The 56981-nt window shown below is 69.2% G+C and carries 50 protein-coding genes (1 of these 50 running past the window's edge); 20 read left to right on the top strand and 30 right to left on the bottom strand.

The features are described 5' to 3' along the window. Together QOZ99_RS19390 and QOZ99_RS19385 are read right to left on the bottom strand one after the other, a co-directional pair. Nucleotides 1-1178, bottom strand: partial view of a bifunctional protein tyrosine phosphatase family protein/NAD(P)/FAD-dependent oxidoreductase gene (locus QOZ99_RS19390; protein WP_306891640.1) — the 5' portion only. The gene continues 514 nt to the left of window position 1, outside the view; the window shows 1178 of its 1692 coding nt (coding positions 1-1178); the start codon lies at nt 1176-1178; the stop codon falls past the left edge of the window. Nucleotides 1179-1248: 70 nt separating this feature from the next. Continuing rightward, the gene (locus QOZ99_RS19385) at nt 1249-2190 is read right to left on the bottom strand and encodes an MBL fold metallo-hydrolase (RefSeq protein ID WP_306891639.1); all 942 of its coding nucleotides are present in this window, start codon (nt 2188-2190) and stop codon (nt 1249-1251) included. A gap of 100 nt (nt 2191-2290) precedes the next feature. Between QOZ99_RS19385 and QOZ99_RS19380 the strand changes: the two genes are divergently transcribed. After that, entirely contained in the window at nt 2291-2944 is a 654-nt protein-coding gene (locus tag QOZ99_RS19380; protein WP_306891638.1) for a peroxiredoxin, read from the top strand. A gap of 46 nt (nt 2945-2990) precedes the next feature. Then, nucleotides 2991-3395: an ArsR/SmtB family transcription factor gene (locus QOZ99_RS19375; protein ID WP_306891637.1), complete on the top strand. Its 405-nt coding sequence runs from the start codon at nt 2991-2993 to the stop codon at nt 3393-3395. 98 nt (nt 3396-3493) lie between these two features. Here the strand turns inward: QOZ99_RS19375 and QOZ99_RS19370 are convergent, their stop codons facing one another. The 3 genes from QOZ99_RS19370 to tehA form a co-directional block, all read right to left on the bottom strand. Then, a complete protein-coding gene (locus QOZ99_RS19370; RefSeq protein ID WP_306891636.1) occupies nt 3494-4480 on the bottom strand; it encodes a GlxA family transcriptional regulator in 987 nt (328 codons plus the stop codon). Between the two features lie 159 nt (nt 4481-4639). Then, nucleotides 4640-5368, bottom strand: coding sequence for an isochorismatase family protein (locus tag QOZ99_RS19365; RefSeq protein ID WP_306891635.1), 729 nt, complete (start codon nt 5366-5368; stop codon nt 4640-4642). Nucleotides 5369-5499: 131 nt separating this feature from the next. Beyond that, nucleotides 5500-6483: a dicarboxylate transporter/tellurite-resistance protein TehA gene (gene tehA / locus QOZ99_RS19360; RefSeq protein WP_306891634.1), complete on the bottom strand. Its 984-nt coding sequence runs from the start codon at nt 6481-6483 to the stop codon at nt 5500-5502. A gap of 441 nt (nt 6484-6924) precedes the next feature. Between tehA and QOZ99_RS19355 the strand changes: the two genes are divergently transcribed. The 3 genes from QOZ99_RS19355 to QOZ99_RS19345 all read left to right on the top strand — a co-directional run bounded on the left by QOZ99_RS19355 (nt 6925) and on the right by QOZ99_RS19345 (nt 9812). Continuing rightward, nucleotides 6925-7725 carry an SDR family NAD(P)-dependent oxidoreductase gene (locus QOZ99_RS19355; RefSeq protein WP_370876894.1) on the top strand — a complete coding sequence of 267 codons (801 nt, stop codon included), beginning with the start codon at nt 6925-6927 and terminating at the stop codon, nt 7723-7725. 144 nt (nt 7726-7869) lie between these two features. Continuing rightward, nucleotides 7870-8625 carry a histidine utilization transcriptional repressor HutC gene (gene hutC / locus QOZ99_RS19350; RefSeq protein WP_306891632.1) on the top strand — a complete coding sequence of 252 codons (756 nt, stop codon included), beginning with the start codon at nt 7870-7872 and terminating at the stop codon, nt 8623-8625. Beyond that, a complete protein-coding gene (locus QOZ99_RS19345; RefSeq protein ID WP_306891631.1) occupies nt 8622-9812 on the top strand; it encodes a M24 family metallopeptidase in 1191 nt (396 codons plus the stop codon). Before hutC ends, QOZ99_RS19345 begins: the two co-directional genes overlap by 4 nt. Here the strand turns inward: QOZ99_RS19345 and QOZ99_RS19340 are convergent. Genes QOZ99_RS19340 through QOZ99_RS19315 form a run of 6 tightly spaced genes read right to left on the bottom strand, consistent with a single transcriptional unit; the run spans nt 9796 to nt 16535 of the window. Next, nucleotides 9796-11043 carry an aminotransferase class V-fold PLP-dependent enzyme gene (locus QOZ99_RS19340; RefSeq protein ID WP_306891630.1) on the bottom strand — a complete coding sequence of 416 codons (1248 nt, stop codon included), beginning with the start codon at nt 11041-11043 and terminating at the stop codon, nt 9796-9798. The two genes, QOZ99_RS19345 and QOZ99_RS19340, sit on opposite strands and share 17 nt — an antisense overlap. A 49-nt stretch (nt 11044-11092) precedes the next feature. Next, complete coding sequence (locus QOZ99_RS19335) at nt 11093-12109, bottom strand: ABC transporter ATP-binding protein (protein WP_306891629.1); 1017 nt, start codon at nt 12107-12109, stop codon at nt 11093-11095. After that, a complete protein-coding gene (locus tag QOZ99_RS19330; protein WP_370876896.1) occupies nt 12102-13124 on the bottom strand; it encodes an ABC transporter ATP-binding protein in 1023 nt (340 codons plus the stop codon). The genes QOZ99_RS19335 and QOZ99_RS19330 overlap by 8 nt, the downstream gene beginning before the upstream one ends. Then, nucleotides 13124-14014, bottom strand: a complete 891-nt coding sequence (locus QOZ99_RS19325) for an ABC transporter permease (RefSeq protein WP_306891627.1) — start codon at nt 14012-14014, stop codon at nt 13124-13126. The genes QOZ99_RS19330 and QOZ99_RS19325 overlap by 1 nt, the downstream gene beginning before the upstream one ends. Continuing rightward, a complete protein-coding gene (locus QOZ99_RS19320) occupies nt 14011-14952 on the bottom strand; it encodes an ABC transporter permease (RefSeq protein ID WP_306891626.1) in 942 nt (313 codons plus the stop codon). Before QOZ99_RS19320 ends, QOZ99_RS19325 begins: the two co-directional genes overlap by 4 nt. 8 nt (nt 14953-14960) lie before the next feature. Next, nucleotides 14961-16535, bottom strand: a complete 1575-nt coding sequence (locus QOZ99_RS19315) for an ABC transporter substrate-binding protein (RefSeq protein ID WP_306891625.1) — start codon at nt 16533-16535, stop codon at nt 14961-14963. A gap of 624 nt (nt 16536-17159) precedes the next feature. Here QOZ99_RS19315 and QOZ99_RS19310 point away from each other — a divergent pair. The 4 genes from QOZ99_RS19310 (at nt 17160) to QOZ99_RS19295 (ending at nt 22736) form a co-directional block, all read left to right on the top strand. Continuing rightward, the gene (locus tag QOZ99_RS19310; RefSeq protein ID WP_306891624.1) at nt 17160-18260 is read left to right on the top strand and encodes a site-specific integrase; all 1101 of its coding nucleotides are present in this window, start codon (nt 17160-17162) and stop codon (nt 18258-18260) included. Between the two features lie 510 nt (nt 18261-18770). After that, on the top strand, nt 18771-19223 hold the full coding sequence (locus QOZ99_RS19305; protein ID WP_306891623.1) for a (2Fe-2S)-binding protein: 453 nt from the start codon (nt 18771-18773) through the stop codon (nt 19221-19223). Continuing rightward, nucleotides 19207-21396: a xanthine dehydrogenase family protein molybdopterin-binding subunit gene (locus QOZ99_RS19300; protein WP_306891622.1), complete on the top strand. Its 2190-nt coding sequence runs from the start codon at nt 19207-19209 to the stop codon at nt 21394-21396. The genes QOZ99_RS19305 and QOZ99_RS19300 overlap by 17 nt, the downstream gene beginning before the upstream one ends. 2 nt (nt 21397-21398) lie before the next feature. Continuing rightward, the gene (locus tag QOZ99_RS19295) at nt 21399-22736 is read left to right on the top strand and encodes a cytochrome c (protein ID WP_306891621.1); all 1338 of its coding nucleotides are present in this window, start codon (nt 21399-21401) and stop codon (nt 22734-22736) included. A gap of 116 nt (nt 22737-22852) precedes the next feature. On the opposite strand, the gene mdoH is transcribed toward QOZ99_RS19295, so the two are convergent. Then, the gene (gene mdoH, locus QOZ99_RS19290) at nt 22853-24664 is read right to left on the bottom strand and encodes a glucans biosynthesis glucosyltransferase MdoH (RefSeq protein ID WP_306891620.1); all 1812 of its coding nucleotides are present in this window, start codon (nt 24662-24664) and stop codon (nt 22853-22855) included. 214 nt (nt 24665-24878) lie between these two features. Here mdoH and QOZ99_RS19285 point away from each other — a divergent pair, with 214 nt between their 5' ends. Genes QOZ99_RS19285 through QOZ99_RS19270 form a run of 4 tightly spaced genes read left to right on the top strand, consistent with a single transcriptional unit; the run spans nt 24879 to nt 28160 of the window. Then, nucleotides 24879-25802: a zinc-dependent alcohol dehydrogenase gene (locus tag QOZ99_RS19285; protein ID WP_306891619.1), complete on the top strand. Its 924-nt coding sequence runs from the start codon at nt 24879-24881 to the stop codon at nt 25800-25802. 8 nt (nt 25803-25810) lie between these two features. After that, the gene (locus QOZ99_RS19280) at nt 25811-26212 is read left to right on the top strand and encodes a 6-pyruvoyl trahydropterin synthase family protein (RefSeq protein ID WP_306891618.1); all 402 of its coding nucleotides are present in this window, start codon (nt 25811-25813) and stop codon (nt 26210-26212) included. A gap of 8 nt (nt 26213-26220) precedes the next feature. After that, on the top strand, nt 26221-27327 hold the full coding sequence (locus QOZ99_RS19275) for a glycosyltransferase family 4 protein (protein ID WP_306891617.1): 1107 nt from the start codon (nt 26221-26223) through the stop codon (nt 27325-27327). Further along, a complete protein-coding gene (locus QOZ99_RS19270) occupies nt 27324-28160 on the top strand; it encodes a class I SAM-dependent methyltransferase (RefSeq protein ID WP_306891616.1) in 837 nt (278 codons plus the stop codon). Before QOZ99_RS19275 ends, QOZ99_RS19270 begins: the two co-directional genes overlap by 4 nt. Before the next feature lie 25 nt (nt 28161-28185). Here the strand turns inward: QOZ99_RS19270 and QOZ99_RS19265 are convergent, their stop codons facing one another. The 4 genes from QOZ99_RS19265 to QOZ99_RS19250 all read right to left on the bottom strand — a co-directional run bounded on the left by QOZ99_RS19265 (nt 28186) and on the right by QOZ99_RS19250 (nt 31588). Next, the gene (locus tag QOZ99_RS19265) at nt 28186-28758 is read right to left on the bottom strand and encodes a cytochrome b (protein WP_306891615.1); all 573 of its coding nucleotides are present in this window, start codon (nt 28756-28758) and stop codon (nt 28186-28188) included. After that, nucleotides 28745-29470, bottom strand: coding sequence for a RibD family protein (locus tag QOZ99_RS19260; RefSeq protein ID WP_306891614.1), 726 nt, complete (start codon nt 29468-29470; stop codon nt 28745-28747). Before QOZ99_RS19260 ends, QOZ99_RS19265 begins: the two co-directional genes overlap by 14 nt. A gap of 326 nt (nt 29471-29796) precedes the next feature. Beyond that, nucleotides 29797-30309, bottom strand: coding sequence for a hypothetical protein (locus QOZ99_RS19255; protein WP_306891613.1), 513 nt, complete (start codon nt 30307-30309; stop codon nt 29797-29799). Nucleotides 30310-30397: 88 nt separating this feature from the next. Beyond that, complete coding sequence (locus QOZ99_RS19250) at nt 30398-31588, bottom strand: MFS transporter (protein WP_306891612.1); 1191 nt, start codon at nt 31586-31588, stop codon at nt 30398-30400. Nucleotides 31589-31744: 156 nt separating this feature from the next. On the opposite strand from QOZ99_RS19250, the gene QOZ99_RS19245 reads away from it, so the two are divergent. Next, the gene (locus tag QOZ99_RS19245; protein WP_306891611.1) at nt 31745-34624 is read left to right on the top strand and encodes an ATP-binding protein; all 2880 of its coding nucleotides are present in this window, start codon (nt 31745-31747) and stop codon (nt 34622-34624) included. A gap of 21 nt (nt 34625-34645) precedes the next feature. Here QOZ99_RS19245 and QOZ99_RS19240 read toward each other — a convergent pair whose 3' ends face one another. The 11 genes from QOZ99_RS19240 to QOZ99_RS19190 form a co-directional block, all read right to left on the bottom strand. Beyond that, on the bottom strand, nt 34646-35377 hold the full coding sequence (locus QOZ99_RS19240) for a DUF1028 domain-containing protein (protein WP_306891610.1): 732 nt from the start codon (nt 35375-35377) through the stop codon (nt 34646-34648). A 16-nt stretch (nt 35378-35393) separates the two neighbouring features. Beyond that, entirely contained in the window at nt 35394-36107 is a 714-nt protein-coding gene (locus QOZ99_RS19235) for an ABC transporter ATP-binding protein (protein WP_306891609.1), read from the bottom strand. A 41-nt stretch (nt 36108-36148) separates the two neighbouring features. Then, entirely contained in the window at nt 36149-37984 is a 1836-nt protein-coding gene (locus QOZ99_RS19230; protein WP_306891608.1) for a branched-chain amino acid ABC transporter ATP-binding protein/permease, read from the bottom strand. Next, on the bottom strand, nt 37977-38813 hold the full coding sequence (locus QOZ99_RS19225; protein WP_306891607.1) for a branched-chain amino acid ABC transporter permease: 837 nt from the start codon (nt 38811-38813) through the stop codon (nt 37977-37979). The genes QOZ99_RS19230 and QOZ99_RS19225 overlap by 8 nt, the downstream gene beginning before the upstream one ends. Nucleotides 38814-38929: 116 nt before the next feature. Further along, nucleotides 38930-40063 (bottom strand): substrate-binding protein, encoded by a 1134-nt coding sequence (locus QOZ99_RS19220; protein ID WP_306891653.1) that lies wholly within the window; start codon nt 40061-40063, stop codon nt 38930-38932. A gap of 87 nt (nt 40064-40150) precedes the next feature. Continuing rightward, nucleotides 40151-40981: a nitrilase family protein gene (locus QOZ99_RS19215; protein WP_306891652.1), complete on the bottom strand. Its 831-nt coding sequence runs from the start codon at nt 40979-40981 to the stop codon at nt 40151-40153. A 271-nt stretch (nt 40982-41252) separates the two neighbouring features. Then, a complete protein-coding gene (locus tag QOZ99_RS19210; RefSeq protein WP_306891606.1) occupies nt 41253-41864 on the bottom strand; it encodes an ANTAR domain-containing response regulator in 612 nt (203 codons plus the stop codon). 39 nt (nt 41865-41903) lie between these two features. Beyond that, complete coding sequence (locus QOZ99_RS19205; protein WP_306891605.1) at nt 41904-43061, bottom strand: transporter substrate-binding domain-containing protein; 1158 nt, start codon at nt 43059-43061, stop codon at nt 41904-41906. A 153-nt stretch (nt 43062-43214) separates the two neighbouring features. Next, nucleotides 43215-43898 carry a zinc-binding dehydrogenase gene (locus QOZ99_RS19200; RefSeq protein ID WP_306891604.1) on the bottom strand — a complete coding sequence of 228 codons (684 nt, stop codon included), beginning with the start codon at nt 43896-43898 and terminating at the stop codon, nt 43215-43217. Then, nucleotides 43895-44209: an alcohol dehydrogenase catalytic domain-containing protein gene (locus tag QOZ99_RS19195; RefSeq protein ID WP_306891603.1), complete on the bottom strand. Its 315-nt coding sequence runs from the start codon at nt 44207-44209 to the stop codon at nt 43895-43897. Before QOZ99_RS19195 ends, QOZ99_RS19200 begins: the two co-directional genes overlap by 4 nt. A 210-nt stretch (nt 44210-44419) precedes the next feature. Continuing rightward, nucleotides 44420-45328, bottom strand: coding sequence for a LysR family transcriptional regulator (locus tag QOZ99_RS19190; protein WP_306891602.1), 909 nt, complete (start codon nt 45326-45328; stop codon nt 44420-44422). A gap of 117 nt (nt 45329-45445) precedes the next feature. On the opposite strand from QOZ99_RS19190, the gene QOZ99_RS19185 reads away from it, so the two are divergent. From QOZ99_RS19185 to QOZ99_RS19170, 4 genes are read left to right on the top strand one after another with little or no spacing between them, the layout of a single operon-like run. Continuing rightward, on the top strand, nt 45446-46645 hold the full coding sequence (locus QOZ99_RS19185; RefSeq protein ID WP_306891601.1) for an acyl-CoA dehydrogenase: 1200 nt from the start codon (nt 45446-45448) through the stop codon (nt 46643-46645). A 29-nt stretch (nt 46646-46674) separates the two neighbouring features. Beyond that, complete coding sequence (locus QOZ99_RS19180) at nt 46675-47853, top strand: CaiB/BaiF CoA transferase family protein (RefSeq protein ID WP_306891600.1); 1179 nt, start codon at nt 46675-46677, stop codon at nt 47851-47853. A gap of 46 nt (nt 47854-47899) precedes the next feature. After that, nucleotides 47900-48655: an electron transfer flavoprotein subunit beta/FixA family protein gene (locus QOZ99_RS19175; RefSeq protein WP_306891599.1), complete on the top strand. Its 756-nt coding sequence runs from the start codon at nt 47900-47902 to the stop codon at nt 48653-48655. Between the two features lie 2 nt (nt 48656-48657). After that, nucleotides 48658-49587 (top strand): electron transfer flavoprotein subunit alpha/FixB family protein, encoded by a 930-nt coding sequence (locus QOZ99_RS19170; protein ID WP_306891598.1) that lies wholly within the window; start codon nt 48658-48660, stop codon nt 49585-49587. A 45-nt stretch (nt 49588-49632) separates the two neighbouring features. On the opposite strand, the gene QOZ99_RS19165 is transcribed toward QOZ99_RS19170, so the two are convergent. Together QOZ99_RS19165 and QOZ99_RS19160 are read right to left on the bottom strand one after the other, a co-directional pair. Then, entirely contained in the window at nt 49633-51015 is a 1383-nt protein-coding gene (locus QOZ99_RS19165; protein ID WP_306891597.1) for a sigma-54-dependent transcriptional regulator, read from the bottom strand. After that, nucleotides 51012-52865 (bottom strand): sensor histidine kinase, encoded by a 1854-nt coding sequence (locus QOZ99_RS19160; RefSeq protein WP_306891596.1) that lies wholly within the window; start codon nt 52863-52865, stop codon nt 51012-51014. The genes QOZ99_RS19165 and QOZ99_RS19160 overlap by 4 nt, the downstream gene beginning before the upstream one ends. Before the next feature lie 208 nt (nt 52866-53073). Between QOZ99_RS19160 and QOZ99_RS19155 the strand changes: the two genes are divergently transcribed. Then, on the top strand, nt 53074-54411 hold the full coding sequence (locus tag QOZ99_RS19155) for a dicarboxylate/amino acid:cation symporter (RefSeq protein WP_306891595.1): 1338 nt from the start codon (nt 53074-53076) through the stop codon (nt 54409-54411). A 144-nt stretch (nt 54412-54555) separates the two neighbouring features. Here QOZ99_RS19155 and QOZ99_RS19150 read toward each other — a convergent pair whose 3' ends face one another. Next, nucleotides 54556-55728, bottom strand: a complete 1173-nt coding sequence (locus tag QOZ99_RS19150; RefSeq protein WP_370876893.1) for a TDT family transporter — start codon at nt 55726-55728, stop codon at nt 54556-54558. A 147-nt stretch (nt 55729-55875) separates the two neighbouring features. Here QOZ99_RS19150 and QOZ99_RS19145 point away from each other — a divergent pair, with 147 nt between their 5' ends. Next, a complete protein-coding gene (locus QOZ99_RS19145; RefSeq protein WP_306891594.1) occupies nt 55876-56754 on the top strand; it encodes a LysR family transcriptional regulator in 879 nt (292 codons plus the stop codon). Nucleotides 56755-56981 lie beyond the last annotated feature (227 nt).

Here is a 56981-nt window from a genome sequence, read left to right as displayed (position 1 = left end):
ACCCGCTCGGTGCCGCCGTCGCTTCCCCGGCGCTCGAAGGTCGCCACCTGCGTATCGCCATCGACGCCGACGAGCGTGGAGGCGAAATTGAGGTCGATGCCGTAGCGCTCGACATATTCCATCAGCGCGGGAACATAGGCCGGCACGCCGAACAGCACGCCGCCGGCATTATGGAACTCCACCTTCATGCGCGGCAGAACGCCGGCGCCGCGCCAGATGTCGCAGGACAGGTACATCGCCTTCTGCGGCGCGCCGGCGCATTTGATCGGCATGGCCGGCTGGGTGAACAGCGCGCGGCCCGACTTCACCGTGCTGGCGAGGCGGAACGTGTAGGGGGCGAGGTCGAAGCGGTAATTCGAGGTGACGCCGTTGCGGCCGAGCGCCTCGGGCAGGCCGGGAATGGCCTCCCACGCCAGCCGCAGGCCGGGCGCGGCGACCAGCACGCGGTAGCGCACGGACGAGCCGTCCGCGAGAGCGACCTCCTTGGCCTCGGGAAGGAAGCCGGCGGCGGCCTGCCGGATCCAGGTGACGGAATCGGGCATCACCGCGCCCATCGGCACGCGGGTGGTATCCGGCTGGAACACGCCGGCCCCGACCATGGTCCAGCCCGGCTGGTAGTAATGGCACTCCGCCGGCTCGACGATGGCGATGTCGAGCGAGGGTCGGCGCTTGAGCAGGCTGGAGGCGGTGGCGATGCCGGCCGCGCCGCCTCCCACGATGACCACGTCATAGGTCTTCGGTGCGCCGGGGCGGATCCCCCTGTCCAGGGCCGTAAGGCGGGCGCGCTGGCCGGAAAGGTCGATGCCGGCGGCGGAGCTTAGCGCCAGTATCTCGTCCGGGCTCCGCCGCCCCGCCTCGGCCAGCGCCCACAGCGTCGCCGCCCGCGTGCCACTGCGGCAATAGCCGAGGATCGGGTTGGGCAGGCGGTCGAGCATGGTGCGCATCGTCGCCACATCGGCGTCGCTGTAAGTGCCCGGCGTCACCGGGATGTGCACGAAGGCCATGCCGAGGGCCTCGGCCAGCACGGCCGCTTCCGCGGCTTCCATTTGGCCGGGATCCTCCCCATCGGGACGTGTGCAGATGATGGCGCGGTAGCCAGCGGCGGCGGCTTCGGCAAGGCCCGGCTCGTCCAATGCGCCGTGCACGTGAAATTCCGGCACGATCTGTTTCGACGTCATGGGAGTTTCCTCCATCTCGTGGAAGGGGCGACCGCTGCCGGCCGGCATTGGCGCACCGGCCGGCGCCGCTTCAGAGCGTGTCGAGCGGCAGTTTCAGGTAGCGGCGGCCGTTCTCTTCCGGCTCGGGAAGGTTGCCCGCCCGCATGTTCACCTGCACCGAGGGAAGGATCAGCTTGGGCATGGCCAGCGTGGCGTCGCGCGTGGTGCGCATCTCCACAAAAGCGGCCTCGTCCACCCCGTCGCGCACGTGGATGTTTTCCGCCCGCTCGGCGCCGACCGTGGTCTCCCACGCATAGGTGTCGCGACCGGGCGCCTTGTAGTCGTGGCAGAGGAACAGGCGGGTCTCGTCCGGCAGCGCCAGCAGGCGGCGGATCGAGTGGAAAAGCTGGCGGGCGTCGCCGCCGGGGAAGTCGGCGCGAGCGGTGCCGAAATCCGGCATGAACAGCGTATCGCCGGTGAACACCACGTCGCCGATGACATAGGCCATGTCGGCCGGCGTGTGGCCGGGAACATGCAGCACCATGGCAGGGATGGAGCCGACGCTGAACGTGTCGCCATCCTCGAACAGCCGGTCGAACTCGGAGCCGTCGCGGGCGAATTCGGTGCCGAAGTTGAAGATCTTCCCGAACACGTTCTGGACGGTGATGATCTCGCGCCCGATGGCGAGCTTTCCGCCCAGTTCGCGCTGGATATAGGGCGCGGCCGAGAGGTGGTCGGCATGGGCGTGGCTCTCCAGCAGCCAATCGACCGTCAGCCCATGCGCCTTCACGTAAGCGATGATCGCGTCCGCCGAAGCGGTGGAGGTGCGCCCCGAAGCCGCGTCGAAATCGAGCACGCTGTCGACGATCGCCGCCTGCCGGGTGGCGGGATCATGAATGACATAGCTCGCCGTGTTGGTTGGCTCGTCGAAGAAAGCCTCGACCGCCAGGCGGTTCTCGCGCGCGCCGGCAGCCCGGATCTGGGCGGCGGCTTTTTCAAGCGGCACGTCGTTCAGGAAGGTCGGATCGGACATTGGCGTTCCTCCAGCCATCTTCATAAATTTCATATTTACATAATGTGTGTAATTGTAAATCCGTATTGCATCACTTTCTCGGTAAGGGCAATCAGAGGGCATGACAGGGGAACTCCATTCCGACACCCGATCGGCCTCCGCCGCGCCGCGCCCGCTGCGCATCGGCGATACCGCGCCCGTGTTCAGCGCCCGCTCGACACAGGGGCAGGTTCACCTCGGCGATTATCGCGGCCGGTGGCTCGTGCTGTTCTCGCACCCGGCGGATTTCACCCCGGTCTGCACCAGCGAATTCATCGCGCTGGCCCGGCTGGCACCGCGATTCGACGAAATCGGCGTGGCGCTGCTGGGGCTGTCGGTGGACAGCCTGTTCTCCCACATGGGCTGGCTGCGGGCGATCCGCGGCGCCTTCAATGTCGAGGTGCCGTTTCCCGTGGTGGAGGACACCTCGCTCGTCATCAGCCGCGCCTATGGCATGCTGGATGAGACGGCGCAGGATTCCTCCACCGTGCGGGCGAGCTATTTCATCGACCCGGACGGCATTGTCCGCGCCATCAGCTGGTACCCGATGTCGGTCGGGCGTTCGGCGCGTGAGATGTTGCGCCTTGCCGCCGCGCTCAAGCGCGCCGCCGCGGGGGACGCGGTGACGCCGGAAGGCTGGGAGCCCGGCGACCCGGTGCTGCGTCCGCTCACCGACGAGACGCTGGTGTCAAACGACGACCCGGCATGGTTCTGTCGGCCGCTCGACCGAAGCTGAAACCATGAAGCTGAAACCATGAACCTGAAACCAGGGGGCTGAAACCATGCCGCTGACCCGCGAGGAGGCCGACCGGGCGGTGGAGAAGCTGCGGAGCTATGGCCAGCCGCAGCGGCTGATGATCCTCTCCCATCTCCAGTCCGGCGAGATGACCGTCGGCGAGATCGACGCCGCCACGGCTATTGGCCAGCCCGCCCTGAGCCAGCAGCTCGGCGAATTGCGACGCGCCGGCCTGGTGGCCACCCGCCGCGCCGCCAAGCAGGTGTACTACCGACTGGCGGATAGTGGCGTGGCGCAGTGCGTGCGCAGCATCGAGGCGCAGTTCAGTGAGGGCGTGGCGGCTCCGTCTCCGCCTGCGGCGCCCGCCGCTGCCCCGGCGCCCCGTGCCGCCCGCGACCGCAGCGCGGCGCTCTTCGCCCGCATCGTGGGGCCCGGCGGATCGCCCGCTTAAGCCGGGCTCAAGCCGCTCCAGTCACCCACGGCGCGCGCGACGGCGAAGGCCATCGCGAAGCGATCCTCCCATCCGCACGAATGCCCGCCGCGGGACTGTCACCCGACGCCGGCGGCCTTGGCGTCGTCGTCATCCTTCGTGTCGTCATCCTTGCTGATGAGGCGCAGGCTGCGCTGCATACTCTGCGGAGGATGGCCGAAAAAGCGCAGGAAGGCCCGGCGCATGCGATCCCGGTCGGCGAAGCCGGTATCGCGCGCAACCACGTCCATGGCGTGCCACCCCTCCTCCAGCATGAGCTTGGCGGCCTCGAGCCGCAGGCGTTCCACCGCCTTGGCCGGCGATTGCCCCGTCTGCTCGCGAAAGATGCGGCTGAACTGGCGCGGGCTCAGGTTGGCCGCCTCTGCCAGTTCTTCCACCGTCAGCGGATTGCGCAGATTCTCCTTGGCGTAGATCAGCGCCCGGCGCACGCGATCCGACCGGGGCTCGAGTTCCAGCAGGGCGGAGAACTGCGACTGGCCACCCGGCCGACGATGATAGACCACCAGCTTGCGGGCGACCGTCCGGGCGAGCGCCGCGCCATGATCATCCTCGATGAGCGCCAGCGTCAGGTCGATCGCCGCGCTCATGCCGGCCGATGTCCAGATATTGCCGTCGGAGACGAAGATCCTTTCCTCGTCGACCCTGGCATTGGGAAAACGCTGCTGCAGGTCGCGCGCATGCGCCCAGTGCGTCGTCACCTGACGGCCGTCCAGCAGGCCGGCCTCGCCGAGCAGGAATGCCCCCGTGCACACGCCGGCGACGCGGCGGCTGTGCTGTCCCGCGCGGGCGATATAGTCGCGCAGGCCCGAGGACAGTTGGCGAGGCACCAGTTCGCCCATGACCATGAGCGTATCCGGAAAATCCGTCAGCACCCCGGTCTCGATCCGTATGCCGAGGGAGGAGCGAACCGTGCCGCCCCGCTCCGACATCACGGTGAGACCATAGGCCTCGCGACCGAGCGTGACATTGGCAAGTTCAAACGCCGAGAGGGCGGCCATGCCCATGACCTGGAAGCCATCTTCCAGAATGAAGCCGACCTGGCGCATGATGGATTGCCAACCTCATGACCGAAAATTACGGTGTCAATGTAATTCGGACATGACGCTCCGGCAAGGCACGCCAAAGCCGGCGCCCGCGCAGACGGCGATGTCGGTTGAGACGGGCCCGGGGTCTCTACCGCCTCGCCCGCCTCTGCGCCGATGGTGTCAGGCCGGCGTTTCGAGCCGCTGCACCGTCTCGTCGGTGGACCAGACGCCATTGGCCATGAAGCGGAAATTGATGAGCGCGGCGAGATAGCCGTCGCCGTCCGGCAGTTTCGGGGCGGCCACGGCATCGCGCACCACGGCGACCTCGAAACCGGCCTCCAGCAGATCGCGCATGTGCGATTCCACACACATATTGGCCAGCATCCCGGCGAGGATCACCTGGTTGATACCCTGCTTGCCGAGTTGCAGCTTCAGGTCGTTTGCCTGCGGGCCATAGAGCTTGTGCGGCGAGCAGATGATGGTCTTGCCGTCCTCGATATAGGGCTTGAACTCCTCCATGAAGTCCGCCCCCGAGGCACGAAAGCCCTCCACCGTGTAGGGCCCCTTGCGGTCGAAGGCGCCGACATCGTGCTGGAATTTTTCCAGCGGGGCCTGCCAGCGCCAGTGGTGATCCCAGCAGTAATAATAGTGGGGCGAGACAGCCACCACGATTCCGGCCTTCTTGGCGGCGGCGAACAGCTCGATGAGGTTCGGCACCAGATTGTTCTCGGTCACGCTCTCGCCGACCGCCGCCCAGGCGAGGCCGTTCGGGCTCATCACGTCAACCTGCGGATCGATGACGACCAGCGCGGTGCGCGTGAGGTCCAGCACCATGTCCGTCCTCGGCAGAACCGGGGTCGCGGTGTCGGCGTAAAGCGCCGCCGAGCGTGGGGAATAGTTCGGCTTCATCGATTTTCCTCCCGATGGGCTTGTTGGGAATACCGCCCTCCGCTGCGGGGCCGAGGCGGAAGAGATCTGCGCGGAAGAGATCTGCGCGGAAGAGGCCTGCGCGGAAGCGACCTGCCAAGGCAGGCCTGCATTCACTTCGCCGGGCTCGCCGCAACCGGGGGCGCCGGCAGCAGCCTGCCTTGCACCGCCCGGTAGAGCGTCACGGCCGCGACGATGAACACGACGACATTGGCGAACACGAACAGGATTGGTGCCAGAACCGTCACGGTTCCTGCATCCCCCAGGGCAACGAGACGGATCGGCGCGGTGGCCAGCGCGGTCACACCGAAGGTGAAGGCCCAGTAGGAGGGCGTGAGCGGTTCGCGCAGGATCCACGGCAGCAGCCGAAGGATGATCAGGGCCTGCAGGATACCGTAACCGATCATCGCGTGGGCGAAGAGCGGCGGAGCGGAGGGCGCGACGGCGATCAAGGTGACGGCCCCCACCACTGGCGGCGCCAGCTGGATGCCGAGTGTCGGACGCAGCGCGCTCGCCATGGCCGGGCTGGTGAGCATGCGGTGCAGCAGCACGGATTCGATGGCGAGCCAGCCGAACAGCCCGGCGCCGAAGAAGAACTGCCCGAGATCGGCATAGCCCAGCGCCGCGCCCACCGTGCCCGACACGAAGCTACCGGCCACCGTGGGCAGATAGAGCACCGGGGTCGAATGTTCCGGCGCGCGCTCGCCGAGCCAGAGCCCCCCGGTTCGCCACACCGCGAAGCCCAGCGTGAACAGGGCGCCCACGACATAGAGCGCCAGCGCCACGTCATGGGCATAGGGGGCGGCTCCGCCGGCGACCAGCAGGGTGGCGACCCCGATCAGCCCGACGAAGCAGCACTGGATCGGATGGGCCATTTCGGCCAGTGCCGTCTCGCGGGCCATCAACCATTTGCCGGCATAGAGAATGACGAGCACCGCCCAGACGATTCCCGCGCTCAGCATGAGGAATTCACCCGGCAGGGCGGGCACGCCCCAGGCGAGATGCGCCGCCCGCCAGCTGCCGCCGAGCCCGGCGAGCCCCAGCACCATGCCAAAGAACGATGCGGGAACAAGGGGAAGACGGGCGCTGCTGCTCATGTCGATACCTATTGTTTAGTCGGCAATTATAACAGGTGGAAGCCGGACCCGGGTGTTGCCGCGGCGCCCGGGCCTTGAGAGGAACGATCAGGTTCGCACGATCCCCGGGCGTGGCAATGCCGAGGGACCTCCTGCGTCCCGGCACCATCTTCCGCGGCCCGGTGGAAATCGATCAAGCGCGACATCATGCCGGACAGCGCCGGTTGACGCATGGGGAGAGATAACGACACCCGCTCCTCCTTGCGAATGTCGGCAACCCATCGATTCCGGCCATCCTTGCCGGAACGCATGACGATGACGGAACAGGGCCATTTCGAAAGCGCCAGGGCCGAAAACCCGCCCTGTCCTGAATCGCCGCGCCTACGTCATTCGGGAATTCGGCATCCCTCGCTAGTACGGCTCTTCTGGAACCGCCGGTCGGCGAGGCATGAGGAGAAGATGATGAATGACAAGGGTACCGCCGTCGTGACCGGCGCCTCATCCGGGATCGGCGCCATCTATGCCGACCGGCTCGCCGCGCGCGGCCATGATGTGCTGCTGATTGCGCGCGATGCCGAGCGCCTCGCCCAGCAGGCCGAGCGGCTGGCGGCGCGGCATGGCGTGACGGCGCGGGTTATCGTCGCCGATCTCACGCAACACGACGCGCTGCGCAAGGTCGAGGACGTCCTCGCGTCGGACACGTCCATCTCGGTGCTCGTCAACAATGCCGGCTTCGGCGGCGCGAGCGAGCTTCTGCAGTCCGATGTCGACCGCATGGAAGAGATGATCGACATCAACGTCACCGCGGTGATGCGCCTGACCTATGCCGCGGCTCCCGGCTTCGTTGCGCGCGGCGCCGGGGCGATCATCAACATCTCGTCCATCGTGGCGATCGGGCCGGAGATGCTCAACGGCGTCTATGGAGGCAGAAAGGCGTTCGTTCTCGCCTTCAGCCAGTCGTTGCGGAAGGAACTCACCGACAAGGGCGTGCGGGTGCAGGTGGTTCTTCCCGGCGTGACCGCGACGCAGTTCTGGGACACCGCCGGCGTGCCGATCGACAACCTTCCCGGCAGCTGGGTGATGACGCCGGAAAACCTTGTCGATGCGGCGCTGCTGGGCTTCGATCGGGGTGAGTTCATCACCCTTCCCTCGCTGCAGGCGGGCGAGCAACTGGAAGCCTATGAGACCGCCCGGCAGGCCATGCTGCCACACCTGTCCAACGCGACGGTCGCCCCCCGCTATATCCTCCAGCCCGCGACCTGAGCCCTCCGGCCGCGACGGCGGCGCCCGCCGGCTCCATGCCCTGCGGGACAGGAGGCGGCGCCGCGCCCTGCCCGCGTAATTGCCTAGACAAAAGGCGGGCAGCCATGGCACTTCTCACCCGAGCCACAAGGTGGAAGCGGCGCCATGGACGAGAATGAGGACGCGAGCGTTTCGACCATCGCGCTTGACGGTCAAGGCCCGCTCTACAAGCAGATCGAACGCGCCGTGCGCTCGGAAATCATGAGCGGCCGCTGGCCGGCGGGGCATCGCATCCCCTCCGAGCACAGCCTGATGGAGACCCTCTCCACCACTCGCGCCACGGTGAGCAAGGCGCTCTCCAAGCTCACCGAGGCCGGCCTGCTGGAGCGCCGCCGCAAGCAGGGCACGCGGGTGGCCCTCACCACCGAGACCCATGCGGTCATCGGCTTCCTCGACATTCGCGAGGAAATCGAGGGGCGGGGCCGCACCTACAGCTACAAGGTGCTGCGCAAGCGCGAGCTGGTGGCCGGCAAGAGCACGCCCTTCTGGCCGGCGGTCGCCGCCGGCACGCCTCTGCTCATGCTGACGGCCGCCCATTGCGGCTTCGGCAAGCCGGAAGTGCTGGAGGAACGCTTCATCAACCTCGACGCGGCGCCGGATGCCATCGAGGCCGATTTCGAGGCCGACATGCCCAATACATGGCTGCTGGCGCGCCTGCCCTGCACCCGGCTGCGCCACACCATTCGCGCCGAGGCCGCCGGTGCCGCCGATGCCGAGCGGCTCGACGTGGTCGCCGGTTCCCCGCTCCTCGTCTCGCTGCGCCAGACATGGGCGGATGAATTGCCCGTCACTTGGGTACGCCTGATCTACCCCGCCGACCGCAACGAATTCGTCGGCGAATTCAACCCGTTGCAGCCATGAGCCCGATTCCCGCCATCAACCTTGCCAGCCTCGCCCGGCGCCATCGCGCGCGCGTTCTCGCGCTTGCGGGCGAGGAACGCCTCATGGTCGCGACCTCGCCGCCCAACGTGGTTTATTGCAGCGGCTATCGCAGCATGGGCTATGACACCGATCCGGCCCAGCGCATGGCCGCCGTGTTCACGAACGACGAGTGGATCCTGGTCGGGCCGACGGCGGACCTGTGGGCCGCGCAGGAGGCGAGCGGGCATCCGGTCGCGCAATACGGCCTGCGCTATTTCGCCTACCGGACCTTTTTCTTCGATGATGCCGAGGCGCGGGAGGCGACGGCCACGCGGGTCATCTCGTTCGCCACGTATGAGGAGGCGCTCGCCGCCGCCATCGCGGCGCTGGCCGGCGCGCGCCGGGCGCTGGCGATCGAAGGACCGCCACCCGCCACGCTTCCCGCCGACCTCGCCGTGCTGCCGCCGGAGAACACCGCCGCGCTGTTCCGCCGTGCGCGTATGATCAAGGATGCGGATGAAATCGCCCTGCTGCGCTACGCGACGCGGGAGACCGAGAATGCGCTGGCTGCAGCGCTGGCCCAGGCCCGCGCCGGCGTGAGCGAGCTGGACCTGGCGGCGGAGATTTCCGCATGGATGATCCGCGCCGGCATCCGGCCGGGCTTCATCGCCGTCACCTCGGGACCACGCGCGGCCTTCGCCGACGCGCATGCCGCCCCGCGCCGCCTCACGCCGGGCGATCTGCTGCGCATCGACATTGGCGGATCGTTGCAGGGCTACTGGTCGGACACAGCCCGCAGCGCGGTGGTCGGCGAACCCTCGGCGGAGATATGCGGGGTTGATACCGCCATCGTCGCGGGGCAGCGTGCCGCCCTCGCCCTTGTAGGGCCGGGGGTGAGAAGCGACGCGCTGTTCCATGCCACGGTCGAGGCGGTGCGCGCGGCCGGCCTGCCGCACTATCGCCGGCACCATGTCGGCCACGGGCTCGGGCTCGATTCTCACGAATACCCGACTCTCGGCCCGGCAGAGCCGGTGGCGCTCGAGCCGGGAATGGTCATCAATGTCGAGACACCCTATTACCGCCCCGGCTGGGGCGGCCTCATGTATGAGGACACGCTCGTCATCACCGAGGACGGCACGGATCGCCTGACGACGCTCGACGCCGGGCTGCTCATCCTGCCCGCATGAGCGAGTTGTGGCTGCGCGCGAGGATGGCGAAGGTCGCCTCCACGAAGCGGTCCACCTCCTCCACCGTGTTGGGCAGGCCCGGCGAGAGATGGATGCCCCGCATGGCGGGATCCTCGTCCATGGCGAAGGCGCGCACGTTGATGGCAAATTCCTCGCGCAGCGTGCGGGCGAAGTCCTCGCCGTCCAGCCCATCGATGACGAAGCCGCCAAAGCCGGTGCCGGGATCGGCGGCGATGTCGGTCAGCAGGCGGATGCGCTCGTGCTCGCCCAGGCGCCCCGCCCACCGGTCGCGCAGATAGCGCAGGCGGGCGGATTTTTCCGCCTGGCCGATGCCGCGATTGAACGCGATGGCCTCGGGGATCGAGGCGGGCAGCGCCTTGAACACCGTGCCGACCTCCTCGAATTTCTCGATCGAATCGACCGGCTTGCCGGACCAGCTGGCGAAAAGCGGCCAGACATCGGCGATCTTCTCGCGCCGCACATGCAGGAAGCCGGTACCGCGCGGCCCGTACATCCATTTGTGCAGGCAGGTGGCATAGGCATCGCAGCCCAGTTCATCGAGCCGGAACACGATATGCCCGGCCGAGTGGGCGCCATCCACCACGGTGAAGGCGCCGTGCGCGGCGGCCAGAGCCGCGATCTGGCGCACCGGCATCACCAGCCCGGTATTGGCGACGACATGGGGAAAGCTGATCAGCCGCGTGCGCCCGGTAATGGCCGCGGCGAAGGCGGCGACGATCTCCGCGTCGGTGGCGATGCCGAAGGGCAGCTCGACGAAGCGCAGCACGATGCCCTCGCGCAAGGCGCGCTGGCGGATGATGGCGAGGTTCGAATCATAACAGAACCGGGTGGCCAGCACCTCGTCGCCCGGCTTCAGGGCAACCCCGTTCAGCACGGTGACGATGCCCTCCATCGCGTTGCGGGTCAGCGCCACCTCATCGGCATCCGCGCCGAAATAATCGCCGAGCAGTTGCCGGATGGCGAGCGAGGAGCCGCTTTCCTTCAAGTCGCGCATCGGCTCATACTCGTCGAGCTCATAGGACAGCGAGAGATCGACCAGTTCGCGCACCCGGTCGCGCACCACGCGGGGGGCGGCGCCGCGCCGGGTGTTGACCAGCTGGGTGTTGACATACATCGGCTCCATGGTCGCGCGGATGGCGAGCCAGTAGGCCTCGTCGTCGGGAGCGGTCTTCAGATGGGGCGGGCGCTGGGGCGTGGTCTGTGTTGTCACGGGGGCGTCCTTCTTGAAGGCCGTACGCGGGATGCGGCGAGCGTGTCGCTCAGGCCGGCATCGGCAGGCGGTGCGGTTCGGGATGGCTGTGGGCGTAGAGATCGCCGGCGATCACGCAGCTCGCGTGATGGCGCGGCGCGAGAGCGAGGCGCGGCGGCGGGCCGCTCGCGCAGACCTCCATCGCGCGCGGGCAGCGGGTGCGGAAACGGCAGCCGGAGGGCGGATTGGTCGGGCTGGGAATGTCGCCGAAGATCGGCGGCGGTTCGCGATGCGCCTCGACGCGCGGATCGGCGCTCGGGATCGAGCCGAGCAGCGCCTGCGTATAAGGATGGCTCGGCCGGGCGTAGAGTTCGGCCGAGGACGCATCCTCCACGATCTTGCCGAGATACATCACATAGGTGCGGCTGGTGGCCTGCCGCACCAGCGCGAGATCATGAGCGATGAACAGGCAGGCGACGCCGAGATCCTTGTGCAGCGTGAGGAACAGGTTCATCACCTGCGCGCGGATCGACAGGTCGAGCGCGCTCACCGGCTCGTCGCAGATCAGCACGCGCGGCTCCACCGCCAGCGAGCGGGCGATGGCGACGCGCTGGCGCTGCCCGCCCGAGAGTTCGCGCGGGTAGCGCTCGGCCAGCGCGTCCGGCAGTCCGACCTGATCCAGCAGCGTATGGACCCGCCGCCGCTGGGCCTCACGGTCCGTCATGCCGATGATGATCAGCGCCTCCGTCAGCGTCTCGCCGATGGTCTGGCGATCGTTGAGCGAGGCATAGGGGTCCTGGAACACGTACTGGATCGCCCGCCGCGTCTCGCGCAATGCACGGCCGCGCAGGCTGGAGAGGTCGACGCCATCCAGCAGGATGCGACCCGATTGCGGGCGTTCCAGCCCGACAATGGAACGGCCCAGCGTCGACTTTCCGCAGCCGGATTCGCCGACCAGCCCGACCATCTCGCCGGGGGCGAGGCGGATCGAGACGTCATCGACCGCCGTGACCCATTTGCCGCGCTCGACGCTCTTGAAGCGGGTGACGAGGTTCTCGACCCGCAGCAGGTCTTCGGCCTCATGCATGGGCCTGCTCCTTGGACGGACGCGCGTTGACGACGTGGCAGGCGACGGCGGCGCCCGGTCCCGGGCCCCCGCTGCCCCGCAGCGGCGGATATTGCCGCGCGCAGATATCGATCACCTGCGGGCAGCGCGGCGCGAAGGCGCAGCCGGGCAGCGGCGCGCCGAGCACCGGTGGCGTGCCGGGAAGCCCGCGGAAGGGCGAGCCGGGCGCGTCATCCACGCTCGGCAGGGCGGCGATCAGGCCGCGCGTATAGGGATGGCGGGGGGTCAGCAGAACCTGCTCGACCGGGCCATACTCGGCGAGCCGGCCGGCATACATGACCGCCACGCGCGCGGCGATGCTGGCCACCACGCCCATGTCGTGGGTGATGAGCACGATCGCGGTATTGAGCCGGCGCTGCAGGTCTTTCAGCAGGCCGATGATCTGCGCCTGCACGGTCACGTCCAGCGCGGTGGTCGGCTCGTCCGCGATCAGCAGCCTGGGCTCGGCGGCGATGGCGATGGCGATCATCGCGCGCTGCCGCAGGCCGCCCGACAATTCATGCGGGTATTGCCGCAGCCGCGCCTGCGGGTCGGACATGCGCACCAGCTTGAGCAGGTCGAGCGCGCGGGCCTCGGCCTGCGCATGCGTCATGCCGAGATGAAGCTCCGCCACTTCGGCGATCTGCCGGCCGATGCGCAGCGCCGGGTTGAGCGCGCTCATCGGATCCTGAAAGATGGTGCCGATCTTTCCGCCACGGATCCGGCGCAGGGCCGGCTCGGGCAGGCCCACGAGCTGCTGGCCGTCGAACAGGACCGAGCCGGAGAGATCGGTGACGACGCCGGTCGGCATGAGGCCGAGCGGCGCGAAATTCAGCACCGTCTTGCCCGAGCCGCTTTCGCCGACAATGGCGAGGGTTTCACCGGGAGCCACCGAGTAGCTCACCCCGTCCACCGGCCGCAGCGCGGCGCGGGCGGTGTAGAGGTCGACGGAGAAATGGCTTACCTGGAGCAGGTCGGACGAGGTCTCGGGAGCCATCATGGCGCGGCCTTTCTCCAGTCGGCCGCCATCGCCCGGCGCTTGAGCAGGATGCGGCGGGGCAGCGGCGTCGGCACGCGGTTCAGCGCGATGGATTCGCCGAGCAGGTTGAAGCCGATCACCACCAGCGTCAGCACGAGGCCCGGCAGGATCACCTGCCATGGCGCGCTTTCCAGATAAGGCAGCGCGTCCACCAGCATCTGCCCCCATTCCGGGGTGGGCGGCTGGATGCCGAGGCCGAGGAAGCTCAGCGTCGCGATGGAGAGCGCCACCGCGCCGGCATCGGCCGTCGCATAGACCAGCACCGCGCCGATGGTGGAGGGCAGGAGGTGGTGGAAGTAGATGCGGCCGGGGCTGGCGCCGAGCACGCGCAGTGATTCGATATGCGGGCGGTTCATCACCCCCACCGCCACCGCCCGGCTGATGCGGGCGCTGCCCGGCCACCAGGCCAGCGCCAGAGCGAGGATCATGTTCCAGTAGCCGGTACCGAAAATGCCGATCACGGCCAGCGCGACGATCAGGCTGGGCATGGCCAGCCCGACATCGACAATGCGCATCAGCACTTCCTCGACCCAGCCGCGGCGATAGCCGGCAACCGTGCCGATGGTGATGCCGACCGACAGGGCGATGAGCAGCACGAGGCTCATGCCCACCAGCGAGGTCCGGGCCGAGACGATGAGCCGGGAGAGCGTGTCGCGCCCGAGATGATCGGTGCCCAGCCAGTGCTGCCAGGAGGGATCGGCATGGGTGGCCAGCAGGTCCTGCGCGTTCGGGTCATAGGGCGCGAGCCAGGGGGCGAGCACGCCGAGCAGCACGAACAGGCCGACCGCGAGGAAGGCGAGGCGCGGCAGCTGGGCCAGCGCCTGGAAAAGGTCCCGGAGCCGTCTCATGCGTTCGCTCCCTGCCGGCGCAGTTTCGGATCGGTGAACATCATGCCGATGTCGACCATGAGGTTGAGCAGGATGAACGAGGTGAGGAAGACCAGCAGGCAGGCCTGCACCACCATGAAGTCGCGGAACAGCACGCCCTGCAGGAACAGGTCGGCGACGCCCTTCAGGGCGAAGAGCGGTTCCACCACCACCGCGCCCACCACCATGGCGCCGCCCTGCGCGCCGAGCGCGTTGATATAGGTCGGCGCGATATTGGGGAGCGCATGGCGGAACAGGATGGCGCGGCGCGACAGCCCCTTGGCCGAGGCGGTGAGCGCGAAGGGCCGCGCCATCGCCTCTTCCAGCCCCACCCGCACCACGCGGCTGAGCACGGCGGCGGGGAGAAGGCCGATGGTCATCCACGGCAGCACCCAGCTCGACAGCCCGGCCGTGCCGAAGGTGGGAAACAGGCCCAGTTCCACCGCCAGCCCGTAGATCAGCAGCGCGCCCACGAAGAAGGACGGCATCGAGGCGCCGAGCAGCGCGATGACGCGGCTCACCGCATCCCCGAGCCGCCCTGGCCAGAGCGCCCCGAGGAAGCCGAGCGCGAAGCTCAGCAGCATGGCGAACGCCGCCCCGCCCACGACCAGCGTGAGCGTGATGGGCAGCCGGCTGGCCAGCGCCGGCCCGATCGCGTCGCCCGTCTTGTAGGACACGCCCAGATTGCCGTGCAGCGCGCCGTTCAGCCAGCTTGCGTAGCGCAGGACCAGCGGCTGGTTGAGGCCGAGTTCCTCCTCCACCAGGCGGATCTGCTCGAAGCTTGCCTTCGGCGTGCGCAGCTCGGCGATGAGCACCGCCACATTGCCCGGCGCGGAGACCACCAGCGCAAAGCACAGCATCGTGGCGAGGACGAGCAGCACCACCGCGTTGCGCAGGCGGATCGCGATCAGCGTCGACATGACCAACCTCAGGATTCGAGGCGGATGCCGCGATAGGGCAGGTCGTACTCGGTGGCCGGAACCGTGAAACCCTTCACCCGCTTGGTGTGCGCCCAGATGGCGGGGCTGTAGAACAGCGGCAGCATCGAGACATCCGCATGCATCTGGTCGTAGATCGCCTGCACCGCGGCATCGACCTTGTCCTGCGGCGCCGAGGTGGCGGCGAGCACCAGCGGATCGAGCTTGGCCGGATCAATCACCAGCTTGCCGTCCACGCCATTGTCATAGGTGGAGAGCAAGAGGCCGACAATGGTGCCGAACGGCTCATAGGGCGCGCCGAAAGTGGTGAACAGCGCCATGTCGAACGTGCGCGCGGGAATGTCGGAATGGCGCGAGGCGTGATCGACCGAGCGGATGGTGAGCCCGATGCCGATCTCGCCAAGCTGGGCCTGGAGGATTTCCGCCAGCGAACGCGAGCCGGCGATCTGCTCCTCGCTGACCACGATTTCCAGCTTGAGCGGCTTGCCGTCCTTCTCGCGGATCGGCGCGCCCTTCCAGCCCGCGTCCTCCAACAGCTTCTTCGCCGCGACGGGATCGCGCGCCGGCACCGGGAAGCGCTTGCCGGCGAGCGGCACGCTGGCGGGGAACAGGTTGCCGGCCGGCTCGGCGAGGCCCTGATAGAGTACCTGGCCGATCGCCTTGCGATCGAAGCCGATATTGATGGCCTGGCGCACGGCGAGGTCCTTGAGCGCGCTGTTGCGATCCGGGTTCAAGCCGATGACCACGGTCGTGGTGCCAAGCTCGACCGAGACCGGGATGCCGGCCTTCTCCAGCGTCTTGGCCTCCGTCGCCTTGATCGGGGCGAGAAAATCGCCGCCGGTCAGGTCGATCTCGCCGGCCCGCAGCGCCGCCATGCGGCTGCGCGATTCGGGCAGGACCTTCACCTCGATGCGCTTGAAGTCGGGCTTGTCGCCCCAATAACCGTCGAAGCGGGTGAAGGTGCTGCCATTATTGTCGGCGCTCGCCTCGATCCACGCCCCGGTGCCGACCGGCTTGGCATAGGCGCCATCCGCCCCGACCGATTTCGGGCTGAGGAAGCGCACCGGGCGGACATAGGCGAATTCATTGAGCAGGCCGAGCACCGGCTCCTTGAAATGGATCTCGACGGTGTGGCCGTCGACCACCTTGTAATTGGCGAACAGCCGCGAGGCGTTCATCCAGCTGTTGGATTCCTTGCCGATCCAGCGGTCGAGATTCCAGGCCATCGCCGCCCCATCCCATGGCGTGCCGTCCTGGAAAGTGACGCCCTTGCGCAGATGGACGCGGAACAGCTTGCCGTCATCCTCGACCTGCCAGTCGGTCGCGAGCGCCGGCTCCATCTTGCCGCCATGGCCGTAGCGGATCAGCGGCTCGAAGATGAGATCCTGGATGGCCCACAGGCCCTTGTACTTGTGCGGATCGAGATCGCCGGCCGGCTTGCCCGCCGCGACGCGCAACGTATCGCCGCCGCCCTGCTGGGCCAGCGCAGCGAGGGGCGAGAGCCCCGCGAACATGGCCGGAAGTCCGGCCATTCCCTTGAGAATGGTACGCCGGGTGGTCTTCATCGATGTTCCCCTTGTCTGGCTGTCGAAAGTCTGGCGGCCGGAAGGTGCGGCTCTTTTGACTAGACAATAAAAAGCTAGCCGCAATTTATTGTCTAGGCAATACGCTTGAGCGGGCCATCCGGCGAAATTTCCCGCCCGCCTGCCCGCCTGTCCGCCTGCCCCCCCGGCACTTGGGCTTCGGGCGCCTGCGTGGGCACCTTTCCTGCTGCACGCGAGGCGCAAGCACGGGCACGGGCACGGACGCCCCGCCGGGGTTGGCCAAGGCCCGCGGGCAATGAGCCGGCGCGCGCGACGGCCCGGCGCGGCGATGCTGTCGGTGCCGGTGGCGGCCACCGGCTCCCCCCTCCGGGGCTTGCGCCGGACCGCGTGCAGAGCGGCGGCAATTTCTGGGGCCGTGGAACAGGGGGGACGATGAAGGCGACCCGGATCGGTTCGGCCAAACGAGAAGCCCGGGCGCAGGCCGACGTGTCGCGGTGCGGCCCCGCCACAGATCGTCCGGCGCCCCCCCCCTTTGGAAGGGATGTGCGCTTGAGGCGGCCGAACAGCTCGCTCACCGCACGTGCCGTCCGCCGCATGCAAAGTCGGATAATTGCATTATCGGATGTTGCTCATCTATATGGAGGCATGATCGAATCGGCCCCCGAGAGCCTCGAAAATCACGCCCGCGAGCCCGCGGCACCCGCCCCTGCCGCCGGGCAGCCTGTCGCCACGCCCCAGGCAGAGACAAAAGCCGCGCTGCCCGCGCATCTCGAGCGCCTGGTGGACCGCGCGCGCGATTACGTCGACGCGGCAAGCTCGGCGAACACGCGGCGCGCCTATGCGTCCGACTGGGCGCATTTCTCCGGCTGGTGCCGACGGCAGGGGCTGGAATTGCTGCCCCCCTCTCCCCAGCTGGTTGGGCTCTACATCACGGCCTGCGCGTCCGGCGCGGCGATCCCCGGAGGACGGCCGAACGCGGTCGCCACCATCGAGCGGCGGCTATCGGCCATCGCCTGGAACTATACCCAGCGCGGCACGCCGCTCGACCGCCGCGACCGGCATATCGCCACCGTGCTCGCCGGCATCCGCAACACCCATGCTGCCCCGCCGCGCCAGAAAGAGGCCGTGCTGCCCGAAGACCTCATTGCCATGCTGGAGACGCTGGACCGCGGCACCCTGCGCGGTCTGCGCGATCGGGCGATGCTGCTCATCGGCTTCGCCGGCGGCCTGCGCCGCTCGGAAATCGTCGGGCTTGATGTCGGCCGCGACCAGACACGGGACGGGCGCGGCTGGATCGAGATGCTGGACAAGGGGCTTCTGGTCACGCTGCGCGGCAAGACCGGCTGGCGCGAGGTGGAGATCGGGCGCGGCTCGGCAGACGCCACCTGTCCGGTGGTGGCGTTGCAGACCTGGCTGAAGCTCGCCCGCATCGGCCATGGCCCGCTGTTCCGGCGCGTGACCGGACAGGGCAAGGATGTGGGTGCGGAACGGCTGAACGACCGCGAGGTGGCGCGCCTCGTCAAGCGCACGGCACTGGCTGCCGGCGTACGCGGCGATCTCGGCGAGGGCGAGCGCGAAATGAAATTCGCCGGGCATTCGCTGCGCGCGGGCCTCGCCTCCTCCGCCGAGGTGGATGAGCGCCACGTGCAGAAGCAACTCGGCCACGCCTCCGCCGAGATGACGCGCCGCTACCAGCGCCGGCGCGACCGCTTCCGGGTCAACCTCACCAAGGCGGCGGGGCTCTAAAGCCGGATCCGATGAGGTTGAACCAACCGGATCGGTCCATCCGCCTCTAATCCATGTCCTAGCGCACGCGTGACCCGATCGGATTGCGCGGCGATCCGATCGGCGCGTGGTGCAGGCACGATCCCGCCGCGTCGCGTCTGGCTTGATCGCCGAGCCCTGAGGGCCTCGGATCTCATGCACCAATGCCACTCCTTCGCCGCCGGGAATCGCGCGTGCACCGCCGCGCCACAGGGCGTCTGATCGACACCGAACCGCCCCCGCGGGTCGAAGCAGCGGCGGTGGGCCGCGGCTCGGCGCGACATGCATCCTGCGAATCGGAAAGTTCCGTGCGTTTCACATTGGAATGGCACAAAACGACGGACACCCGACATTGTTGTTCCGGAGGCGCCGGCATAGCCTCGCAGCTGAAATACGCCGGGAATGACTACCCGAATACTTCAACCCGACAGGCCAGGACGACATAGGTCCGCCGCTTTACACGCGCGCGGCGACTGTAGTTGAGGAGGCACCATGACCGATCTCACCATTAACGGCGCGCCTCACAGCGTGGATGTTCCGGCCGAGACGCCGCTCCTGTGGGTGCTGCGCGACGTGCTGGGAATGACCGGCACCAAGTTCGGCTGCGGCATCGCCCAGTGCGGGGCCTGCACGGTGCATCTCGAGGGCGTCGCCGTGCGCTCCTGCCAGCTCGCCGTGGGCGATGTCGGCACGCAGGCGATCACCACCATCGAGGGTATCGGCGCGACGCCCGAGGGCACGAAGATCCAGAAAGCCTGGCTCGATCTCGAAGTCATCCAGTGCGGCTATTGCCAGCCCGGCCAGATCATGTCGGCGGCGGCCCTGCTCGCCGCCAATCCCGCGCCGGACGATGCCGACATTGACGCGGCAATGGCCGGCAACCTGTGCCGCTGCGGCACCTATGTGCGCATTCGCGAGGGGATCAAGCATGCGGCACGATCCTGAAAACACACGCCTCGGCCGTCCAGTGCTGACGCGTCGCTCGCTGCTGCGCGGGGGAGCCGCCTTCGTCGGCGGGCTGGTCATCGGCATCGAACTGCCGATGCGCGTCGCCCGGGCCGACGAACCCGCCCCGGCCGGCGCGCCGCTCAACGCCTTCGTGCATGTGCCGGCGGAGGGGCCGGTGCGCCTCATCATGCCGGCCGTGGAGATGGGACAGGGGGTCTATACCTCGCAGGCCATGTGCCTTGCCGAGGAACTCGACATCACGCTCGACCAGATCGTCGCGGTCCATGCGCCGGCCGATCAGGCCAAGTACGGCAACCCGCTCTTCGTCGTGCAGGCCACCGGCGGCTCCACCACCACCATGGCGTGGACCGAGCCGCTGCGAAAGGCCGGCGCCACCGCGCGCGCCCTGCTGGTGGCGGCGGCCGCGGCCGAAGGGGGTGTCGACCCGGCCGGCCTCGTCACCGACAAGGGAATCGTCACCGATCCCGCCAGCGGGCGGACATGGACCTACGGTGCCCTCGCCGACCGGGCCGCCGTGCTGCCGCCCCCGGCGGAAGTGACGCTCAAGTCGCCGGACCAGTTTCGCCTCATCGGCACGCCCGCGCACCGCATCGACACGCCGGACAAGGCAACCGGCAAGACGGTGTACGGTATCGACGTCATCCGCCCCGGCATGGCATTCGCCGCGCTGATGGCATCGCCGGTCATCGGCGGCACGGTCGCCCATGTCGACGAGGCCCCGGCGCTGGTCCAGCCGGGCGTGCGGCAGGTGGTGGTGCTGGACGATCTCGTGGCGGTGGTCGCCGACAACACATGGGCCGCCCAGCAGGGCCTCGCCGCGCTCAAGGTCGACTGGTCGCCCGGGCCGAACGCCACGCTGACCCAGGCGCAGCTCTGGGCCGATATCGAGACGGCATCGAAAGGCCCCGGCGTCGCCGCCCAGAAGCAGGGCGACGCGCTGGCGAAGCTCGGCGAGGGCACGCTGTTCGAGGCGACCTATGAACTGCCCTTCCTCGCGCACACGCCGATGGAGCCGATGAACTGCACCGTGCATGTGCAGGACGGCGCCTGCGAGGTGTGGGTGGGCACGCAGGTGCCCGGCTTCTCCCAGATGGGCGCCGCCAAGGTGCTCGGCATCGATCCCTCGAAGGTGACGATCAACAACCACATTATCGGCGGCGGCTTCGGCCGGCGGCTGGAAGCCGACTATGTCGTCACCGCCACCCGCATCGCCGCCAAGGTGGACGGGCCGGTCAAGGTGATCTGGTCGCGCGAGGAAGACATCAAGCAGGACATCTTCCGCCCGCTCTATCACGACCGGCTGAAGGCGCGGGTGGAGAACGGGCGCATCACCGCCTGGCACCACCGTGTCACCGGCGCCTCGATCCTGGCGCGCTGGCTGCCGCCGGCCTTCAAGGACGGCATTGACGGCGATGCGGTGGACGGCGCCATCGATCCGCCCTACGCCGTCGGCGACATTCTGGTGGAATATATCCGCCACGAGAGCGTGGTGCCGGTCGGCTTCTGGCGCGGCGTCGGGCCCAATAGCAGCGTCTTCTCGATCGAGAGCTTCCTCGATCGGATCGCCCGGAATACCTCGGTCGATCCCGTCGCCTTCCGGCGCGGCCTCCTGGCGGACAACCCGCGCGCGCTCGGGGTGCTGAATGCCGCGACGGCGAAAGCCGGCTGGGGCACGCCGGCACCCGCCTCCCGCTTCGGCGCCCGCACCGGCCGGGGCGTCGCGCTGATGCATGCCTTCGGCAGCTATCTCGCCTGCATCGCCGATATCGCGGTGAGCGATCAAGGCGACGTGCGCGTGACCCGTATCGTGGTCGCCGCCGATGTCGGGCGCGTCATCAATCCGGACACGGTGGTGGCGCAGATCCAGGGCGGCGTCACCTTCGGCATCACCACCGTGCTGCACGACAAGGTCACGATCGCCGACGGGCGGGTCGAGCAGAGCAATTTCCACGACTACCGGCTGATCCGCATCGACGAGATGCCCGCCATCGAGGTCGAACTGGTCGCCAGCACCGAAAAACCCGGCGGCATCGGCGAGCCCGGCACGGTGATCGTGCAGCCGGCGGTCGCCAACGCGATCTTCGCGGCCACCGGCGTGCAGCTGACCCGCATGCCGGTCGACGCGGCGCTCCTGGCAAAGGCGGTCTGACCATGCGGAAAAGAACCGTCCTCCTCTCCCTCGCCGGCATCCTCGTGGTTGTCGGTGTCGCCGCGCTCGGCGTCATCGGCTGGATGGTGTTCCAGCCCGGCCCCTACGGCTTCGCCACGGGCACGCCAGTGGCGCTGGCCGAGGATGCGCGCCCCTCGCCGACCGGCGTGCCGGCCGAGCTGGCCGGCGCCGATCAGCCCACCCGCGCCGCCTACATCACCCGCATGGCCGATTGCGAGGCCTGCCACACCGCCAAGGGCGGCCAGCCCTTCGCCGGCGGGCGACCCTTCGTGCTGCCCTTCGGCACCATCTACACGCCGAACATCACGCCCGATCCCGAGACCGGCATCGGGAAGTGGACGGACGCCCAGTTCCTCGACGCCGTGCATCGCGGCATCGCGCCGGATGGCTCGCGCTATTATCCGGCCTTCCCCTATCCGTCCTACACCATGCTGACCGACGCGGATGCGCTGGCGATCAAGGCCTATCTGTTCGCGCTCGCGCCGGTGAAGCAGCCGAACCGGCCGAACAGCTTCGCCTTTCCCTTCAACCAGCGCTGGCTGATGGCGATCTGGGCGACGCTGTTCAATTCGGACACCCGCTTCGAGCCGGTGCCCGAACAGTCGCCGGAATGGAACCGCGGCGCCTATCTCGTGGAGGCGGCCGGCCATTGCGGCGAGTGCCACACCCCGCGCAACCTGATGCAGGCGATGGACCAGCGGCGCAAATTCGCCGGAGGCGTCGCCGAGGGCTGGAACGCCTACAACATCTCCAGCGACGGGGTGAGCGGGATCGGTGACTGGTCGGTGGAGCAGCTCACCGCCTATCTCGCCGCCGGCCATGCGACGGGCCGGGGCGTCGCCTCCGGGCCGATGGGCGAGGCCGTCGCGCTCAGCCTGTCGCAGCTGGTGCCCTCGGATATCCAGGCGATCGTCACCTATCTGAAGAGCGTGCCCCCGGTTGCCAGCAACCTGCCCCGGCTCGCCGGCCCGGCCCCCGCCACGCCGCAGGTCGCGGGCCTCGACAATCCGCTGGGCCAGCGCATGTTCGAGGGCAATTGCGCCAGCTGCCATGCCTGGAGCGGTGCCGGCGCGGTGCGCGAGCAGGCCGGGCTCACCGGCGTGCGCGCCGTCAACGACCCGAGCGGCGCCAATGTCGCGCTGATGGTCCTCAACGGTTCCGGCCCGCTGGCCGCCACACATCCCTATATGCCCGGCTTCGGCCGCGCCTATTCGGATGCGGAGGTGGCCGCCGTCGCCAACTACGTCACCGCGCGTTTCGGAAGCGAAGCCTCGACGCTGACAGCGGCGGATATCGCCCGCTTCCGGCACCTGGAGTGAGGCACCACCTGGAGTGAGACACCACCTGGAGTGAGACACCACCTGGACTGAGGCGCGACTGGAGTGAGACCCGACCCGGCGTCGCCGGCCACGGCAGGCGGCGCAGGGCTCGACCGTTACGGAAGCTGTTGCCCATCGAGCGCCGCCAGGCAGGGCGACGGCGCCCGCTCCTCCGGCGTCGCGCACAGGCCGCGCCGCATGAGCCAGCGGCCGAGCGCCGGCTCGGAAGTCAGCACCGCGAAGGGCACGGCACTGACAAGGCCGACCAGCACCGGCAGCGCCCACACGAGGGCGGCCGGCACGGCGGCGGTGAGAATGCCGGCTATGGCCGCGCCGAACACCAGCTGCGGCCATAGCCCGGCAAGGGCGGTGCGCCACGACAGCCGCACGGCATCGCGGGCCTGCGCGTCCCACGTCACCGTCCGGCCGAAGGCGAGGCCCACCATGAAGATCGCCACCCGCAGCGCGACGACGGGGCCGAGCAGCACGGAGAAGACGAATTCCACCAGCGCGCCGCCGAGCAGCCGGCCGCCGCCGCCATAGCGCCGTCGCTCCCCCGGCCGCAGCAGCACGTCGATCAGCCCGGCGATCTTCGGCGCAAGGCTCATCAGGAAGGTGATGGCGAACAGCGTGAGCCCGAGCCCGGCCGGGAACGGCTCATCGAACCGCTCGGTGTCGAAGGCCTTCAGCGCCGCGAGAACCATGAAGGCGATCCAGGCCAGCGCGCCGACATACATCAGGATCGCCCAGGCGATCTGGAAGCGGCTCATCGGCAGCAGGCCGGGCATGGCGAGGAGCCGCCAGTACTGCATGTTGCCCTGGCACCAGCGCAGGTCGCGGCGGGTGAACTCGGTCAGGTGCGGCGGATTCTCCTCATAGCTCTCGCCTTCCTCCGGCAGCACCCGCACCTCATAGCCGGCGCGGCGCATCAGCACCGCCTCGATCTGGTCATGCGACAGAACGTCACCCGCGAGCGGGCCGCGCCCCGGCAGCACGGGCAAGGCGCAGTGCGCCTTGAACGGCGCGATGCGGATCACCGCATTGTGCCCCCAATAGGGTCCGCAATCCCCCGCCCACCACGACGCCCCCATCGTGTAGGAGCGCATGCCATGGCGCATGCCGAACTGGAAGATGCGCGCGAAGGGCGAGGCCGAGGGCAGGCCCACGACGAGGCTCTGCAGGATGCCGAGCCGCGGATTGGCCTGCAGGATGCGCAGCAGCCGCAGGACGCTGGAAGCCCCCATCAGGCTGTCGGCATCCAGCACCAGCATCAGATCGTGATCATCGCCCCAGCGTTCGAGAAAATCGCGGATATTGCCGGCCTTGAAGCCTTGATTGTCGCTGCGGCGGCGGTAGTGCAGCGGCGCGCCCGCGCCGATCTCCGCCCGCCAGGCCGCGACAATCGCTTCCTCCTGCGCGGCGATGTCGGCGCGGGTGGTGTCGGACAGCACGAACCAGGCGAAATCGCCGCCGGCGCCGGCGCGCGCAAGATCCTCCCGCATCACCCGCAGGCGGGCGATGGCGCGCGCGGGATCCTCGTTGCGCAGCGTCATCACCACCGCGACCCGTGCGGTGATCGGCGCGTCCTCCGCCGCCTTTGCCGCATAGGGATAGACCGAAAGGCGCGGATCGCCCGGGCCGTGCAGCAGCCAGAGGCCGATGCCCGCGTTCCAGAAGCCGAGGATCGTCCACGGGGTGGAGAGGCAGAAGGCCAGCAGCAGCAGCCCATCCAGCGGGGTGAAGCCGCCATGGGCCAGCAGGCGGGTGAACAGCGCGACGAGGGCGAGGAAGGTCGCCGCGTTGAGCACCGCGACCAGCAGGCGCCGACGGAAGAGCTGCCGGCGGGACTGCGCGCCGGTCGGCGTCAGGTCCCCGGCGGCACCGGCACGGGCGAACAGGCGTTCTACGGGCTTTTCATTCACGCTCATGCCGGCCACTCTGATCCGTGCAGACCAATCCCTTGCGGGAAGCCTGTCGGTGCTTGTACGCAGCCGGACGCCGACGGTTCACGCCGTCTCGGATCAAACCGCCGTCCACCCCTGTCGGGAGGGACAGTGCGGCACGGGAGCAGGGTCCGCAATGCCACATCCGTCTGGGCCATCGGCACGGCAGCTCTGGTGCGCGTCGCCCGGTCGCTATGAGATGAGGAGCGCGCGCCTCGACGACGCGGGGCCGGACCGGCTGGTGGTGCGCACGCTCGCCTCCGCCGTCAGCCGCGGCACCGAGCGGCTGGTGCTGCGCGGCGGAATTCCGGCGAGCGAGCACCAGCGCATGCGCGCGCCGTTCCAGCAGGGCGATTTCCCGTTCCCCGTCCAGTACGGCTACCAGAGCGTGGGCAGGGTCGAGGCCGGTCCCGGCGAGTGGCTCGGCCGCACCATCTTCGCCCTCTACCCGCATCAGGATGTCTATCTGCTGCCGCTCGCGGCGGCCATGCTGGTGCCGGACGGCATCCCTCCCCAGCGCGCCACGCTGGCGGCGAACATGGAGACCGCCCTCAACGCCCTGTGGGATGCCGGCGCCGGCCCGGGCGATCGCATCACCATTGTCGGCGGCGGCGTGGTCGGCCTGTTGCTCGCCGCCCTCGCCGCCGGCCTGCCCGGCGCGGACGTGACGCTGGTGGACGTCGAGCCCGGCCGGGCCGCGCTGGCGCATCTCTTCGGCGCCACCTTCACTACCCCGGCGCAGGTGAGCGACGATGCCGACATCGTGTTCCACACCAGCGCCAGCGCCGCCGGCCTCAACACCGCGCTGGCGGCGGGCGGCTTCGAGGCGCGGATCGTCGAGGTGAGCTGGTATGGCGACCGCGCGCCAGCCATTCCGCTGGGCGAAAGTTTCCACAGCCGGCGCCTGCAACTGATCGGCTCGCAGGTCGGCGCCGTATCTCCTGTGCGGCGGCCGCGCTGGCCGCATGAACGCCGGCTGGCCAAGGCGCTCGCGCTACTGGACGATGCGCGCCTCGACCAACTGGTCACGCATGTCGTCCCGTTCGCGCAGGCGCCCGCGCAGCTGCCGCACCTGCTGGGCGACGGGGAGGACGCGCTGGCGATCCTGCTCGATTACCAATGAGGAAAGCCATGTATTGTGTCGAAGTCCGCGATCGCATCATGATCGCCCATTCGCTGCCCGATCCGTTCTTCGGTCCCGCCCAGGGCCTGCACGGCGCGACCTTCGTGGTCGATGTCGCCTTTCTGCGCGAGACCCTCACGGCGAAGAACGTGGTGGTGGATATCGGCGCCGCGCTCGACGTGCTGAACAAGACGCTCAAGCCGCTCGCCTACCAGAATCTCGACACGCTGCCGGCCTTTGCCGGCCAGCTCACCACGACCGAATTCCTCGCGCGGTACATTTTCGACGCCATGGCCGCCGCCGCGCGGGACGGCGCGCTGGGCGAAGACGGGCACGGCCTGTCGGCGATCCGCGTCACCCTGCACGAAACCGACCTCGCCCGCGCCAGCTTTGAGGCTGGCCTCGATTGAGCCTCGCGATGAGCGGCTTCGCCTTCGCCATTCCCGGCGCGCTCGATCTCCCCACCGGGGGCTATGCCTATGACCGGCGGGTGATCGCCGAATGCCGGCGCGCGGGCCACGCGGTGACGCATCTCGCGCTGCCCGGCGGGTTTCCATTTCCCTCCTCGGCCGAACTGCACCGCAGCGCGCAGATGCTGGCGGCCGTGCCGGACGGGCAGCCCGTGCTGATCGACGGGCTCGCCATGGGAGCGCTGCCCGCCGACCTGCTGCGCGGCCTGCGCCACCCCATCGCCGCGCTGGTGCATCATCCGCTGGCGCTGGAAGCCGGGTTGGGCGAGGGGCAACGCGCGGCGCTTCACATCAGCGAGCGGCGCGCGCTGGCGCTGGCGAGCGCCGTGATCGCCACCAGCCCCGCGACCGCCCGCCTGCTGGCGCAGGACTATGGCGTCGCGCCCGACCGTTTGACCGTCGCACGGCCCGGCACCGATCCCGCTCCCCGCGCGCGCGGGACATTTTCCCACGAGACATTTTCCCGCGGGACGGGCCGGCCGGTGCGGCTGCTCAGTGTCGGCGCCGTGATCCCGCGCAAGGCTCATGGCGTGCTGGTCGACGCGCTGGCCCGGCTGGCGATGCGGGACTGGACCTGCCACATCGTCGGCGCCACCGACCGCGACGCCATCGAGACGCACGCCGTGCAGGCGCGCATTGCCGCGCATGGGCTGGGCGGGCGCATCACGCTGACCGGATCGATCCCGCCGGACGCGCTCGCCGGGCAGTTCGACGCGGCCGACATCTTCGTCTCAGCGTCGCTGTTCGAGGGCTATGGGATGGGCCTGAGCGAGGCGCTCGCCCGCGGCCTGCCGATCGTCGCGAGCCGCGCCGGCGCCATTCCGGACACCGTGCCGGCGGCGGCGGGACTATTGGTCCCCCCCGGTGACACGGAGGGCCTCGCCGGCGCGCTCGGTGCGCTGCTCGACGCGCCGGAGCGGCGACGCCAGATGGCGGAGAGCGCCTGGAGCCACGCGCAAGCGCTCCCCCGATGGCCGCAGACGGCGGCGATCATCCTGGCGACCTTGCAGAACATATCCGGGCGCGAGCCGTCCCGACAGGAGACATCCCGATGAGCGGCTTCTCGGCCGAGTGGCTGGCGCTGCGCGAGCCTGTCGATGGCGCATCGCGCAACCCGGAAATCGCCGCGCGGGTCGGTCAGTATTTCAACAGCCGTTCCTCGCTCACCGTCGTCGATCTCGGCTGCGGCACCGGCTCGAACCTGCGCGCGCTGTCACCCTCGCTGCCACAGGGCCAGCGCTGGCACCTGATCGACGGCGATCGCGACCTGCTGGCGCAGGCGCGCCAATGCCTCGCGGACTGGGCCGACCGCGCCCGCCCGAGCGGCAACGGCCTGACGCTGGAAAAGGATGGCCGCCGTATCGAGGTGCGTTTCGAATGCGCCGACCTGACCGCGCGCAGCCTCGATTTCGGCGCCGACGGCGCGGACCTGGTGACGGCGGCCGCGCTGTTCGACCTCGTCTCGCGCGAGTGGCTGGAGCGCCTCATGGCCGCCCTCGCCGGCCGGCGCGTGCCGCTCTATGGCGTGCTGAACTATGACGGCGCGGCGCGATGGCAGCCCGCCGATCCGCTCGACGCGACGGTCAAAGCCGCGTTCAACCGCCACCAGCGCGGCGACAAGGGGTTTGGTCCCGCGCTGGGCCCGGCTGCCGGCAAGACACTGATGCAGATCGCGGCGCGGCACGGCTACGCCACATGGTCGGGCGACAGCCCATGGCGGCTGAAAAAGGAGAATGCCCCGCTGATCGCCGCCCTCGCCGCCGGCATCGCGTCTGCGGCGGGCGAGATCGAGCCAGAGCGCGGCGCCGCCTTTGCCGATTGGGCAATGGCGCGGGCGGCGGCCAAGGGGGTGACGATCGGCCATCAGGATGTGTTCGCGCGCGCCTGAAGCCGACAGCGAGGCCGGCGCGGCGTCAGCCCGGCGGCCACATGCGCGCCATCACGCCATCCTGCTTGAGTAAGCGGTGGCGCAGGGCGGCGGCGATGTGCAGGCCGGCCACGGCGGCCAGAAGCAATGCCAGCAGCTTGTGGACCCCGAGGATGCGGTTCGCCAGCGCCTCGTCGGGCGGCAGGATGGCCGGCAGGTTGAACAGGCCGAACACGTCGAGCGCGGGATAGGCGGAGACCCCGGCCCAGCCCAGCAGCGGCACGATGAGGAGGAGCAGATACAGCGCGCCATGCACCGCGTGCGAGGCGGTACGCTCGAACGGCGTCAGCGTGGCCACGGGCGGCGGCGCCCCCCGTCGAAGCCGCACCAGCACGCGCAGGATGACAAGCCAGAGCACGAGGAAGCCGAGCAACTTGTGCAGGCTGTAGAGCGAGCCGGTGACGGCATCGAAATTGGTCGCCTCGCCACGGGCGACCATGTAGAGCCCGAGAGGAACGAGGCACAGGATGAAGGCGGCGATCAGCCAGTGCAGCCGCCGCGCGGCGAGGCTGTAGCGGGCCTGGCCGGGCCGGGCACCAAAGCCATCAGAGACCGACATGCGTCCCTCCTCGGGCGGCGCTGCGCAGATCGCAATCGTAGAGGATGTTGCCGTCGTCGAGAAGATAGACATGGGCCCGCGGGCGCAGCGCGTCGTCAAGTTCGTCGATGGGCCGGAGGTCGAGGCCCGGCCGGCCAGAGCCGAGGATGATCGGGGCGAGGCACACATGCAGGCGATCGACCAGCCCGGCATCGATGAACCGCGAGATGGTCGACGCCCCGCCCTCGACCAGAATGGTGCGGTGGCCGCGCGCCGTCAGGGCGGCGAGCAGCCGGGTCGGCTCGAACAGGTCGGGATCGTCCCCGGTGCAGATGCGCTCGACCTCATCCGGCCATCCCGCCGCATTTTCCGAGAACACAATGCGGTGACAACCATCGGCCTGCAGCCATTTGGAATCGCGCGGCGAGCGGCCGGTACGGTCGATGACGGCGCGCACCGGGCTGCGGCCCGGAACCCGCCGCGTGGTGAGCTGGGGATCGTCGGCCAGCACGGTGCCGACACCGACCACCACCACATCGACCATCGCCCGCAGCCGGTGCAGATGATCGAGCCCCGAGCACCCGTTGATATCGCGCGATTTTCCGGTCGGCGTGGCGATCCTCCCATCCAGCGACTGCCCCAGCTGGGCGATGACGAAGGTCGACCGCCCATGCTGGAGGATCGGCTCATAGAGGGCGGAAAGCGGATCGATCGGTACTTCGCGTCGATTCAAGAGAAGCTCCCGCAGCTCGATCTTCAGCACATAGGCCCCGCGCCCACGCCGGCAAGATGGACCGGTGCGGGCGCGCCACCCGCACCCACTACGTACGAACCCTCGACTTGGTGCAATGAAAGACGACTTTAAGCGGCAGGGACGCGCTTCACGTCGCCGAGACCCGGCGCGGACCCGGCGCGGACCCGGCGCGGACCCGGCGGATGCCCGGCGAAAACGCCCGGCGCGCGGGAGCGGCACGGGCCCAGTCCGGCGGCAAGATGGTGTCTGTGGATCCGCCCGGCGAAGATCTCGCGACGGATACGGCCGCGCCCACGCGTCGCCGGTTACGGAGCCAGAACGGCGTGCTTGCGGCAGAAGCTTCCCACATGCCGCCACGCGCGGTGCACGTTGGCGAGGATATGGTCGGCGGAATCGGCGATGTCGGGCGAGCGGCCACGGTCGGCATGCCGCTTCACGGCTTCCGCATGGAGCACGACGGCCGTCAGCGCGTTGATGGCTTCGACCGCCGCGAGGGCCAGACTCTCGCTCTCTCCGCGAGGCACGTCGCCGCGATCCAGCCGCCAGTCGAGGACGGGGTCGCCGTCGCGCTCGACGACGATGCGCAACGCCGTGATCGCGCCATCGCGCGCGCGCTCCGGCCGCGCCTGGATGCGCCGACGCACCGGCAGCATGCCGCGCAGCCGCATCATCTGCTCGATCTCGCAATCGTCCCCGCTGGCGAGGGCGGAGGTGGCGGCCTGCCGGATCAGCTCGAACTCGCTGGGGTCGAGCAGGCTCGCCTGCGCGTCGCTGAGTGTCAGCCCGCCATATAGTTCAGGTGCGATCGCCCGGGCCATGACACCCTCCCCTCGCCGTCACATGACGGACGACAGGAAGTAACCGATGCCGGGACGCAACCGGTGTTAAAAACTGTAAAATCTCCGGTCACGCCCGCCGCTGGCCTCTTTGCAGCGCCAGCGACCAGCCGAACAGCGCCGCCGCGGCCAGCACCGTGACGATGGCCGCCGCGATCAGCGCCCCGGCGCCATGCGCATAGATCAGCCCGCCGAGCGCCGGCCCGGTGGAAAGGCCGAGCTTGGAGGCAAAGCCCGCCAGCACCGCCGAGCGCCCGCTCGCGTCGCCCTCGGCGCAGAGCGCGAAGGCATAGGGCAGCGCCATCGCCATGGTGAAGAACACCACCGCGATGGCGCCGGCAAACAGCGCCGGATCCTGCCCCAGCCCGATCAGCGCCTTGCTCAGCCCCGCGGCCAGCACCACCGCCACGAGAGGCCGCCAGCCGAACAACCGGCTGAGCAGCAGCATGGCGAGGGCACCCGGCACGCCGGCCCAGAGGCCGAACCCGACGGCGCCACCGGAAAAGCTCGCGGCATGGCCGAAATCGGCGCCGATGCCGATCAGGAAGGCGCCGAGACCGAGATTGGCCGCCTGAAACAGGAACAGGCCGCCGATGCACAGCAGATTGCGCGCGGGGATGCGTGCGGGTATTCCCCCGCCCGCGTTCGCCGGCCGGGCGCCCGGCCCCGGCGCCTCGAATGCCGGCAGCAACGGCACCACGGCGAGCGCCAGCACCCCGAAGGCGGCGAGCACCAGGAACACCATGCCGTGCGTCATGTAGGGGGCGAGGAAGGTGGAGGCGAAGACGCCGATGCCGCCAAAGCCGAAATGGAACAGGAACAGCACGCCGAAACCCTGGCGCGAATCAGCGCTGCGGGCGATCAGCCCGTAGCACAGGCCGACCAGCAGGCCGCCGATCACCCCGTGCACGGCCCGCACCATCACCAGCGCCTCATAGCTGCGCACGCCGGTCGTGGCCACGTCGGCGGCGATCAGCCCGATCAGCAGGCCGACCGCCAGCGGCCGCCAGGGCAGGCGCGGCACGATGAACAGCGCGAGCAGCGCGCCGAATGTCGAGCCATAGCCGTTGCTGGCGGCGACGAAGCCGGCCTGCATCGCATCGAGCCCGTATTCGGCCCGCAGCGCGGCCACGATCGAGGGCATGATGTCGATATACAAGGGCCCGGCCATGGCCAGCAGCGCCAGCAGCATCGCGACGCGCAGCCCGCCCGGCCGTTGCTCCGGCCGGCCCCCGGGTGCCGAGGAGGTGAAGTCCGTCAATGCCGCCACTCTCCGGATGTGCCCCGATCCATCGTCCCGTCGATAGACCAGATCACCCCCCGTGCCAAAGCCCGGTGGCGCGGTTTGTTTCCCCGTTGATCCCGATACCAGTATGATAAGGATGCGGTTGCCGAACAGGCCTCCCCCGGATTGTTCATGAAACCTGTCTCCCGCGCCGCGCAGTTCGGCTCCTTCCGACTGAACTTGTCCTCCAGGCAGCTTCACAGGGAGGGCGTGCACGTCCCCATGGGCGGGCGGGCGCTCGAACTGCTGGTGGCCCTGATCGAGCATGCCGGGGAGGTTGTCTCCAAGCAGGAACTTCTGGCCCGCGCCTGGCCGGACCTGTTCGTGGAAGAAGCCAATCTGCGGGTGCAGATGACCGCGCTGCGGCGCGTGCTCGGCGACGGCCAGGACGGGCGTCACTTCATCACCAACATCGCGCGCCGCGGCTACAGCTTCGTGGCCGATGTCATCTTCACGGATATTGCCTCCCCGGACATCGCCTCCACCAATGCCGGCGCGCGCGAGGCCACGGGTGATCCGGTCATCCACCAGAACCTGCCGTTCAACCTGACGACGGTGCTGGGGCGCGAGGCTACCGTGTCGGCGATCGGCGAGGAGCTTGCCCGATCACGCTTCGTGAGCGTGGTCGGCCCGGGCGGGGTCGGCAAGACCACGGTCGCGCTCGATGTGGCGCGTGCCGCGCTGACGCGGGACGGCGCGGAGGCGCTGGAGGCGGTGGTGCTGGTGGAGCTGGCGCCGATCACCGACCCGGCGCTGGTGGAAAACGCGGTGGCATCCGCCATCGGCATGACGCTGGGAACCGGGCCGCTGCGGCTGGGCGAGCCGCTGCCCTTCGAGCGCGGGCTGCTGATCCTCGACAATTGCGAGCATGTGGTAGCCGCGGCCGCCACCCTCGCCGAACTGGCGCTCGCCGCCAATCCCGGCCTGAAGCTTCTCGTCACCAGCCGCGAGCCACTCCGGGCGCAGGGCGAGCACGTCTACCGGCTGCAGGGACTGGAAGTGCCCCCGCGCGAGGCCGTCGGCGCGCGCGCCGACCTGCTGCGCTATCCCGCCGCGCGCCTGTTCGTGGAACGCGCGGCCGCCACGCTGGGCAGCTACATGCCGGCGCCGGATGAGATCGCCGATATCGTCGCGATCTGCCGTCGCCTCGACGGCCTGCCGCTCGCCATCGAACTGGCCGCCGGGCGGGTCGATGCATTCGGCGTCAAGGGCCTGGCGCAGCGGCTGGGCGATGTCTTCCGCCTGCTGGTGGCGGGTCGACGCACCGCGCTGCCCCGCCACCAGACGCTGCAGGCGATGCTGGGCTGGAGTTACGACCATCTGAGTCCGGGCGAGCAGACGACGCTGGGGCGGCTCGCCATCTTTGCCGGTCATTTCTCGCTCGATGCCGCCGGCAAGGTCGCCTCGATCGAGGAGGCGAGCTGGGAGACCATCGAGAACCTCACCAGTCTGGTGGCGAAATCGCTCGTCGCCGCCGATTTCTCGCAGCCGGTGCCGCGCTATCGCCTGCTCGAAATCACCCGCGCCTACGCGCTGGAACGGCTGAAGGAGGCGGGCGGCCTCGACCGGCTGAGCCGGCGCCATGCCGCCTACATGAAGGAACTGATCGCCACCGCCGAGCAGGAATGGCCGCGCGCGCAGCCCACCCAGTGGCTCGCCACCTATGCCGGCCAGCTGGACAATGTGCGCGCCGCGCTGGACTGGAGCTTCGGACCGAAGGGCGACCGCGAGATCGGCACCGCGCTCATCATCTCCTCGGCGACGCTGTGGTTCCAGCTGTCGCTGCTGAACGAATGCCGCGCCCGCTTCGAGCACGCGCTCGCCAGCCTCGACGACGGCCCGCCGCTCGATGCCCCCCGCGAGGTGGCGCTGCTCACCACGCTCGGCACCGCTCTGGTCTACACGATCGGGCCCGGTCCGAAGGCGGAAGAGCCGTTGCAAAAGGCCTGCAGCATCGCGCGCGCGAATGGCGGGGTCGAGCTGCAGCTGCGGGCGGCCTGGGCGCTGTGGGCGCTGACATTCTGTTCCGCCCGCTACGCCGCCGCGCTGGAGATCGCCCGCGATTTCGCCGCGCTCGCCGCCACGGTCGGGGATGTGACGCAAGCCGCCGACCTCATCATTGCCAACCGCCTCGCCGGCGTCTCGCTGCTGTTCCTCGGGCGTGTCGAGGAGGCGCGGGTGGCGCTGGAGGCGGCGCTTGGCGGCGGCACGACGGCCAATGCGATCGTGCGCATGCAGTATGATCAGGAGATGAACGGGCGCGCCTTCTATTCGGCGAACCTTTATCTGCTCGGCCTGCAGGATCAGGCGTCGGCGCTCGCCAGCCGCAACACCGCCGATGCCCGCGCCCGCGGCCATGCCACGACGCTGGCGCTCAACCTCGTGGATTCCGGCTGTCCCGTCGCCTTCTATTGCGGCGAGGCCGATGCCCTCGCGGAGCGGCTGGACCTCTTGGCCGACGTCTCCGGCCGGCATCCATTCGGCCCGTGGCGCGCCTGGTGGCGGTGCTATCGCGGCTCGCTTCATCTCCTGCATGGCGCATTTTCCCCGGCCGCCGAGGATCTGGCGGCGGGAATCGAGGCGCTGGAGCAGACCGGCTGGCCCATCCGCCGGGCGATGTTCCTCGGCCTTCATGCGCAGGCGCTGCACCGGCTTGGGCGCGGTGCGCAGGCGCGGGCCCGCGTCGAGGAAGCGATCGGCTTCAGCCGGGCCACGGGCGAGGGATGGATCCTGCCGGAACTGCTGCGCATCCGCGCCGGCATCGACGCCATCGAGCGGCCGCAGGCAGCGCTGGCAAGCCTCGACGAGGCCTGGAACCTCGCGCAGCGAACCGGCCTGCGCTCCTGGGCGTTGCGCGCCGCGACGGCGGCGGCGCGGCTGGCGCCCCAGGAGCGCCGCCTCGGGCAGCGCCTGAGCGAGACCCTCGCGGAGTTCAGCGAGAGCCATGCCAAGCCCGATTATCGCGCGGCGCAGCACGTGCTCGACGGGCTGGGTCAGCACCCGCCGGCGTGACCACGGCGATGCGCTCGCCCGCTACGCGGGACCGCTGCCGCCGCCACCCGGCCGGGCGGGCGGAGGCAGCGCGAGCATGGCGGTGACGGCCGCCGGCGCCGGGCCGGGCGAAGCGCCACGCCGCGGCATGCCGTCCACGAAGGGCACCAGCTGCAGCCGCGCGATCTCCAATATCCGGCGCAGCTCGGCCACCGGCGCGGCATGCTCGTCGACCCTGAGATCGAGGGCGGGATAAAGCTCCGTATCGTAGAGGCACAGACTGGCCGACTGCCGGCCGCGCCGGTCGCCGCCGGCGGCGTCGCCCGCTTCCAGCGCGCGCATCATCCGCTCGTCGAGCGGCGCGCCGTTCGAGGCCCGGTAGGCCCCGGCCATGGCGGCGATCACCTCCGGTCCGGTGAGCATGTTGCCCTGCACCGTGAACCCGTCGCCGACCTCATGCCCGAACCACGGCGTGCATGCCGTCCCCGACCAGGCGGCGGCACCGCCGGCGGCATCGACCATGCCGACCTGCCGCAATTCCCGCCCGTCATCGCGCGCCATCACGGCGGCGAGCGCTTCGGGCGCGGGCAGGCCGCCTTTGATGTGCTCCAACGCGTCAAGGGCGAGATAGGGATTGACCCAGGATTGCGTCGAGACGGCACCAACCCCGGCCCGCACGAACGGGCACATGGAGCCCACCGCCGGCACCGCGGTGGCCACCGCGACGCCGAGGCGGAAGGTTCGGGGGCAGCGGGCGACGATGGAAAAGGTCACGATCCCGCTCCCGCGCTCACACGCTCAGATGCTTTAGCACGCGCTCGCGCGCGCCCGTCTCGATCGACGCGCCGGCTTCGGCAATCTCGCCGCGGTCGAGCACCGCCCAGCGATCGGCCACCGCCAGCGCGAAGGGCAGGTGCTGCTCGACCAAGAGCATGGTCGTGCCATGGCGTTCGCGAGCGCTGCGGATGACACCGGCCAGCCGGTCGATCACCGAGGGCTGCAACCCCTCGGTAATCTCGTCGACCAGCAGCAGCCGCGCTCCCGTCGCCAGCGAGCGGGCCATGAGCAGCATCTTCTGCTCGCCGCCCGAGAGCGTGCCCGCGCGCTGCCTGAGCCGTTGCAGCAGGAAGGGGAAGGAGGCCTCCACCTCGGCCAGCGCCGCCGCGAAATCGCGCCCGCGCACCGCGAGCTTCAGGTTCTCCTCCACGGTGAGATCCTGGAACAGCGCCTTTTCCTGCGCGACATAGCCGACCCCCAGCCGCGCCACCCGGTGCGGGGACAGCCGCGTCGCCTCGGTGCCGGCAATGGTGACGCTGCCGGCCATCTTGGGCAGGAAGCCCATCACCGCCTTGAGCAGGGTCGACTTGCCCATGCCGTTCTTGCCGAGCACGGCGAGGATCTCGCCCGCGCCGATGGCAAGGTTCACCTCCCGCACCACCACCGCGCCGGCATAGCCGCTGGAAAGGCCGACGACGCCGAGCGCCGGCGCGGGATGCGGGCTCATGCGGGGCATGCTCGTAGGGGGCGTGCTCGTAGGGGGCATACTCATGCCGGCACCTCCTGGCCGCCGGTCTTCGGGGCGGTTTCATGCGCGATGCCGGCATGGCCGGAGCCGGCATAGACCTGCTTCACCAGTTCGGAGGCGACCACCTCCTCCACCGAGCCGTCGAGCACGATGCGGCCCTGGTGCAGCACGATGACGCGCGAGGAAATCTCACGCACGAAATCGAGATCGTGCTCGACCAGCAGCACGCACAGGCCCTGCTTCTTGGCGAGGTCGATCAGGATCGCGCCGATCTGCATGCGCTCGGTCTTGGTGAGGCCGGCGGTCGGCTCGTCGAGCAGCAGCACGCGCGGTTCCAGCGCCAGCACCATGGAGAGTTCCAGCGCCTGTTTCAGCCCGTGCGACAGCAGGTGCGCGGGGGTGGAGAGCTGCCGGTCGAGCCCCGTCGTGGCGATGACGTGCATCGCCGCCTCCGGCAGCGGCAGCCTCTGCGCCCGGCGCCAGAGCGAGGGGCGGGAATGGCGGGCGCGGGCGATCTGCAGGCACTCGGCGACGGTGAGCGTCTCGAACACGTTGGCCATCTGGAACTTGCGTCCCACGCCGAGCGCGACGCAGGCCTCCGGCGGCCGGCGGCCGATATCGTGGCCGTTGACGATGATCGTTCCCGCGCTGCGCTCGGCGCCGTCGGCGATGCAGCGCATCAGCGTGGTCTTGCCGGCGCCATTGGGGCCGACCAGGCTGACCAGTTCGCCGGCACGGGCCTTGAAGTCGATGCCGTCCAGCACGGTGAGGCTGCCGAAGCGCCTGGCGACGCCGGTAACCGCCAGCGCCGGCCCGTTGCCGACTTCCGCGCCCTGCGTCTGCGCGGCATCGAGGGTGGCGAGCGCCACGCGGGCCGGCCGCGCCACCGCCGCGCGCGGGCGCAGCAGACCCAGCAGCCGGCGCGGCAGGTCGAACAGCATCGGCAGCAGGCCGCGCGGAAAGGCGACGATGACCAGAACGAACACCGTGCCGATGATGAGCTGCCAGACGAAGGGAAAGTTGCCCGACAGCTGGGCGCTCTCGTAATCGACGATCAGCGCGCCGAAAACCGGCCCCAGCAGCGTGCCGCGCCCGCCCAGCGCGGTCCAGATCACCAGCTCGGTGCCGAACACGAAGCCGGCGAGCTCGGGCGCCACCACCATCGCGTAGGCGGCATAGATATAGCCGGCGACCGCGCCGATCACCGCGCAGGCGAGATAGACCCGGATCTTCAGCCGGGAGGTGTTCAGCCCGAGATATTTGCAGCGCTGCTCGTTCTCGCGCACGGCGACCAGCAGGCGGCCGGCATCGCTCTGCACGACGATATAGGCCAGCGTCGTCATCGCGACGAGGAAGCTGCCCGCCAGCCAGAACCAGGCCTCGGTCGAGAGATCGAAGCTGGTGAAGCCGGACAGCCCGCTCGACGAGCCGGTGAAGGTGCCGCCGGAATAGAGCAGCTGCGTCGCCACGATGGGCAGCACCAGCGTGATGACCGAGGCATAGAGCGCGGAGGCGCCGTGCCAGAAGGCCAGCCAGCCGACGATTGCCGCGGTGAAGAGGGCCGCGCCGATGCCCAGCGCCAGCGCGAGGGCCGCATTGCCGGGGGTGAAGTCCATATGGGTGAAGACGAGGCCGGCGGCATAGGCGCCGCAGGCGAAGAATACCGACTGGCCGAAGGTGAGGATGCCGAGATACCCCCACAACAGGTCCACGGTGAGCGCCACCGCGGCATAGAGCAGCGAGCGGGTGAGCACGTTCACCGAATAGGTGTCGAGCACAGTGGGCCCGGCGAAGATGGCGGCCAGCGCCAGCAGGGCGGCGGCGAGGATGAGGGAGAGGCGGCGCGCTTCAGTCACGGGCGAACCCCTTCGGGCGGATGCGCAGGATGACAGCGGCCAGTACGGCGATGGTGAGCCCGCCGAGCACCGGGCTGAAATGGGTGGCCACCAGCACCTGCGCCCCGCCCAGCACGAGGCAGGCGGCCAGCAGGCTCAGCAGCGAGGCGCCGGACACCAGTACCAGCATGAAGGCGTTCACCAGCCAGGGCACGCCCATGTTCGGATCGACGCTGGAGAGCGGCGTGATGAGCGCCCCCGCCACCCCGGCCAGTGCCGCGCCGAGCGTGAAGGTGAGGAAGCGCACCAGCGCGCTGTTGATGCCGAGGCCGCGCGCCAGATCCTCGTTCATGATCACGGCCCGCGTCTCCAGCCCCAGCCGCGTGCCCTGCAGCAAGGCGGTAAGCGCGAGGCCGAGCGCGGCGGCGATGCCCACCAGCGCGAGGCGATAGGCGGAATAGCTCTCGCCGAACAGATCGAGCGTGCCCGAGAGCGGCGCCTGCGTGAACTGCACACCGCGTCCGAAGGCGATGGTGATGACCTGCCCGATGATGATCGACAGCCCCCAGGTGGCGAGGATGGCATCGAGCGGGCGGGCATAGAGCGGGCGCACCACGAAACGCTCGATGGCCATGCCGGCGACGCCGCCGAACAGCGCCGCGACGGGAATCGCGAGCCAGGGATTCCACCCTGCCTGCGTGGTGACGAGCGCGGCATAGCCGCCGAGCGTCATCAGCCCGCCATGGGCGAAGTTGATGATCTTCATCACCCCGAACACGAGCAGCAGCCCGGTCGCCACCGCATAGAGGATGGCCGCGGTGGTCACGATGTCGAGCGTCTGGGCTATCATCGGATGTCCTTGGGAGCCAAAGGCACGTCCTCTCCGAAGCGGACACCCGCCGGGCCGGGCGGATGAACCGCGCCAGCCCGGCGTGCCGCGTCAGATCCGGCTGAACGTCAGCCGTGTCACTTCAGCTTCGGGCACTGGTCGCCGGGATCGACATCCTTGAAGCTGGACATGATCGCCACCGAGCCGTCGGCCTTCACCTGTCCGAGATACATGGTCAGCGGCGCGTGGCGCTGCTTGTTCATGACGATGGTGCCGCGCGGGCCTTCCACGGCAACCTCGGCGAGCGCGGGGATGACCTTGTCGGCGGCCGTCGTGCCAGCCTTCTCGACCGCGGCCTTGTAGGCATAGACGGCCTCGTATTCCGGCACCGACAGGTCGTTCGGGGTCTTCAGGTCCTTGCCGAACTTCGTCTCCATCGCCGCGAGGAAAGCCTTGTTGGCCGGCGTGTCGATATTGGTGAAGTAGGAGCCGGAAATGTAGATGCCCTCGGCATCGGCGCCCATGCTCTTGGCGGTGCCCTCATCGACGGCGAGGTTGCCGTAGAGCGCCTTGATGCCGGCCGCGCGCAGCTGCTTGGTCAGCGTCACATTGGGCGCGCCGCCGGCGGTCGAGGTGATGATGGCATCCGGGTTGGCGGCCTTCACCTTGGAGAGGATGGCGGTCCAGTCGGTGGCGTCCATCGGGGCATATTCGTCGCCGACGATCTTGCCGCCGGTCTTCTCGATATAATCCTTGGTGAAGGCCAGCATGCCGCGGCCGAACGCGTAGTCCGAGCCGATCAGGAAATAGGTCTTGGCGCCTTCCTTCTTGAAGAAGTCGACAATGGGGGCGACCTGCTGGTCCGGCACCCAGGCATTGACATACATGAACGGCGAGCAGGAGCGGCCCTCGTAGAAGGACGTGTAGATGTAGGGTACCTTGCCGCGATTGACGATCGGCAGGCCGGCATTGCGCGCCGCCGAGGTCTCCATCGAGATCAGCACGTCGACCTTCTTCTGGAAGATCAGCGAATCGAACGCCTTCTGCGCGCCGGCGGCGCCGGACGCGTCGTCCGCCACTTCCAGCACGACCTTCTTGCCGAGGATGCCGCCCTTGGCGTTGATCTCCTCGACCGCGAGTTCGGCCGACTGGACGACCGAGGGGGCCACCACCGAATTGGCGCCGGACAGGCCGACCGGGATGCCGATGGTGACGGTGTCGGCGGCGAGCGCCGGGCCGGCGAGGAGGCCGGCCGCGAGAGCACCGGCCATCAGCAGGCGACGATGCGGGATGCGCAATGTGGACATGGCTCTGTTCTCCGGAAGGTTATCGTTGTTGTGGAGGAAGCCGCGGCGGGTTCAGTACCAGCCGCGGGTGATGTCGGCGCCGAGCATCTCGGCATAGACGTCGGTGCGACGGTCGCGCAGCACCTGGTTGAAGGCGTTCCAGTTGCGGTCGCGCCGCGCGGCGCCGAGGTCGATCTCGGCGGAGACGATTTCCTCACGGTCGCGGCTGGCGGGACCGGCGGCGGGCCAGCCGGTATGCCCGACGATCAGGCTCTGGCCCTCGAAGGGCTGGCCGCGCTCGGTGCCGATGCGGTCGGCGCAGGCGATGTAGAGCGAGTTGGAATGCGCGGCGGCCATGGCGAGGATGTTGGCCATCGCCTCGCGTCCCTCGGCCTGGCCGGGAATCGGCACCCAGTTGGTCGGCACGCAGACGATGTCGGCGCCCTGCAGCGCCTGCAGGCGGTAGGTCTCGGGGAACCAGCCATCATAGCAGATGGCAACGCCGATGCGCCCCAGCGCGGTCTGGAACACCGGGAAGCCGTTATTGCCCGGCTCGAAGAACAGGTGCTCATTGCCCCATAGGTGCATCTTGCGATAGGTGCCGACATACCCGTCGGGACCGATCACCACGGCACTGTTATAGAGCGCGTTGCCCTCGCGCTCGGTGATGCCGGCCACGATGTGCAGGCCGCGCGCGGCGGCGATCCGGATCCAGGCGATGGAGGTGGGGCCATCGGGAATGGTCTCGGCGAGGGCGAAGGCCTCCGCGCGGGTCTCGAACACGTAGCCGGTATTGGCGAGTTCGGGCAGCACGATGAGCGTGGCCCCGCCATCCGCCGCCTTTCCGATCAGATCGAGGCTATGGGCGACATTGGCGGCGGTGTCGCCGAGGCGCGGCTCCATCTGGATGCAGGCGACGCGGACAAGACTGGAACTCGGCATCTGGGCACACCTCTCCGAGCGCCGCGGTCGCCCGCGTCGCGAAACAAAAAGCCCCCGGCAGCGTCTTCCGACGCCATCGAGGGCTGCACAGCCTGAATGTGAAACGGCAACGCTGCCGCGCCGCTCCCCCAGGGAAGCGATCGGCCATCAGGGAAGCGCAGTGCGCCGGCCAAGTCAAGCGCGATCTGCCGACGAGAGTGGCAGTGCGTGAAATGCCCATATTATGGGCGGATCAGCGGTCCTTCCCCTCGTCGCGGCCGAGTTCGGCCAGCATGGCGTGGGCGTTGATGATGGAGCCGGCAATGGTGCCGATCGGCACGCGCTTGGCCGTGGCCTGCTTGCGGATGAACTGGTAGGCCTCGTCCTCGCTCAGATTGCGCAGGCTCATCAAGAGCCGCGTCGCCTTCTCCACGTCGCGGCGGGTGCGCAGCGTGTCTTCCAGCTTGGTGATCTTGGCCAGAAGGCGGCTTTCATAGCCGCGCATGGACAGCGCGAGGACGAGATTGGCCAGCACGCCGGAGGCGCGGATCGGGCGCACCAGCACGCCATACGCGCTGGAATCCAGCAGCGCCTTCAGCACGGTCGGGTTCTCGTAGTCGACGATGGCGATGTGCGCGATGTTCAGATCCGCCATGCGCCAGGGCATCGAGCTGCGGGTGTCGCGGTCGAGCAGGAAGAACACGGCGTCGAGCGGCTGGGGCAATTGCGCGGGCGGCGGCCACACGACCTGCACCTGGCAGCCGATGCGCTGCAACTGGCGCACCAGATCATCGCCATCCTGGTCGCGCGGGTGAACCACGGCGATGCGCGTGTTGCGCAGGTTCTGGATAAGCGCCGCGTTCACGCCACCGCCCCCGCAGGACTCATTCCCACCCCACCTCTTCTAGACATGGTCGTGGACATGGTCGACAAGGTAGGGATCGGGCTTCACCGGCGCCTTGGCCTCCCACACCACGTCAAAGGTCCCGTGCGCGTTGACCATGCCGATGCGCGCATGCAGCAGCGTGTGGTTATTGTCCGGGTCGATGCGGATACGGCCCTGCGGCGCCTCATATTCGGTGCCCAGCGCGGCGTCGACGAGGCGCTGGGTATCCAGCGAGCCGGTCCGCCGCAGGGCATCGGCGAAGACGTGGATCTGGAAATAGGCGGCCTCGGCATACATCGTCACCGGCGCCTCACGGCCGAAACGGGCGCGATAGGCCGCGACGAAGCGATGGTTCGCCGGCGTGTCGAGGGTGGAGAAATAGGGCGCGGCGGTGATGTGGCCGGCGCACAGTTCCGGGCCGATGGCCAGCACCTCGCCCTCCGCCATGGTGAGGCTGGCGATCGGCATGGTGCGCGGGTCGAGCCCGGCCTCGCGGAAGATGCGGTAGAAGGCCTGCCCGCCCGTCCCCACCACCGTGGAAAACACCACGTCCGGCGCCCTGCGGCGGATGTCTTCCACCACGCGCCGGATCTGGTCCTCGTGCGGGGCGACCGGCACATAGGCCTCGGCCACCACCTCCCCGCCCTCGCGGCCGACCACATCGCGCATGATGCGGTTGGATTCGCGCGGGTAGATATAGTCCGAGCCGACAAGGTAGAAACGCCGCCCATAGCCGGCAAAGAGATAGCGTGCGAGCTGCAGGCTGTTCTGGTTCGGCGCCGCGCCGGTATAGATCACGTTCGGTGAATATTCGAAGCCCTCATAGAGCGAGGGGTACCAGAGCAGCGCGTTGCGGCGCTCCACCGCGGCGAGAATCGCCTTGCGGCTGGAGGAGGCGCAGCAGCCGAAAATGGTGCTGATGCCGTCCTCGGTCAGCAGGCGCTCGGCATAGCGGCGATAGAGTTCGGAACTCGATTCCGGATCGTAGCACACCGGCTCGATCGGCCGGCCGCGCACGCCGCCCGCCAGGTTGATTTCCTCGACGGCGAGCGCCGTGCCGCGGAAATGCTCGGTCTCGGGCACCTGCATATGCCCCTTGCGGGAGAACAGGACGCCGATCCGCCAGGCCGCAGCCGCCGCGCCCGCACCGCTCTCCTCGTGGTCGAGATCGCTCACCGCTGCTGCCTGCTGCTACGCCCTGTCGCCCCGGATCGCGCGCGCGGCGCCGCGGCCACGCCAACCCGGCATCGATTGTCTATTGGCGCGCCGCCCGGCAAAACGCAAGTTCGCCCGGCGATGCCGGGCCCCCGCCCGCGCCCCGGATCCGCCCTAGCGCGTGGCGGCGGTGCCGATCTCCACCACCCGCCGCCCGCGAATGGTTCCCGCCAGCAGATCGCCGGCGAGGTCGATCACCGCGTCGAGCGGCACGACATGGGCGATATGCTCGATCACCCCTTCCGGCAGTTCGTCCGCCAGCCGGTCCCAGGCGATTCGCCGCGTCGCCGCATCGCAATAGACGCTGTCGACCCCGGCGAGCGTGACCCCGCGCAGGATGAATGGCGCCACGGTAAGGGGAAGATCCATGCTGCAGGCCAGCCCGCAGGCCGCCACCGTGCCGCCATAGCGGGTGGAGGCGCAGGCATTGGCCAGCACGATGCCGCCGACGCTGTCGATGACGCCCGCCCACATCTCCTTGCCCAGCGGCCGGCCGGGCGCCTCCAGGTCGCGGCGCGGGACGATCCGGCCGGCGCCGAGGCGCGCGAGATAGCCGGCCTCCTCGGCCCGCCCGGTCGCGGCGGCGACCGTGTAGCCGCGCGCCGCGAGCAGGGCGACCGCGAAGCTGCCGACGCCGCCCGACGCGCCCGTCACCAGGATCTCGCCGCGGTCGGGCGTCACGCCATGGCGTTCGAGCGCCATGAGGCACAGCATGGCGGTGTAGCCGGCCGTGCCGATGGACATCGCCTGACGCGTGGTGAAGCGTGGCGGCAGCGGCACGAGCCATTCCGCCTTCACCCGCGCCCGCTCCGCCAGCCCGCCCCAATGCACCTGCCCAGGCCCCAGCCGTTCACCAGCACCTTCTGGCCCGGCGCAACACCGGGCGCGCGGCTGGCGAGCACCGTACCGGCCAGATCGATGCCGGGAACCATGGGAAAGCGCCGCACCACCGGCCCCCGGCCGGCAATGGCCAGCGCGTCCTTGTAGTTCAACGTGGAATGATCGACGGCGATAGTGACGTCGGCGTCCGGCAGGGCGCTCTCGTCAAGCTCGGTGAGATCCGCGCGGGTGAGGTCGGCGTCCTTGGTGATGATGATGGCCCGGAACATTGGCGTCTCCCCGATTGCCGGCAGGATCGAAAGGCGCGGAATTCCCGCGCGGTCTTCACGTGCGAGATGGCCTGCCGAAGGCGCCGATGACGCTCGCGAGATGAGCGCGGCCGATGGCCCCCGGCCCGGCAAGCCGCATTATCTATGCCCTCGCCCGATTGGCGAATGCCCCTTCGTGAGCGCGGCGCGCGCGATCGCTCGCGGAAGGGCTCATCCTCCCTCCCCCTCGCGCGACTTCAACTCGCCCGCCAGCCAGTTGCGAAAGGCGGCCAGCGGCGGGTGGTTGGCGCGGGCGCTCGGCCAGACCAGCCAGTACGAGCCGGTCCCGGCGACCGGGTGCTCCAGCACCGGCATCAGCCGCCCCTCCGCCAGTTCGGGATCGGCCAGATATTCCGGCAGCAGGGCGACGCCGAGCCCGGCGATCGCCGCCTGCGTCATCGGCGCGAACTGGTCGAACAGCATGCCGCGCCCCTGCGGCGCGGTGCCGCCCTGCACCTCGAACCAGCGCCTCCAGGCCGTCGGCCGGGTTTCCAGCTGCAACAGCGGCAGGCCGCGCATGTCCTCGATGGCCCGCACCGGATGGGTGGCGAACAGGCTGGGCGCGATGCAGGCGGTCAGCCTCTCGTCGAACAGCTTCATGTGATCCGCCTCGCGCCAGTCGTCGGTGCCGAAGTGAATGGCGGCATCGAAACCCTCGGCGTCGAAATTGAAGCGCTTCAGCCGTGTGGCGAGGTTGATGGCGATGCCGGGATGCGCGCCGGCGAAGCGGCCGAGCCGGGGCGCCAGCCAGCGCGTGCCGAAGGCCGGCAGGATAGCCAGCGATAGCGCGCCGCCTTCCGGGTTGGCGATCAGTTCCATGCCGGCGCGCTGGATGAGGTCGAGCGCGCGGCTGATATCGCGGCCATAGCTGCGCGCCGCCTCGGTCGGGATGAGGCGCTGGCGCTTGCGGTCGAACAGCTCGCGGCCGAGCTGCTCCTCCAGCGTCTTGACCAGCCGGCTCACCGTTCCCTGCGAGAGGCTCAGCTCGCGTGCCGCGGCGGCGGTCGAGCCGGTGCGCAATACCGCCTCGAAGGCGGAGAGCAGGCTGATCGAGGGCGTGAAGCGGCGCGGGCGGGACATCGCTTATGCATAACATGCATCAACCTACGCCAAAAACGGGTTATTCGGCGTCTAAACCATTTGATATCGACATGAAGCCTTTTGGCAGCCCTCCGGCTGCGAACCGTCGAGAGCCTCATGTCCGCCACCGCCGCCTCCAGCCGCGCGCCCTTCGCCTGGGCCGATCCATTCCATTTCGAGGACCAGCTCGGCGAGGAGGAGCGGCTGATCCGCGATACCGCCCAGGCCTATGCGCAGGAAAAGCTGCTGCCGCGCATCATCGAGGCCTATCGCGAGGAGAAGACCGACCCCGCCATCTTCGCGGAGATGGGCGAACTGGGCCTGCTCGGCATCACCGTGCCCGAGACCTATGGCGGGGCGGGCGCGAGTTACGTGTCCTATGGGCTGGTCGCGCGCGAGGTGGAGCGGGTGGATTCCGGCTACCGCTCGATGATGAGCGTGCAGTCCTCGCTCGTCATGTACCCGATCCACGCCTATGGCGACGAGGCGCAGCGCACGCGCTACCTGCCGAAGCTGGCGCGCGGCGAGTGGATCGGCTGCTTCGGCCTCACCGAGCCGGATGCCGGCTCCGACCCCGGCGGCATGCGCACGCGCGCCGAAAGGATAGACGGCGGCTACCGGCTGACCGGCTCCAAGATGTGGATTTCCAACGCGCCCTTCGCCGATGTGTTCATCGTCTGGGCGAAGTCGGCCGCGCATGGCGACGAGATCCGCGGCTTCGTGCTCGAAAAGGGCACCAAGGGGCTCTCGGCCCCGAAGATCGGCGGCAAGCTCTCGCTGCGCGCCTCGCTCACCGGCGAGATCGTGCTCGACGGCGTCGAGGTGCCGGAAAGCGCGCTATTGCCCAATGTCTCCGGGCTCAAGGGCCCGTTCGGCTGCCTCAACCGGGCCCGCTACGGCATAGCCTGGGGGGTGATGGGCGCGGCGGAGGATTGCTGGCACCGCGCCCGCCAGTACACGCTCGACCGCCGGCAGTTCGGCCGGCCGCTGGCCGCCAACCAGCTGGTGCAGAAGAAGCTCGCCGACATGCAGAGCGAGATTGCGCTGGGGCTGCAGGCCGCGCTGCGCGTCGGGCGCCTGTTCGACGAGGGACGCATGGCGCCGGAGATGATCTCGCTCATCAAGCGCAACAATTGCGGCAAGGCGCTGGACATCGCCCGCCTCGCGCGCGACATGCACGGCGGCAACGGCATCAGCGAGGAATTCCACGTGATGCGCCATGCGCAGAACCTCGAAACGGTGAACACCTACGAGGGCACGCACGACATTCACACGCTGATTCTCGGGCGGGCGCAGACCGGAATCCAGGCGTTCTGACCGCGCCCTTCGCATAAGGATGCCGAGACGTGACGACGAACGCGCTGCCGCCGCTCCACGGGCTGAAGGTTGTCGAACTCGCCCGCATCCTGGCCGGCCCGTGGATCGGCCAGACCCTGGCTGATCTCGGCGCGCAGGTGATCAAGGTGGAAAGCCCCGAGGGCGACGACACGCGGACCTGGGGCCCGCCCTTCATCGAGCGGCCGAACGGGCGCGGCGGCACGGAGACGGTCGCCGCCTATTTCCACGCCGCCAATCGCGGCAAGACCTCGGTCATGTGCGATTTCACCGAGCCGGACGACCTCGCCCGGGTGAAGGCGCTGATCGGAGAGGCCGACGTCGTCATCGAGAATTTCAAGGTCGGCGGCCTCACCCGCTTCGGCCTCGACTATGCGAGCCTTGCAAGCGCCAATCCGCGCCTCGTCTACGTCTCCGTCACCGGCTTCGGACAGGACGGCCCGCGCGCGCGCCAGCCGGGCTACGATTTCCTGATCCAGGGCATGGGCGGCATCATGGACCTGACCGGCGAGCCCTCGGGCGAGCCGCAGAAAGTGGGTGTCGCCTGGATCGACATCTTCACCGGCCTCTATGGCGTCATCGGCATCCAGGCGGCGCTGGCGGAGCGGGCGGTGTCGGGGCGCGGCCAGCAGGTCGACCTGTCGCTGCTCGACACCAGCGTCGCGGTGCTGGCCAACCAGGCGATGAACTATCTGGCGGGCGGCACCGTGCCCCACCGCATGGGCAACGCCCATCCCAATATCGTGCCCTACCAGGTGTTTCCCGCCGCCGACGGCCATCTCATCATCGCCTGCGGCAATGACCGGCAGTTCGCCGCCCTGTGCGGCGTGCTGGGGCTGGAGGGCGTGGCCGTCGACCCCGCCTACGCGACCAATCCCGAGCGGGTGCGCAACCGCGCGACGCTCACCGCCCGCATCACCGAGCGCACGAGCACCCGCACGCGCGCCGATCTCATCGCCGCGCTGGAAGACGCCGGCGTTCCCGGCGGGCCGATCAACACGGTGGCGGAGGCGATCGGCGAGCCCCAGCTCGCCGCGCGGGGGCTGGTGATCCGGCCCGAGGGCATTCCGGGCCTGCGCACCCCGCTGGTCTTCTCGCGCAGCCCGCTGGCGCTCGACCGCGCCGGGCCGGCGCTGGGCACCGGCGACTGGCATTTTCGCGACGACCGGCCGGCCGGCGGCCCGCCATGACTCTCTCTCGCAAACCTCCGTTTTCACATCCTGGGATTGTCAGGCCATGAAGATACTCGTGCCCGTCAAGCGCGTGGTCGACTACAACGTGAAGATCCGCGTGCGCCCCGACGGCAGCGGGGTCGAGCTGGCCAATGTGAAGATGTCGATGAACCCGTTCGACGAGATCGCGCTCGAGGAAGCGATCCGCCTGAAGGAGAAGGGCGCGGCGTCGGAAGTGGTCGCGCTGTCGATCGGCGCCGCCCCGGCGCAGGAGACGCTGCGCACCGCGCTGGCCATGGGCGCGGATCGCGCCATCCTCGTCGAGACGGCGCCGGGCGAGGATGTCGAGCCGCTGGCGGTGGCCAAGCTCATCGCCGCCGTCGCGCGGGAGGAAGCGGCCGGCCTCGTGCTGTGCGGCAAGCAGGCGATCGACAATGACATGAACGCCACCGGCCAGATGCTGGCGGCCATCCTCGACTGGCCGCAGGCGACCTTCGCCAGCGAGATCCGCATCGAGGCCGGCGCGGCGCAGGTGACGCGCGAGGTCGATGGCGGCCTTCAGGTCATCGGCGTCGCCCTGCCGGCGGTGATATCGGTGGACCTCCGGCTCAACGAGCCGCGCTATGCCTCGCTGCCCAACATCATGAAGGCGAAGAAGAAGCCGCTCGCCATCCGGCCGGCCGGCGAATTCGGCCTCGATATCGCGCCCCGGCTCACCGTGGTGAAGACCGTGGAGCCGCCGGCCCGCAAGGGCGGGGTCAAGGCTGGCTCGGTCGCCGAGCTGGTGTCGAAGCTCAAGGACGAAGCGGGAGTGCTCTGACCATGACGGTTCTTCTCATCGCCGAGATCAACGGCGCCAACCTGCAGGCTGACGCCACCGCCAAGGCGCTCGCCGCCGCCGCCACGCTCGGCGCGGTCGATATCCTCGTCGCGGGCGAAGGCGTCGGCGCGGCGGCCAGCGCGGCGGCCAGCTTCGCCGGCGTCGCCCGCGTGCTCGTCGCCGACCACGCCGTGCTGGGCCGCCAGCTCGCCGAGCCGATGGCGGAATTGATCGCCACGCTGGCCGCGCGCTACACCCATGTGATCGGGCCGGCCACCGCCGGCCTGAAGAGCATCCTGCCGCGCGTGGCCGGGCGGCTCGACGTGATGATCCTGTCGGATGTCACCGCCATCCTGGATGCCGACACGTTCGAGCGGCCGATCTATGCCGGCAACGCCATCCAGACCGTGCGCTCGGCCGATTCCATCAAAGTCGCCACCATCCGCACCGCCGCCTTCGCGCCCGCCCCGCGCGGCGGCGGCGCCCCCATCGAGCCGATCGAGGTGACGGTTTCCACCTCCGCCGCCTCGCACTGGGTGGAGGACCGGCTCAGCCTCGCCGACCGGCCGGAACTCTCCTCCGCCGGCATCGTGGTCTCGGGCGGACGCGGCGTCGGGTCGAAGGAGAACTTCGCGCTCATCGAGCAGCTGGCCGACAAGCTGGGCGCGGCGGTCGGCGCCTCGCGCGCGGCGGTGGATGCCGGCTACGCCCCGAACGACCGGCAGGTCGGCCAGACCGGCAAGGTGGTGGCGCCCGCGCTCTATGTCGCGGTGGGCATTTCCGGGGCGATCCAGCATCTGGCCGGCATGAAGGATTCCAGGCTCATCGTCGCCATCAACAAGGACGAGGACGCGCCGATCTTCCAAATCGCCGATTACGGCCTGGTCGGCGACCTGTTCCAGGCGGTGCCGGAGCTGGTCGAGCGCCTGTGACCTGACAGAACAGCGCCGGAGGGGCCGGGATGCCTCCTCCGGCGTTCACTTCCCCCGCTCATAGGCGGCCCGCTCGATGCCGTAGCGCGCCAGCTTGTCGTAGAAAGTCTTGCGGGGAATGCCGAGCGCCTGCACCGTGGCGCGAACGTCGCCGCCATGGGCTTCCAGCGCCTCGCGGATGAGATTGGCCTCGATCGCGCCGAGCCGCTCCGGCAGGCTGGCGGGCTCTCCATCCGCCGCCATGGCGCTTGCCGGCGCCGGTTCGGGCAGGCCCAGCGCCACCCGCTCGGCGAAATGCAAGAGCTCGCGCACATTGCCGGTCCAGTCATTTTCCACCAGATGGCGCTCCACCGCCCGGTCGAGCCGGGGGGACGAACGGCCATATTTCTGGGCCGCGCGGGCGAGGAAATGGGTGAACAGCAGCGGGATATCGCGCCGGCGCTCGCGCAGCGGCGGGATGCGCAGCGTCACCACGTTCAGCCGGTAATACAGGTCCTCGCGGAAATCGCCCCGCCCGGCCGGATCGCCGAGATCGATCTTGGTCGCGGCGACCACGCGCAGATCGACCCGCCGCAGATCGTTCGAGCCGAGCGGGGCGATTTCGCGCGTCTCCAGCACCCGCAGCAGCTTGACCTGCGCGGTCAGGGGCATGCTCTCCAGTTCGTCGAGAAACAGCGTGCCGCCGCTGGAATGTTCGATGCGCCCCACCCGCTTCTTCTGCGCGCCGGTGAAGGCGCCGGGCTCATAGCCGAACAATTCGCTCTCGATGACGCTGTCGGGCAGCGCGCCGCAATTGAGCGCCACGAAGGGCTTGGCGCGGCGGCGGCTGAGCTTGTGCAGCAGGCTCGCCACCACATCCTTGCCGCTGCCGGTCTCGCCGAGCACCAGCACGTCGACATCGATATCGGCGAGGTCGCGGATGGTCTGGCGCAGCCGCACCATGGCCGGCGTCACCCCGATCAGCGCGCCCTCCTCCTCCGAGCCGCCCGCCATGGCGCGCAGCCGGCGGTTCTCCAGAATGAGGGCGCGCTTCTCGCTGGCCCGGCGCAGCGTTTCGATGAGGCGGGCACCGGCATAGGGCTTGGCGAGGAAGTCATAGGCGCCCTCGCTCATCGCCTCCACCGCCATGGCGACGTCGGCATGGCCGGAGATCAGCACCACCGGAATATCGGCATCGATCGCCTTCAGGCGGCGGAACAGCTCGATCCCATCCATGCCCGGCATGCGCACATCGGTGACGACGATGCCGGGAAAATCCGGGCCGATCCGCTCCAGCAGCGCCGCCCCGCCGCCATAGGGCGTCGCCCGGAAGCCGGCCAGCTGCAGCGCCTGCACATTGGCATCCCTCAGGTCGGCATCGTCGTCGACGAAGGCAACCTCCGGAATGGCCAGATGTGCGGCGGCGAGATCGGGCGGGCGCGTGGTCATGGGGCCCTCTTCAGAACGATGGTGAAAGCGCAGCCCTCGCCCGGGCGGCAGGCCGCTCCCAGCGTGCCGCCGAACCGGCTGACAATGTCGTGGCAGATGACGAGGCCGAGCCCGAGGCCCTTCGGCTTCGAGGAGCGGAACGGGGTAAACAGTGCCGCGACCTCCGCCGCCGTCATGCCCGGCCCGCGATCGGCCACGGTGAGGGTGACGCTGTCCGCGCCGGCGTCGAGGCACAGACGCAGCGGTGGGGCATCGATGGCGGAGCCGGCGGGCGGCACGGTGCCCAGCGCCTCGATGGCGTTGCGCATCAGGTTGACCAGCACCTGTTCCAGTTCCACCCGGCGCGCCATCACCTTCAGTCCCGGCGGCACCGGTTCCACGGCGAGAACCAGCCCGGCCTGGCGCAGCGGCGCGTCGAGGATCATCAGGGCGCCGGCCACCGCATCCGCCACCCGCACCGGCTCCAGCGCCCCGTCGCCCCGGCGGGCGAAGCCGCGCAGCGTCTCGGTGATGAGGCCGATCCGCTCGGTGAGCGCGACCACCTTGTCCAGCGCCATGTCGGTCGCGGCATCCTCGCGCCGCTTCAGCAGGGCGCGGGCATTTTCGGCATAGGTGCGGATGGCGGCGAGCGGCTGGTTGATCTCATGGGCGACGCCGGCCGTGACCTGGCCGAGCGTGGCCAGCCGGTTGGCCTTGCCCAGTTCCTCGCGCGCATCGGACAGGCGCTCCTGCGCCCGGCCGTGCTCGGCGATTTCCTCGACCAGCCGGGCATTGGCCCCGGCCAGCGCCGCGGTGCGCTCCTCGACGCGCAGTTCAAGCTCGGCCTTGATGCGCGCGTCGGCCCGGCGCTGCGCGGCGGCCTGCCGGCGCCGGCGCAGCAGGAAGCCGGCGAGCGCGATGGCGGGCATGAGCGCCAGCGCGGCGATGGCCTGCAGGTCGCCCCGCTCGCTGCGAATGGCGCGCTCCACCGGCAGCAGCAGATCCAGCTGCCAGTCCGTCGTCGGCACGCCGGTGCGCGTCACCAGATAGCGCCCCGCCGCGGCACCGGTGACCGTGACCATGTCGTCCTCCCGCGTGAAGGGCAGAGGCCGCAGCGGCGCGTCGCCGAATTGCAGCGTGCGGCGCATCTCGGCCGCCGCCGCGGGCGCCAGCGGCTCCTCCACATGAAAGCGCCAGGCGGGCACGGTGGAGAGCAGGACCACGCCACGCCCGTCGGTGACAAGGGTCTGCCCGCCAAGCGCGCGCCAGTCATCCTCCACCCGGTCGAACTCGACCTTGACGACGATGACGCCCAGCGCTCCTTCCGGCGCTCCCTCCGGCCCGTCGACGCGCCGGGTGATGTAGAGCCCCGGCCGGTTGCTGACCGTGCCCAGCGCGAACTGCTCGGCGCTGCCGCGGGCCATCGCCTCGCGGTAATAGTCGCGGAAGGCATAGTCGGTGCCGACGAAGCTGGTCGGCTCGCGCCAGTTGCTGGCGGCGATGGCCCGGCCCGACCGGTCGAGCAGGTAGATCACCGCCGTGCGCGTCTCGCGGGCGATATCCTCCAGCTTGGCATCGAGTTCATGCGTATCGGCCCCGTCGAGCGCGGCCTCGACATCGGGATCGCGCACGAGGATCAGCGGCAGCGCGCGTTGTTTCTCCAGTTCCCCCCGCAAAACGGCAATGGCGAGGGTGGAGGCGCTGCCCCCGGCCGCCCGCACCGAGGCGATGGCGTGGCTACGGCCGAGATCGGCGGCCACCACGAAGGCCGCGAGGGTGGCCAGCACCGAGACCAGCGCAAAGGCCAGCCAGAGGCGCCGCCCCGCCCGGTCGGGGGTACGCGTCTCGGCTGGGAAACTCGCAAAAGCCATGGTTCATATTGCGCGGAATTTCGCATGAGGCAATGATTTTCCGTGCGGAGTTCCGCACGGCATCACGATGACATCGATCTGCCATCTCGCTTAAATCCTGTTTGTACAATGACTTATCGCACGTCACGCGCCCTGGCACAGGGCTTGCGGAAGGGCTGGCGCGATCTTGCCAAGACAAACAAGCCGACCAGTCCCTCGGAGGAAAGCCATGGCCACGATTTCCGCGCCCGTGACGGGCGTGCCCGTTCGCCCCAAGAAGTTCTACCAGCAGCTCTATGTCCAGGTGCTGGTGGCGATCGCCGCGGGCATCCTGATCGGCCATTGCTGGCCGGATTTCGGCGCCTCGCTGAAGCCGCTGGGCGACGCCTTCATCAAGCTGGTGAAGATGATCATCGCGCCGGTGATCTTCCTCACCGTCGCCACCGGCATTGCCGGCATGAGCGACATGAAGAAGGTGGGGCGCGTCGCCGGCAAGGCGATGATCTACTTCCTCACCTTCTCCACCCTCGCGCTCATCGTCGGCCTCATCATCGGCAATGTCGTGCAGCCGGGTACCGGGCTGCATATCGATCCCGCCAGCCTCGATGCCAAGGCGGTGCAGACCTATGCCACCAAGGCGCATGAGACGAGCATCATCGGTTTCCTGCAGAACATCATTCCCGACACCATTGTCGGCGCCTTCGCCTCAGGCGACATCCTGCAGGTGCTGTTCTTCTCGGTGCTGTTCGGCCTCTCGCTCTCCATTGTCGGCGAGCGCGCCCAGCCGGTGCTGGACTTCATGCAGGCGCTTTCGGCGCCCATCTTCAAGCTGGTCGCCATCCTGATGAAGGCGGCGCCGATCGGCGCGTTCGGCGCGATGGCCTTCACCATCGGCAAATACGGCATCGGCTCGGTGGCCAATCTCGCCATGCTGATCGCCACCTTCTACCTCACGGCGGCGGTGTTCATCCTCGGCGTGCTGGGCGCGGTCTGCCGCTATAACGGCTTCTCGATCTTCGCGCTGATCCGCTACATCAAGGAAGAGATCCTGCTGGTGATCGGCACCTCCTCCTCGGAAGCGGCGCTGCCGAGCCTGATGGAGAAGCTGGAAGCCGCCGGCTGCAAGCGCTCGGTGGTCGGTCTGGTGGTTCCCACCGGCTACTCGTTCAATCTCGACGGCACCAACATCTACATGACGCTGGCCTCGCTGTTCATCGCGCAGGCCATGGACATCCACCTGTCGCTGGCCGACCAGGTCCTGCTGCTGCTGGTGGCGATGCTCAGCTCCAAGGGCGCGGCCGGCATTACCGGCGCCGGCTTCATCACGCTGGCGGCGACGCTCTCGGTGGTTCCTGCCGTCCCGGTGGCCGGCATGGCGCTGATCCTCGGCATTGATCGCTTCATGTCCGAATGCCGCGCCGTCACCAACTTCATCGGCAATGCCGTCGCCACGGTCGTCGTCGCCCGCTGGGAGGGCGAGCTCGATCACGCCCAGCTGCAGGCCGCGCTCGGCGGCAAGCTGCCGGAGGACGTCTCCGACATCGCCGCCAGCGCGCCGGCGGAGTGACGGGCTGACCCGCTCGCGGGATACACGGCATTCGACACACGACATAAGAGCCCCGGCGATGAAGCATCCATTCACCGCCGGGGCTCTCGGTGTTTCAAGCCGCCATCTTCCCGTGAACCGGAACCCGCCCTGATAGCCGCGCTCTCACACCGTATCGGCCTCGAAACGGGCGACCGCGTTCTGCCCCTTCAGGCACGGCGCGACGAACAGCGTCGTCATCCACGCACCATGCAGCGTGCGGGCGGCGACGATGACCCAGAACGTGCTGAGGCAGACGGCGAGCCCGATGCCGCTCACGGTGAACAGGCCCAGCCCGGTCATGCGTCCCAGCGCCAGTGTCGCCAGCGTGTAGACCGCCAGCGGAAAGGTGAAGCCCCACCAGCCAAGATTGAACGGCATCCCTTCGCGCAGATAGCGCTGCGTCTTCAGCACCGCGAGGGCCAGCCACCAGGCGCCATAGCCCCAGAACAGGATGCCGCCGATGATGCCGAGCCCGCGCGCCACCTCGCCCACGCTGGCGAGCCCGTTCGCCGCGAAGATGGACGGCGCGTCGTCCCCCAGCAGCAGCAGCCCCAGCGCGCCGGTACCGATCGGCCCGAGCGCCAGCCAGGCGGAGGCGCCCATGTCGCGGGGCGGCAGCTTGTGCAGGACAAGACGCAGCACCAGCAGCACCAGTATGCTCATGGCGAGGGGAACCGAGCAGGCCCACAGCACGTAGCCGAGCACGAGCACGAGAAAGCCCTCCGTGGCCGGCAGATGCGGCGCCAGCAGCCCGGCGCTGGCGGCGGCGACCTCGCAGGCGACGACCGGCAGCAGCCAGACCGCCGTCATCGTCTCGATGCTGTGCTCCTGCCGGGTGAACATGAGGTAGGGAATCACCAGCCCGCAGGCCACCGCGAGCGCGGCATCGCACCACCACAGGCCATGGGCGATCGCCAGCGCCTGCGGCCCGATCAGCGGCGGGCCGAAGGCGAGGAAACCGTTGACGATGGTCGCCAGCCCCATCGGGATCGCGCCGAAGAACATCGACATGACGGGATGGTGGAAGATCCGCGCCGCCTCCTCGGGAAACAGCACCCAGCGCGCGAGGTAGAGCAGGCTGAAGCCGGCGAACAGGCCGATATTCAGCATCCACAGCCCGCACGCCACCGCATGCAGCCCGGGCACCTCGATGGGCAACTGGTTCAGCACCAGCGCGAGCGCACCCGTTCCCATGGTCACGGTGAACCAGTTGGGCGTGAAGTTGCGCACGATGCGGGTGAGCGACGTCATCCCGGCTACGGCCGCCGGTTCAACGGGGGTGTGGGCATGGGCCATGAAGATACCTCCTCGCACCGGTTCCGCGCCGGGCGCCACGGCCGATCCAGGGATCGGCGAGGTGGAAGCTAGGCGTCGGCTCACAATCATTCCAATAGATGATATGTCTCGATATAATCTGATATATGGATCGTTTATGAGACCTGGATGACCCTTGAGCAGTTGCGCATCTTCGTCGCTGTCGCGGAACGCCAGCATGTCACGCAGGCGGCCCGGTCGCTCAATCTCGCCCAGTCGGCGGCCAGCCATGCCATCGCCGCGCTGGAGACCCGCCACGATACCCGCCTGTTCAACCGCGTCGGCCGGCGGGTGGAACTGACCGAGGCCGGTCGCGGGCTGCTGGTCGATGCCCGCGCCATCCTTGCCGAGGTGGCCCATGCCGAGCGGGCCCTGAGCGCGTTCGGCACGCTGCAGCGCGGCACGCTGGCCGTCCATGCCAGCCAGACCATCGCCTCCTATTGGCTGCCGCGCCACCTCGTGGCGTTTCACCGCGCCCATCCCGGCATCGAGATCCGCCTCAGCGTCGGCAACACCGCGCAGGTCGCGGAAGCCGTCGAGAGCGGCGCGGTGGAACTCGGCTTCGTCGAAGGCATCGTCGAGAGCGAGCATCTTGCCAGCCGGCCGGTCGCGCGCGACCAGCTGGTGCTGCTGGTCGGGCCGGATCATCCATGGGCCGGCGCGCCGGCCCTCGCCCCGGAACGTCTCGTCGAGAGCGATTGGGTGCTGCGCGAGGAGGGCTCGGGCACGCGCTCGGCCTTCGAGCAGGCGCTGGCCGGGCACCGGCTCTCGATGGGCGATCTGCGGGTCGCCCTGGCGCTGCCCTCCAACGAGGCGGTCCGCGCCGCGGTCGAGGCCGGTCTCGGCGCCACCGCGCTCTCCGCCTCGGTCGCCGCCGCCAGCCTGGAGGCGGGGCTGCTGCGGCATGTGCCGTTCCTGCTGCCCGAGCGGCATTTTCACGTGCTGCGCCACCGCCAGCGCCGCAGCAGCCGCATCGGCGATGCCCTGCTGGCGACGCTGAAGGAGTGAAGCGGACCGATCGCCGGCAGGTCCATCGGCCTAGAGCATTTTCGAGCGAAGTGGATTCCGGTTCGCGTCAAGAAAATGCATCAGAACAATAACCTAGAGCTTTTCCGGTGAACCGGAATTCACCGCAAAAGCTCTAGGCTCAGGACCTATTAATCTGCCTTGAGTTGTGATTCACAGTCTCCCTTGAGGAGGCTGGCATGGGTGATTTGTTCCTGCTGAGCGAGCGT

Origin of the sequence: Ancylobacter amanitiformis, from assembly GCF_030814815.1 — a bacterium.
In the GTDB taxonomy this organism is placed as follows: Bacteria; Pseudomonadota; Alphaproteobacteria; order Rhizobiales; family Xanthobacteraceae; genus Ancylobacter; species Ancylobacter amanitiformis.
The sequence above is the reverse complement of the archived record's forward strand: the minus strand, read 5'-3'. Positions and strand labels throughout refer to the sequence as shown.

Coding starts and splice junctions, on each gene's coding strand:
- QOZ99_RS19385 (WP_306891639.1), bottom strand. CDS start 2,190: ATGTCCGATCCGACCTTCCTGAACGACGTGCCGCTTGAAAAAGCCGCC.
- QOZ99_RS19380 (WP_306891638.1), top strand. CDS start 2,291: ATGACAGGGGAACTCCATTCCGACACCCGATCGGCCTCCGCCGCGCCG.
- QOZ99_RS19375 (WP_306891637.1), top strand. CDS start 2,991: ATGCCGCTGACCCGCGAGGAGGCCGACCGGGCGGTGGAGAAGCTGCGG.
- QOZ99_RS19370 (WP_306891636.1), bottom strand. CDS start 4,480: ATGCGCCAGGTCGGCTTCATTCTGGAAGATGGCTTCCAGGTCATGGGC.
- QOZ99_RS19365 (WP_306891635.1), bottom strand. CDS start 5,368: ATGAAGCCGAACTATTCCCCACGCTCGGCGGCGCTTTACGCCGACACC.
- tehA (WP_306891634.1), bottom strand. CDS start 6,483: ATGAGCAGCAGCGCCCGTCTTCCCCTTGTTCCCGCATCGTTCTTTGGC.
- QOZ99_RS19355 (WP_370876894.1), top strand. CDS start 6,925: ATGAATGACAAGGGTACCGCCGTCGTGACCGGCGCCTCATCCGGGATC.
- hutC (WP_306891632.1), top strand. CDS start 7,870: ATGGACGAGAATGAGGACGCGAGCGTTTCGACCATCGCGCTTGACGGT.
- QOZ99_RS19345 (WP_306891631.1), top strand. CDS start 8,622: ATGAGCCCGATTCCCGCCATCAACCTTGCCAGCCTCGCCCGGCGCCAT.
- QOZ99_RS19335 (WP_306891629.1), bottom strand. CDS start 12,109: ATGCATGAGGCCGAAGACCTGCTGCGGGTCGAGAACCTCGTCACCCGC.
- QOZ99_RS19330 (WP_370876896.1), bottom strand. CDS start 13,124: ATGGCTCCCGAGACCTCGTCCGACCTGCTCCAGGTAAGCCATTTCTCC.
- QOZ99_RS19325 (WP_306891627.1), bottom strand. CDS start 14,014: ATGAGACGGCTCCGGGACCTTTTCCAGGCGCTGGCCCAGCTGCCGCGC.
- QOZ99_RS19320 (WP_306891626.1), bottom strand. CDS start 14,952: ATGTCGACGCTGATCGCGATCCGCCTGCGCAACGCGGTGGTGCTGCTC.
- QOZ99_RS19315 (WP_306891625.1), bottom strand. CDS start 16,535: ATGAAGACCACCCGGCGTACCATTCTCAAGGGAATGGCCGGACTTCCG.
- QOZ99_RS19310 (WP_306891624.1), top strand. CDS start 17,160: ATGATCGAATCGGCCCCCGAGAGCCTCGAAAATCACGCCCGCGAGCCC.
- QOZ99_RS19305 (WP_306891623.1), top strand. CDS start 18,771: ATGACCGATCTCACCATTAACGGCGCGCCTCACAGCGTGGATGTTCCG.
- QOZ99_RS19300 (WP_306891622.1), top strand. CDS start 19,207: ATGCGGCACGATCCTGAAAACACACGCCTCGGCCGTCCAGTGCTGACG.
- QOZ99_RS19295 (WP_306891621.1), top strand. CDS start 21,399: ATGCGGAAAAGAACCGTCCTCCTCTCCCTCGCCGGCATCCTCGTGGTT.
- mdoH (WP_306891620.1), bottom strand. CDS start 24,664: ATGAGCGTGAATGAAAAGCCCGTAGAACGCCTGTTCGCCCGTGCCGGT.
- QOZ99_RS19285 (WP_306891619.1), top strand. CDS start 24,879: ATGAGGAGCGCGCGCCTCGACGACGCGGGGCCGGACCGGCTGGTGGTG.
- QOZ99_RS19280 (WP_306891618.1), top strand. CDS start 25,811: ATGTATTGTGTCGAAGTCCGCGATCGCATCATGATCGCCCATTCGCTG.
- QOZ99_RS19275 (WP_306891617.1), top strand. CDS start 26,221: ATGAGCGGCTTCGCCTTCGCCATTCCCGGCGCGCTCGATCTCCCCACC.
- QOZ99_RS19270 (WP_306891616.1), top strand. CDS start 27,324: ATGAGCGGCTTCTCGGCCGAGTGGCTGGCGCTGCGCGAGCCTGTCGAT.
- QOZ99_RS19265 (WP_306891615.1), bottom strand. CDS start 28,758: ATGTCGGTCTCTGATGGCTTTGGTGCCCGGCCCGGCCAGGCCCGCTAC.
- QOZ99_RS19255 (WP_306891613.1), bottom strand. CDS start 30,309: ATGGCCCGGGCGATCGCACCTGAACTATATGGCGGGCTGACACTCAGC.
- QOZ99_RS19245 (WP_306891611.1), top strand. CDS start 31,745: ATGAAACCTGTCTCCCGCGCCGCGCAGTTCGGCTCCTTCCGACTGAAC.
- QOZ99_RS19235 (WP_306891609.1), bottom strand. CDS start 36,107: ATGAGCCCGCATCCCGCGCCGGCGCTCGGCGTCGTCGGCCTTTCCAGC.
- QOZ99_RS19225 (WP_306891607.1), bottom strand. CDS start 38,813: ATGATAGCCCAGACGCTCGACATCGTGACCACCGCGGCCATCCTCTAT.
- QOZ99_RS19220 (WP_306891653.1), bottom strand. CDS start 40,063: ATGGCCGGTGCTCTCGCGGCCGGCCTCCTCGCCGGCCCGGCGCTCGCC.
- QOZ99_RS19215 (WP_306891652.1), bottom strand. CDS start 40,981: ATGGAGCCGCGCCTCGGCGACACCGCCGCCAATGTCGCCCATAGCCTC.
- QOZ99_RS19195 (WP_306891603.1), bottom strand. CDS start 44,209: ATGTTCCGGGCCATCATCATCACCAAGGACGCCGACCTCACCCGCGCG.
- QOZ99_RS19190 (WP_306891602.1), bottom strand. CDS start 45,328: ATGTCCCGCCCGCGCCGCTTCACGCCCTCGATCAGCCTGCTCTCCGCC.
- QOZ99_RS19185 (WP_306891601.1), top strand. CDS start 45,446: ATGTCCGCCACCGCCGCCTCCAGCCGCGCGCCCTTCGCCTGGGCCGAT.
- QOZ99_RS19175 (WP_306891599.1), top strand. CDS start 47,900: ATGAAGATACTCGTGCCCGTCAAGCGCGTGGTCGACTACAACGTGAAG.
- QOZ99_RS19170 (WP_306891598.1), top strand. CDS start 48,658: ATGACGGTTCTTCTCATCGCCGAGATCAACGGCGCCAACCTGCAGGCT.
- QOZ99_RS19165 (WP_306891597.1), bottom strand. CDS start 51,015: ATGACCACGCGCCCGCCCGATCTCGCCGCCGCACATCTGGCCATTCCG.
- QOZ99_RS19160 (WP_306891596.1), bottom strand. CDS start 52,865: ATGGCTTTTGCGAGTTTCCCAGCCGAGACGCGTACCCCCGACCGGGCG.
- QOZ99_RS19155 (WP_306891595.1), top strand. CDS start 53,074: ATGGCCACGATTTCCGCGCCCGTGACGGGCGTGCCCGTTCGCCCCAAG.
- QOZ99_RS19150 (WP_370876893.1), bottom strand. CDS start 55,728: ATGGCCCATGCCCACACCCCCGTTGAACCGGCGGCCGTAGCCGGGATG.
- QOZ99_RS19145 (WP_306891594.1), top strand. CDS start 55,876: ATGACCCTTGAGCAGTTGCGCATCTTCGTCGCTGTCGCGGAACGCCAG.